This is a genomic window from Cognatishimia sp., assembly GCF_964229375.1.
Lineage (GTDB): Bacteria > Pseudomonadota > Alphaproteobacteria > Rhodobacterales > Rhodobacteraceae > Cognatishimia.
In genome coordinates this window covers 1-48,416 of sequence record NZ_CAXREH010000069.1, presented here as the reverse complement: position 1 = coordinate 48,416, position 48,416 = coordinate 1, and the positions used below count along the sequence as shown (strand labels likewise).

Genomic DNA, 48,416 nt, shown 5'->3' with positions numbered 1-48,416 from the left:
TTGTCCAAACGCAACTTTCGATGAATGGTTTTTGTTCGAACGCCGTAGCTCATAATTCGGTCAAATCAGCCAAAGTATCTGTTGTAACATAGACTACTTGGAATCGAATTTGATTGCACTGAATTCTGAAAGGTCACTGTGTACGAATTGTGTACAGAAAAATATGGCAAAGTGCACCACATGATCTTGTGGCGGTAGGGTAAAGTGCTGCGATATATTTTGGTTTTCGTGGAGGCGAGTACCGGAATCGAACCGGTGTACACGGATTTGCAATCCGCTGCGTCACCACTCCGCCAACTCGCCATCCGTGGTGTGACGTGGGCAATATCTGAACTCTGAGGCGCCTGCAAGAGCGAAGACGCGCCTTTTGTTGCGCAAGTCGTTGCGACCTCAGATTTATTGTGGCAAGAGAGGATAACGGAAAATGAACCGAAGAGTTTAGAATGTCAGACTACGCCACGCGTCGCACAGCTATGGTCGATACACAGATCCGGCCTTCCGATGTCACAAAGTTCCCGATCATCGAGGCGATGTTGACTGTCCCGCGCGAAGCTTTTGTGCCTATGGATATGCGTGAAGCCGCCTATATGGGCAAAAACCTTGATATGGGTGATGGTCGCGTGCTGCTTGAGCCGCGCACGTTGGCTAAGATGTTGGATGCGCTGGATATTCAACGCGACGAGCTGGTGCTGGATGTCGCACCGGGCCTTGGGTATTCCTCGGCTGTTGTGGCGCGGATGGCGGAAGCTGTTATCGCCGTTGAGGACTCAGAGGCGCGTGTCGAAGAAGCGCAGACGATCCTTGCGGAACACAACGTCGACAATGTGGTCGTTCAGGCTGGTCCACTGGCCGAGGGCGCTGCGGAACACGGCCCCTATGATGTGATTTTGGTGCAAGGTGGCATCGAAGAATTACCGAAATCTTTACCAGAACAGTTGAAAGATGGCGGTCGGATCGCATGTGTAGTGATGACCGGTGCATTGGGTGACGTTCAGATTGGGCAAAAACTGGACGGAGAGATCACCTGGCGTTCGATTTTCAACGCAGGGGCACCCGTATTGGAAGGCTTTGTGCGCGCACGGGCTTTCGCACTTTAAAGAAGAGCGGTTGCCTCTGGTGGCGGTCGTCTGGGATACGAGCAAAAGGGGCGCGCTCATGCGTGTAAAAGGGTTTTTTGGTAAAGCTGCGACTGGCGTTTTGGTTGCAGGTCTTTCTGTGTCGGTGGTCAAGGCAGATACTTTGGCGGATGCCATGGTGGGCGCATACAGCCATTCAGGTCTTTTGGAGCAGAACCGGGCGCTGCTGCGTGCCGCTGACGAAGGTGTCGCTCAGGCCAATGCAGCCCTGCGTCCTATTCTGAACTACGCGGCGACGGCTTCGACGGGCTATAATTCCGCCACAGGGTCTTCAAGCACCGCAACCGTGACTCTCAGCCTGTCTCAGCTGCTGCACGACTGGGGCAGCTCTCAGGCCGGGATCGAGGCGCAAAAGCAAACTGTTCTGGCCACCCGCCAGCAACTGATCGCGATTGAGCAAAGCGTGCTTTTGTCGGCGGTCGACGCCTATATGAACCTGCGTCGCGATACCGAAATCGTTGCCTTGCGCGAAAACAACCTTCGGGTCATCACACGCGAGCTGCGTGCCGCCAATGATCGCTTTGAAGTCGGGGAAATCACCCGTACCGATGTGGCCACCGCCGAAGCGCGGCTGGCAGGTGCCCGCGCCGAGCTGGCTGCCGCCCGAGGCACGTTGATGATGTCTGAGGAAATCTATGCGGCGGTTGTCGGCAAGCGTCCGGGCACTTTGTCGGCGCCCGGTGCGTTCCCTGCCACGGCGTCTTCTGCGTCTGCGGCAACCTCACTTGCTGTACGCAGCCACCCCGAGATGCGCGCTGCGCAGCATCAGGTGGCCGCGGCCGAAGCTGGTATCGCACAGGCCAAAGCCGCGATGCGTCCTTCGACATCGCTGAGTGCCAACCTTGGTTTCACGGACAACCTGAGCAGCCCAAGTGTTACGAATTCGCGGTCTCTGTCGATCACCACGTCTGGCCCAATTTATCAGGGCGGCTTGATCAGCTCTCGTCTGCGGCAGGCAATGGCGCAGCGCGATGCTGCGCGCGGTGGTCTGCATGCGACACGTCACAGCATTCGTCAGGGTGTCGGGATCGCCTGGGCACAGGTTCTGTCGGCACGTGCGCAGACGGCTGCCAGCCAGGAGCAGATCAGAGCTGCAGAAGTCGCCTTTGAAGGCGTTCGCGAAGAGGCCTCTTTGGGGTCGCGCACAACGCTTGACGTGCTGAACGCCGAGCAAGAGCTGCTGAACGCAAAGGCCAACGCTGTATCCGCGCAAAGTGCTGAATATACAGCGACTTACAGCTTGCTTGCCTCTATGGGCCTTTTGACGGTCGACCATCTGAACCTGCGGGTCAAACGCTATGATCCCGAAGCCTATTACAACCTTGTGAAATCTGCGCCAGTGTCGCGCAGCAAGCAAGGGGCTCAGCTGGACAAAGTGCTGAAGGCGCTTGGTAAGGAATAAACCAAAACGCACTTGTTGTTTCATCTTGCGTCTGCCGCTACACTGGCGGCAAGGCAAGAGTGGTACAATATGTCAGACCCTTTGAAAAAAGACGAAATAGAGGACGTCCTGTCCTCGATTCGCAGGCTTGTTTCCGAAGATGTGCGCAGTTTGGCGGAACCCGAAGCGGTGACGCCATCTGAAAAACCTGCGCAGGTTGCGGCGGATAAGTTGGTGTTGACGCCCTCGTTGCGCGTTGGTGAAGAGGCCGCAACAGAGGCCCCACGTCCTGAAACGACCGAAGATCTGGTGGCGCAGGAGGTTGCCAAAAGTCTGGCACAACCTCAGCCAGAAGCGGGCCCCCGCGTTCTGACCCTGTCCAAAACCGGCGCGGATGTGATCCAGCCAGAAGAACCTGTCGAGGCCAAAGAGCCGGAAACCAAAGAAGCAGAGCTTGCCGAGCCCGAGCTTGCCAAGCCTGCTGAAAAGGCACCTGAGGCGCAGGAAGAGGTCGCGGTCAGGCCAGAGATCGAAGACGCGCAGGAGCTTCCTGCCGTGGAATGGCAGTCGGTCCGCAGCTATTCCGAGATGGAATTTGACCCAGAGGCCGCCGGCGATGGCGATTACGCCGGGACCGAAGTAGATGCGATCGTGTGGGGCCAGTCCGCCGACAAGCCCGCAGCCGAGACAAAAGCCGCGGACGCGGTGATCGACGCCGAAGTGATTGCCGAACCCAAGGCAGAAGAGCCGCCATATGAGGCCGTCTTGGACGAAGAGATGCTGCGCGATCTGGTTGGTGAAATTGTGCGGCAAGAGTTGCAAGGCCCGCTGGGTGAGCGGATCACACGCAACGTCAGAAAGCTGGTTCGCCGCGAAATCAATCGCGCGCTGGCCTCGCGCCAGATTGACTGATCCCTTGGCGGCTGAACTGAAAGAGAGCCGCCTATGAACACGCCTGCACATATCCTGATTGGCTGGGCCGCGTTTGCTCGCAAGGGCGACAAGCGCGTGGTGGCGGCTGCGATCCTTGGCGGGCTTGCGCCGGACCTGTCGCTTTACCTGCTGGCGGGTGTTTCGCTTTTCATTGTGAATATTCCGGCCAATGTCGTGTTTGGTGAGCTCTATTTCAGCCCGGCATGGCAGACGATTTTCTCGATCGACAACTCGTTTATCGTCTGGGGTATTTTGCTGGGCCTCGCGCTGTATCGCAAAAGTGCGGGTGGTATTGCGCTATGTGCGGCCGCGATTTTGCATTTGGTTCTGGATTTCCCGCTGCATCACGACGATGGGCGTGCGCATTTCTGGCCGCTCAGCTCTTGGATTTACGAAAGCCCGGTCAGCTATTGGGACAGAGACCACCATGCGGGCTTTGTAGCGCCTGTGGCGGCTGTTCTGGCCACGGTCAGCGGCATCGCCATCATTCGCGAAGACTGGCGGCGCTGGCGGACGGTTTTCGTGGTCGCGATGGTGGGGCTAGAGCTGTTTGGCGCTGCGGTGCTTTTTGGCGCGGCCCTGCAGCTCGGATAAAAAAAGCGCTGCACAATGGCAGCGCTGAAACAAGAATTTTGTCTTGGGTAACTTAAGCCGCCTCGGCTTCCATCGCGGCGTTGCGACGCTCGCTTTCTTCGCGGGACAGGGCGACAGAGGTCCGGACACCTTTGCCAACAAATTCCATCAGGCCAGTGACAACCCGTTCGTTCGGGTCAATACCAGCGCAAGACAGGACTTCGCGTCCGTCGCGAGAGCGCGCCCAACGCGCGATCTGGTCGGGACCGTTCCCGTATTTTTTGTCATCCGCAATTGCGTCATCCAAGGCAGCAAGTACGACAGCGGCAAACAGCTTGCGAGAGCGGTTGCCCTGTTCGTTATTAAAAGCAGTGCCATCAACGAAATCGATCATCTCGTCGTCCTTTGTTTTATTGGTCTTGTGTTTTTGGCGTGAGGTGCCTTATGACGCATCGGACTCGATTCGGGTACCCCAATCCTGCATAGCTTCTATGCGTGAGCTGCATAGCTCAGGTCCAAATACGTGTGCTTGTCACGTCTTTCAGGGCGAGATATAGGTGCTGCGAACATCCGATCAACCCTTTCGTCATGGTTTTGTCACATGCCTAAAATTAACGGAAATGAAATCCGCCCGGGCAACGTCCTGGAACACAACGATGGCCTTTGGGCCGCTGTAAAAGTCGATCACGTAAAGCCCGGGAAGGGCGGCGCATTTGCGCAGGTCGAACTGAAAAATCTTCGCAACGGCTCCAAGCTGAACGAACGCTTCCGCTCTGCGGACAAAGTCGAGCGCGTGCGTCTTGAGCAAAAGGATCAGCAGTTCCTTTATGAAGACGACGGTATGTTGATCTTTATGGATACCGAGACCTACGAACAGATCCAGCTGCCTGCCGATCTTCTGGGTGAACGTCGCCCGTTTCTGCAGGACGGTATGACCATCGTGGTCGAATTCTATGAGGCCGAAGCGCTGAACGCGACTGTCCCGCAGAAAGTGACCTGTCAGATCGTCGAGACCGAGCCGGTCGTCAAAGGCCAGACCGCTGCGAACTCGTTCAAGCCTGCGATCCTGGATAATGGTGTGAAAGTCATGGTGCCGCCTTTCGTAGGGCAGGACGAGATGATCGTCGTGGACCCCATCGCAATGGAATATTCCGAGCGCGCCTAACCCCGCCTTGGCCCGAAACAAAAACCTCCGGCTCTGATGCCGGAGGTTTTTTCGTTTAGGCCCGCGTGAGTGTTGCCTCGCCGGCCTGCATCTCGCCGGTTGCGCGGTCAAAGCGCAGATAGGCGAGCGCTGTGTCGCCTGCACGACTGTGAAGGGTTCCGACGGGTTTGCCGTTAGCGGTGATCTCGTCCCCCGCCTGCGCCGCACCTGTGACTGTGACCTGCGCCAACCCTTTGCGCAGTTCGGTTTTGTGCTTCATGCGCGCGGTGACTTCCTGACCGACATAACAGCCTTTGCGGAAATCAACGCCGTTCAGCCGCTCAAAGCCCATTTCCAGGATATAGCTGTCCGCAGACAGCTCGATCCCCGTGCGTGGCACCTCAGAGGCCACATAGAGCGCCGTCCAGTCCGTGGTGTCGCCGTCTTGCGCGGTGTCGCGATAGGCGCGCCAGCCCAAAGCCGTGGCGCGGGGATCCATATACCCGTCCGCAGGGCACTCAGACGTCCCCTGATGGACATGAATGTCTGCATCAGCAATGACCACATCCGCCCGCAGTTTGTACATCGTCAGCCGCATTTTAAGCGCTTCTGCTAAGGACGCGTCCACGTCCAGCAGAATGTCGTCGCCATCAGCCAGCAAAAAGAAATCAGCCAGATATTTGCCTTGTGGCGTCAGCAGTGCCGCATAGACAAGGCCGTCGCGGGTTTTGTCGACATCATTGGTCACCAACCCCTGCAGAAAGCTTTTCGCATCGCTGCCTGAGATCCGAAGGATGTGTCGTGCGTCTGACATGTGTTGATCCTGTTCTTTTTGGTAAGGATAATATAGAGAGTGCCTGCCCGTGCAAAAGGGGGAAACGTGCGCGCTCCACTCACAATTGTAATCCCGACGCTGAATGCCGAAGCAGGTCTGGCTGCGACGCTTGAAGCGCTGATGGAAGGCCTGTCCGCTGGGCTGATCCGCGAGGTGATCGTCAGTGACGCAGGCTCGCAAGACCGCACCGCTGATATCGCGGATGAGGCCGGGTGCGATTTGGTGACTGGCCCGCCGTCGCGCGGTGGCCAGCTGAGGCGTGGGGCCGCAGCAGCCAAGGGCGACTGGCTGCTGTTTTTGCACGCGGATACAGTGCTTGAGGCGGGGTGGTCAGACCATGTCGCCGCGCATATGAAATCTGAAAACGCCGGGTATTTCCGTCTGCGGTTCAATGCGAGAGGTGTGGGGCCTAAGTGGGTTGCAGCGTGGGCAAATCTGCGGTCCGTGCTGTTTGGGTTGCCTTATGGGGATCAGGGTTTGCTGATCTCGCGCGTGGCGTATTTAGAGGTTGGCGGATACCCTGAGATTCCGCTGATGGAGGATGTCGCCATTGCGCGCGCGCTGCGCGGCAAGCTCACGCCGATGTCCTGCGTAGCCCTGACCAGTTGGGAGCGCTATGAGCGCGCAGGCTGGCTTAAGCGGGGCAGCCGAAACCTTGTGACGTTGCTGCGCTATTTGCTGGGGGCGTCGCCCGAGCAGTTGGCTGAAAGTTATCGTAAATAATCAGAGCTTTGGCAGACGAGACAACAGGCGCGCGATAAAACCGGGTTTGGCTTCGGTGAGCGCGACCTCGCTGCGGGATGCATTCTGACGCGCGCGTTCTTCGGCCGTTGGGCCGTCGCTTGCGAATTGCAACGCATGCAGGTCGGCGTAAAGCCCGTTTCTGTCCAAAAGATCTTCGTGGCTGCCTTCTTCAACAACGCGGCCTTTGTCCATCACGACGATTTTGTCAGCTTCGCGCACTGTGGACAGGCGGTGTGCAATCACCAGCGTTGTGCGCCCTTTAGAAAGCTTGTCCAAGGCTTCCTGCACCAGCACCTCAGATTGTGCATCCAGCGCCGATGTCGCCTCGTCCAGCAACAGGATCGGCGTGTTGCGCAGCAGGGCGCGCGCGATGACCACACGCTGACGTTGCCCGCCAGACAGCCCCGACCCACGGGGGCCAACACGCGTGTCCAATCCATCCGGCAGCTTTTTGACAAAGTCGCTGACATGCGCCGCATCAAGCACCTGCGCCAGTTGGCGTTCGGTGACATTGTTGCGGCCCAGAAGGATGTTTTCGCGCAGGGTTTCGTCAAACAGCATCGCATCCTGGCTGACAACCGAGAACAGATCGCGCAGCCCTGACAGGCTCATGTCATTGGTCGCAACCGAGCCGACCGTTGCCGCGCCCTTGTCGGGATCAACAAGTCGCGTCAGAACGTTAAACAGCGTGGATTTCCCAGCCCCTGATGCGCCAACAATTGCGGTGGTTTTGCCGGCCTCTGCGGTGAAACTGGTGCCGGTGAGGACCTTGGCGTCGCCGTAGGACAGGTGAACATCGTCAAAGCGGATGGCCAGATCTTTGCTGGGAGATTTCACCGGCTTGGGTGGGGATTTTAGCGCGGGCTCCGCCTCGAGCAATTCGCGCAGGCGTTCAATCGAGGCTGCCGCAATCTGCCACTGGCCGCTGATGGCCCCCAGACGGCGCAACGGTTCAAAGGCAAACCCAAGCGCCGTGAAGAAGGTCATGAATTCGCCAATGGTCTTTTCGCCCGCGATGATTTCAGAGCCGCCATAGAACAGAACTCCCAGAAATCCGAGACCCGCCATGATATCGATCAATCCGGGAATGGTCGCGGCACCGGTTGCCGAGCGCACTTCGGTGGTCACAAGCGAGCCTGTCAGGTCGCGGAACTGGCGGGACTGATAATCCTCTAGCCGATTGAGTTTGACTGGAATGATGCCGTGAAAGATCTCGTCCAGCCGTGTGGCCAGTCGCGCGCCCAGATCACGCGCTTCGCGGGCGCGGCGGCGTACGAATTTTTGCACAAGCACAGACGGCAGCACCAAGACGGGCGTGCCAATGCAGGCCACCAACGTCCAGCGCCAATCGACGCTGACGGCGACGCCCAGAAGAACCAACAGGCCGATGAAGTCACGTCCTGCACCGGTCAGAACCGTGTTCCAGACATTGTTGATCTGCATGACATCCGTCTGCAAACGCTGGATCAGATACCCCGGAGGGTGCTGTTGGTGAAAGGACATATCCTGACGCATCAGCTTGTCCAGAAGACGCGTCCGCAACTCTGCGGCGGTGCGCTGTGAGATCAGAGTCAACAAGACCTTTTGGCCTATCGAAGACAAGGCCCGGGCAACAAAGACGCCCATGATAACCAGCCCGACCCACGACAACGTGTCCGTGTTGCCCTGCAAGAAGACATCATCAAACATCGGCTGCATCATGCGGGCAAGTGCCCCGAGCATAGAGCCTTCGATGGTCATGAACACCAAGGCCATCAGCAGATAGCCAATGTGCTTTCGAAGGAAATTGCGCCACAGCCAGCCTAAAAGCTGACGGCTGTTCTGGCCGGCGTCGGGCGCAGATCCTGCGGTCTTCTCAGGTGTGTCTGTCACGCGGTGATCGAGGCCCCGTTGTTGAACGCTGTCTGGAGCGCCTGATGATCGTATTCGCTTGCGGCCCATTCTTCAAATGAGATTTCAGAACGCCGGTTGCGCGCGATGTAGCTGTTTAGGATGTAATCCAGAATGCCCGTCTTGGTCCATTTCAGGTGAACATATTTGACCGCAAGCATCCGCATCGCGGACTGCATCGGTTCCTGCATCACAATATTGAGATAAAGAGCCGAGGCAAACCCGGTGCGGTCGGCGCCAGATTTGCAATGCATCACAAAGGGGCGCGGCGTGGATTTCAGCGCGTCGATAATGGCCAGCAATGTGGCACGGTCAGGCGCAGATCGTGCCGAGAACCCCATCGAGACCACGTCAAGTTCAAGCGCATCGCAACTGGCCTTTGCTGTGCGATGTGGGATCGTGGGGCCGGACCCTCTAAGGTTCAAGACGGTGGTGATCCCGCGCTTTTTCAAAGCGGCAAACCGACGATGGCTGGGTTGGTTCGAGCGGAAAACACCCGGTGCGATTTCTTCGAAATTGAACCAGACCCGTCGCAGGATCCCGTGATCTTTCCAATCCAAGATAAGCGTGGCGCGCAAGCCGTATTCCGCAAACAGCAACCAAGGGTTTGGTGGCATACGCACATGCGGAGCTTGTGGCGGGTGCTGGGGCGTGTCGGACATGGGCGCTCTTACGTGGGGCGGCCCATGGAGAGCCTGAATGAGAGGTGGTGTAGAGAGTCTTGCGCATACTGGCAAGGGACTGGCCAGACAGCTCACACAATCAAAGTGGCAGCGCGTCGTCAGAACAACGGGAGGAAATGGGCGAAACGCCGGGTCTTTGCGCGGCTTTTTTGACACCGGAATAAACCTGCTCGACAAGGATTTCGCGACAGGCTTAAGTGGCCCGACAAGGTTGCGAGGTCTAGTAATGAGTCTGTCAGAAGGTCGGCCATATTTGGCAATTCCAGGTCCGTCGGTGATGCCTGATCGTGTGCTGCAAGCCATGCACTGCGGCGCGCCCAATATTTATGCCGGCGAAATCGTGACGATGACGGAAAGCATCGCCAAAGACCTCAAGCGCGTGGCGGGCACCGAGCATCATGTCGCGATGTATATCGCCAATGGCCACGGCGTCTGGGAGGCGGCTTTGCGCAACATCCTGTCGCCGGGTGATACCGTGTTGGTGCCGTCGGTTGGTCAGTTTGGTAAAGGCTGGGCCAATATGGCGCGTAGCATTGGTGTTACTGTCGACTATATGGATTTTCCGCATCTGCAGCCCATGGATATGGATCAGATCAAGGCAAAGTTGCAGGCGGACACCGACCATAAAATCAAGGCGGTTCTGGTGACCCATGTGGACACCTCCAGTTCCATAAAAACCGATCCACGTGTGCTGCGCGGGATATTGGACGACTGCGGGCACCCGGCTTTGTTGGGGGTGGATTGCATCGCCTCTATGGGGTGTGACCGGTTTGAAATGGACGCCATGGGTGTCGATATGGCGATCTCTGCCAGCCAAAAGGGGCTGATGGTGCCGCCGGGTGTTGGCTTTGTGTTTTTCAACGATCGGGCTGCGGCGGTGCGTGCCACTGTCGAGGCCGTCAGCGAATATTGGGATTGGACACCGCGCGCGACGCCTGATGCCTATTACAAATATTTCAATGGCACCGCGCCGACGCATCATCTGTTTGGCTTGCGCGAAGCACTGGACATGATCTTTGAAGAAGGTCTCGAGGCGAACTGGCGGCGGCACGAAATCCTGGCGCGGGCAATCTGGGCCGCGGTCGAGGTTTGGGGCTCTGAAGGTCCGATGCAACTGAACGTCAGGGATCAGACCAACCGATCCCATGCGGTGACATCAGCACATCTGGGTGCGCCAGCTGCGGTTGATCTGCGCAATTGGCTTGAACAGAAAGCCGGCGTGACTCTTGGTATCGGCCTTGGCATGTCGACGCAGGAAGACCCGAAGGGCGAGGGCTTTTTCCGCTTTGGGCATATGGGCCATATGAATGCGCATATGGTGTTGGGCATGCTCGGGACGGTCGAGGCGGCGATGATCGCTCTGAACATTCCGCACGGAAAAGGCGCGTTGTCTGCTGCGGCGCAGGTTGTTGCCGAAGGCGCCTAGTGGTCCCTGAATTTCGCCTCGCGGTTTGCTTTTCGCAGCGCGAGGCGATTGATGCCAAGGTGCATCGCATAGGCCAGCATGCCGACAGCCACCAATCCCCATACTGCCCAGATGGTCACAAACACCATCAACAGATTCACAAAGCCCATCCAAAGACAGGCGACGCGATAATCTGGTGCAGATGTCATAGGGCCTTTCATAGCAGCGCTTTCGATGTCCAAACCTCTGCCTAGAACTCTAGCCGAGATCGCGCGCAAATCGAGGGCACCTTTTCGTGAGATCTAGGAGAGTGACTTTATCGCCGCGGGCAGCGCCTTGGCGACATGCGCAAGATCCTCGGGGCGACCGCAGCTTAGGCGAATAGAGCGGTCTTGGGGCGTGACGAAAGGCATGCGCACGAAAATCCCGCGCTCAACAAGGGCAGCAAGCAGGGCTTTGGCATAGGCGCCGTCCTGATGGCAGTCGATGGCGACGAAATTTGTCGCCGAGGGCAGGGCGGTCAGCCCGTTGTCGCTTGCGATCTGGGCAATCGTTTTTCGTGCGTCTGCAACTTGTGTGCGTGTCTGCGCAAGCCAGTCTTGATCGTGAAGGGCCGCCAATGCGGCTGCCTGACTGGCGCGGTTCATGCCAAAGTGGTTGCGGATCTTGTCAAAGCTTTTGATCAAGGCTTTCGTCCCCATCGCATAGCCAACCCGTGCACCCGCCATACCGTAACCTTTAGAAAACGTGCGCATACGGATCACACGCGGATGCTCGACGTCATAGACGGCGGCGGTGCCTTCGGGCGCCAGCTCGACATAGGCTTCGTCCAGAATAAGCAGACACCCCTCGGGGATCGCATCAAACTGAGCGACGATATCCTGCCCGCTGTGCCAGCTTCCCATTGGATTGTCGGGATTGGCGAAATAGATCAGCTTTGCGCCCGTGTTCTGCGCGCGCTTGATCAGCGCGGCCAGATCTTCGTGATCGTCCTGATAGGGAACGGTTTCCAAAACCCCGCCAAAGCCTGCAACATGGTAGTTGAACGTTGGATAGGCCCCAAGCGAGGTCACAACGACATCGCCGGGGGCGATCAGCATACGGGTCAGATAGCCCAGCAGCCCGTCGATCCCCTCGCCAACAACGATATTTTCGGGATCCACCGCATGAAAATCCGCCAGCGCATGCCGCAGGTCGTGGTTTTCCGGATCCCCGTACATCCAGATGTCCTGAGCCGCCTGCACCATGGCTGCGATTGCTTTGGGACTTGGGCCAAAGATGTTTTCGTTCGCCCCAAGTCGCGCCGCAAAGGGGCGTTTCATTGCGCGTTCTTGGGTTTCGGGGCCGACGAAGGGCACGGTGGCCGGCAGGCTGGCAACAAGGTCAGTGTAGCGAGGTGTTTTCATGGGCGGAGAAAAGCGGATTGCGGCGGAATGAACAAGGGGCTTGCCGCAACGTAGGACTCGTCATGTGGTGATTTTCCCCGGATAGTCGGAGCGTAACCAGGAGGATGCTATGCCGCGCGTATCTGTCGAATTTGCCAATCATATTGCTCATGTCACGCTGACACGGGGCGACAAGATGAATGCGCTGGATCAGGCGATGCTGGACGGGATCATCGAGGCCGGAGAAAACCTGAGGGGTAAAGAGGGGCTGCGTGCGGTTGTTGTTTCTGGCGAAGGCGATGCCTTTTGCGCGGGGCTGGATGTCATGAGTTTTGCGGGCTTTGCGGGCCAAGACCCCGAGGCTTTGTTGATGCCGCGTACCCATGGAATGTCCAATACCTTTCAGCGGGTTTGTACGGTCTGGCGAGAGCTTGAGGTGCCGGTCATCGCCGCGCTGCATGGGGTCTGTTACGGCGGCGGGATGCAGATTGCTTTGGGCGCAGACATACGGATTGCCGCCCCCCAGACGAAACTGTCGATCATGGAAATGAAGTGGGGACTGATCCCTGATATGGGCGGCATGGTGGTTTTGCCCAACCTGATGCGCTCAGATGACATGCGCAAACTGATCTATACCGCCGAGCCCATACTGGCAGACGACGCGCAGCGTATGGGGCTGGTCACCGAGCTGGCCGAAGACCCGCTTGCGCGCGCCCAAGAGCTGGCCACGGAGATTGCAGGAAAAAGCCCATCCGCCATGCGCGCGGCCAAAGCGTTGATTGATTTTGCTGAAAGCGGCGCGTCTGTGGCCGATGTGCTTTTGGAAGAAAGCCGCGTGCAGGCCAGTCTGATCGGCAAACCCGAGCAGATGGAGGTCGTTATGGCAAATATGCAGAAACGCCCCCCTAAGTTTTGACCGCAGCCTTTGTTATGGGTTTTTGGGCGCGGGTTTGAAAAAGCTCGTTACAACGGTCATCGCGCCGAATATGGCCATCAGAAGTGGGACGCTGTGATGGCTTTGCGTAAAGGCCAGTGCAGCTAGGGCCGAGCCGAGCGCTCCAAGCGACACCTGCACCGACCCAATGAGGGACGCCGCAAATCCGGGCATGTCGCCGGCCGGGTCCATGGCCATTGTGTTGGACGTCGGAAGGATCATGCCAAAGGAGAATACATAGATGCAGATCACGGCCCAAAAGACCGGCAGGCTTGGCGTAAAGAACAAGAGGGCACAGCTTGCGGTGGCGGCGACACCGGTGGCAATGACAGCCAACCTGTTCACTTGCGGCAACGTATAGCCTCCCAGCAGGCGACGGGTCAGCAATGCACCTGCGGTGTTGCTGAGGGCGGCAAATGCAAACAGGGCGCCAAAGGCTTCGGGATCCACTCCATAGACAGATTCAGTCAGGATCGCGCCGGTCGACAACATCCCCGCATAGCCTGCAAAAACAAACCCGCCCTGCAGCATCGGGACGAAAAAGGCCGACATGCCAAATAGTCGGCGGGCATTGGGCAGGACGAACTCAAAAGAAAAGCGTTCCGGGCGGCGCGGTGCCTCTGTGTCTGGGATATAGCGCGCGGTATAAAGGATATAGCCCATCGAAAAGAGCGCCAGAGCATAGAAGATCGCGGGCCACGCAAACAGGATCAACAGGCCAGAGCCAAGGATTGGGGCGATCATGGTCGAGACCGTTAGCACCGCAGCTAAGACCGCCAGAATGCGGGCCGCGCGGGTGCCTGTCGCCACGTCCCGCACCATGGCGCGGCAAATCACGGGCGCGCCTGCGGACATGCCTTGCAAGGCGCGCAAGACCACCAGCCACGTAAAGCTTGGCGCTAGGGCGCAGGCGAAACTGGTGATGGCAAAGGCCACAAGCGACAGTTGCAGCGCGAATTTCCGCCCATAGGCATCGGAAAACAGGCCCCAGAACAGTTGCCCCACGCCATAGGCAATCAGATAAGCGCCGATCAGCAGCGCGCCTTGGGATTCCGCGACCGCATAGTCCCGCGCGATGACGCCGGTTGCAGGCAGAGAGATGTCTGTGGCACTCGCAGAGATTGCGGTGACGCCACCAAGGTAAATCGTGGCACGGGTGCTCAGAAACGGGGACTTCGCCATATTGGGGCCTTTCCGTTGGCCGTGGGCTTGTGGTTTTACAAACTGATGACCGTGCCCGGCGGAAGGCCATCTGGAAAAGCAAACGCCCGCGTCAGACGCGGGCGTTGCTTGATTTAGTCCAGCTCGGCGAGGCGGCTGAGCGCGTCATTGAGCTTGGCTTCCTCTTCCTCGCGGGCGGCCAGATTGGCTTTCGCTTCGGCCACAACTTCTTCGGGTGCGGAGGCCGCGAACTTTGGATTGTTCAGACGACCGCGCAGCCCGCCAAGTTCTTTGGCCAGTTTGCCCAGCGATTTTTCCAGACGGGCTTTTTCCGCGGCCACATCAATGACGCCTTCCAGCGGCAAACCAAATGTCGCGCCATCCACGGCGATGGTTGCCGTGCCTTTTGGGAAGGTGGCAACAGAGGTCAGGCTTTCGACGCGGGCCAGCTTAAAGATCAAGGCTTCGTTGGCCTTAAAGGCCGCATCATTCACATCTGTGATGTCCGTGACAACCATCGGGATCTTGGAGCCTGCAGGCACGTTCATCTGCGCGCGGGTTGAACGGGTGGCTTCGATGGTTTGAATGACCCAGTTCATCTCGCGGTCCGCGTCAGAGTTCACGAGGTCCGCGCCATATGTTGGCCAGTCTTCGTGCACCAACAGAGTGTCGCGCTGGGCGGTTTGCCCCCACAGTTCTTCGGTGATGAACGGCATGATAGGATGCAGCAGGATCATACATTGATCCAGAACCCAACCCATCGTCGCGCGGGTTTCTGCCTTGATTGCATCGTCATCCGAGTTCAGCAACGGTTTGGCAAATTCTACGTACCAGTCACAGACCTTGCCCCATGTGAAGGCATAGAGCGCGTTGGCTGCGTCGTTGAACCGGAACCCCTCGAGGGCCGCGTCCACGGTTTCGCGGGTTTTGGCGACCTCGCCGATGATCCATTGGTTCACCGTGGCCGAAGCCTGCGGAACAGCGCGGCTGGGTGCGCCCGCTGCATAAACGTCGTTCATCTCGGCAAAACGCACGGCATTCCAAAGCTTGGTGCCGAAGTTGCGATAGCCCTCGATGCGTTTCATGTCGAGTTTCAACACGCCACCAAGCGCCGCCATTGCCGCAGAGCTAAAGCGCAGGGCGTCGGCACCGTATTCGTCAATGATATCCAGCGGGTCCATGACGTTGCCAGTGGACTTGGACATCTTCTTGCCTTTGGCATCCCTGACGAGGCCATGCAGGTAAACCGTATCAAACGGAATATCGTCCACGACGGCCAGCTGCATCATCATCATGCGCGCCACCCAGAAGAACAGGATGTCTTGGCCGGTGACCAGTGTCGAGGTTGGGAAATACTTCGCCATGTCCTGCGTGTTGCTTGGCCACCCAAGGGTGCCAATCGGCCAAAGGCCGGACGAGAACCATGTGTCCAGAACGTCAGGATCGCGGAACAGGGACACGCCTTTGTTGCCATCGCCTTCGTCCCATGTGGACGTGTGCAGCTCGTCTTCGCCGCGATTGAAATCAATCCCGATGTCCGCGCCGTAGTATTCCTTGGCCTTTGCCGCGACCTCTTCTTCGGTTGCCGCGCAGAAAGCCACATAGGGCGCATAGTCTGCTTCCGGATCCTCAAGCGTCGCCTTTTGCGGGCCATACCAGACCGGTATCTGGTGCCCCCACCAAAGCTGGCGCGAGATACACCATGGCTCGATGTTTTCCAGCCAGTTGTAGTAAACCTTTTCACCGCTTTCTGGCAGGATCTTAACCTTGCCGCTGCGCACCGCGTCCAGCGCGGGGCCAACGATCTTGTCTGTTTCCACAAACCACTGGTCGGTCAGCATCGGCTCGATCACCACTTTAGAGCGGTCGCCAAACGGCTGCATGATCGGTTTGTTTTCCACCATTGGCACGGTCTCGGTGACCTCAGACTCGTTGCCGTCGTCGTCTTTGACGGTTTTGGTCTGGGTCGTCATGACCGCAAGGCCTTCGTCGGTGATTTGCTGCACGACGCGCTTGCGGGCCTCAAATCGGTCGAGGCCTCGGATGTCGTCAGGCACAAGGTTGATCGCGTCGACTTCGGTTTCGGTGAACTCGGCCCCCTGCGCATGCGCCTGAGCCTTAGCCGCCTCGTCGCCATAGGGGGCACCGTCTGCGCGCATACCGCCTTTGGTGTCCATCAAACGGTACATCGGAATGCTGCCACGCTTTGCGACCTGATAGTCGTTGAAGTCGTGCGCACCGGTGATTTTCACTGCGCCCGAGCCGAAGTCGGGATCTGGGTATTCGTCGGTGATGATCGGGATCAGACGGCGATGCTCTTTCGGGCCTACCGGAATTTCGCAGAGCTTGCCGACGATGGGCGCATAGCGTTCATCGCTTGGGTGCACAGCCACCGCGCCATCGCCCAGCATGGTTTCGGGGCGGGTGGTGGCAATCGAGATATAGTCGCGGGTCTCGGACAGGATGACATTGCCGTCCTCGTCCTTTTCCACATACTCATAGGTCACCCCATCCGCGAGGGGGTATTTGAAGTGCCACATGTGGCCTGCGACTTCGATGTTCTCGACCTCAAGATCGGAAATCGCGGTTTCGAAATGGGGATCCCAGTTCACCAGCCGTTTGCCGCGATAGATCAGGCCTTTGTTGTACATGTCTACAAAGACCTTGATGACCGCGTCATGGAAATTGCCGCCTGCTTCATCCGCAGGCGCACCCGGCGCGCCGGACATGGTAAAGGCGGTGCGGTCGAAATCACAGCTCGCACCAAGGCGCTTCAGCTGATTGATGATGGTGCCGCCGGATTGCGCCTTCCAATCCCAGACTTTTTCGAGGAACTTCTCACGCCCAAGATCGCGGCGTCCGGGCTCGCCTGCTTCGGCCAAGCGGCGTTCGACAACCATCTGCGTGGCAATGCCCGCGTGGTCGGTGCCAGGTTGCCACAAAGTGTCAAAGCCCTGCATGCGTTTCCAGCGGATCAGAATGTCTTGAAGCGTGTTGTTGAACGCGTGCCCCATGTGCAGAACGCCTGTGACGTTCGGGGGTGGGATCATGATGCAATAAGAAGAGGCTTCGGGCTTGGCATTCGCGCCCGCTTTGAAGCATCCGGCCTCTTCCCAGGCAGAGAACAGGCGGCTTTCAGCCTCGGCAGCGTTAAAGGTTTTTTCCATCGCCATGATGATGATCCTACATGCGGTCTATTCGTATATCGTGGCGTGTTTAGCGGATGCTTTGAGCAAGGGAAAGAAGCGAGTGCCCCAGAGCGCCCCGAACACAAAAAATGCGCGGCTTTTGAGAGGTCTTGGCGGCAGGTTTCGGGTGCTTTGGGCGCAGGTTACGAATCTGGTCGCGTTGGGATCACCCAATCTCGGCCACGCTCTGTTGTGATGTACTCAGGCCAACGGAAATGCAGGGGCGGCGCATAGTCCGCAAGTGGCGCAATCCAGCGCGTCCCGCCAATGCCGCCGCCTGTGCGTTCGTTAAACTCCGCCGTTGCGCGCGCCAAAAGATCCGGATCGGTCAGGCAATCCAGCGCTGTCATGGCAAGGATCTGCGCGGCGACTTCGATCATCGGGTCGATACAGGCCGGATCACCGCCCAACGCGTTCATGGCCCAGGCAGGATAGGCCTTGCCTTCGGGCGCTTTCAGGGCCGGACGCCCCACGTAAAGGCGCACGGTGGGGGCGTGCCAGCAGTATTCCGTGTAATCATCAGACGTGAAGTTTTTCTGGCTGGGGGGGAGGGTGGCGCGCAGCTTTGCCTCGGCCTCTTCGGGGGACGTCAAGGTTTCCGTCATCGGAAGAAACGGCGCGTCCATTGCAGGAATACCAAGGTTTTTCTGGATTGCGCGCGCAAAACCCTTTGCGTCCTCGCCCCATCGAGGGGCCCCAACCGCTGACAGGTTTTCGTAAGTTGCGCGTGCTAGCGCATGGTTGGCCAGGCCGGGCCTTGATTTGGCCACCCAATGCCTGCGCCAATTGCAATGGCAAAGCTTGGCCGCTTGGTCTGCAATATGGTCCAGTCCGGCTATGATGTGGTCCGCGTCGCTGATTTCCGAGATGCGAATGAAATACTGGATCTGCGCGACTTGCGCCGGGATGTTGTCAGCCGTCGCCTGTCCGTGGCTGAGGATCGTTTCGTTCATAGACCAACTTTGGCCCGGTGCCATGATATGATCGCGCAACGCCTTGGCGTTCATATACATTTGCACCAGTGCGTCCGTCGCGCCGGGCGCGCGTGCGTCGGCATGGCTGGCAGGGATGGGCGATCCATCGGCACTGGCCATCCAGGTTTCGGGGGCCTCGCATGTAAACTCATAGATCACCCCATAGGCCGCGCCACAATGTGTGTCCCACCGCACGGTGTTGCACAGCGGAGCCATATAGAAGGGGTGAAATGACAAGGCGGCATCGAGGTCGTCGTAATATCCGGCCGCTGCGTGCAATGGTTTTGAGCCGCGCAGCTTTTCCGCAGGCTCGCCAAAAAACTTCAGGCGCCCGCCGATCCCGTGTTTTTCCATGGCGGCTTTTGTCGCCAGAAATCCTGCAAGAGACGATATGCCAAGTGCCGAATGTGGGTCAGTGTGACCGCCTGCGTGTTCAGACAACCCCGCGCGCGGCGCTTTGCGCGGCTCGGCGGCCTGACAGTTGCCGGGAATGCCGTCATATTCCGCATAGCCGCCAATTGTCGGACCGTCCCCATTGGACCAAGTCGCGCAGAACGCGGTGGGCATACCGGCGCTGCCAACCTCTACGTCAAACCCTTCGCGCTTGAGCAGATCGGTGTAAAACGCAGCACTCTGATATTCCCGCCACGCGGTTTCGCCAAAATCCCAGATCTGCCGGCACCAATCCGAATACTCGGACATGCGCGCAAGCACATCTGCACGGGCAAACTCTTTGATATCGGACATGCGCACCTCCTGCTCTCTGTCAGAGCTTAAGAGCCGGTGCGCGCCGCAGGCAAGCGCCTTTGTCTTTGCCTAGATGCCGGGAATAAGAGGCACGCCGCAGCCTGCAAGGGTCAAAAGCGAAGCGGCTGCGAAAAGCTTGAAGAAGGATGTCATATCTGTGCCTGTGTGTTGTTTTGCGCAGATGACCATGACGGCGATGTCAATTCAAGTGTGGCGGGCCCGCAATCGCAACCGTGGGGTTATCTCATTCCCGAGGACCTGTATATACAGGTGGGCGCCAGGTAACTGGACCAGGATCCAGACAGAGCCAGCTCCCTCGGAATTGCTTAAGGCCACCGGAATGCAACCGTATCACGAGAAGGGCAGAACCCGCCAAGGGCTTACCTAGGGCGTTGGGCAGGGCAGTGCAAGGAGGGTTGATTTTTGTTCACGAATTGTTCACTTTTGTCGCATGGGTATTTTAACGGATTCTGAAATGCAGCCCGGCCAACTTCTGGCACGTGGCGTCTCGCGGCACCTGCGGGCGCTGGGCTTTGTCGGTCTGGAGGAGTTTGTGCCAGAACGCGGCAAGCGTGTCGACGTGCTTGCGCTGGGCCCGAAAGGCGAGATCTGGGTGATTGAGTGCAAATCCAGTCGTGCCGATTTTCAGAGCGACACCAAATGGGAAGGGTATCTGGAATGGTGCGACCGTTACTTTTGGGCGGTGGACACAGAGTTTCCAACCGAGCTGTTGCCCGAAGAAACCGGTTTGTTGATCGCAGATGCCTATGACGCGGAAATCGTACGCATGGCGCCCGAGGTGAAACTGGCCCCCGCGCGCCGAAAGAAAATCATTCAGAAATTTGCAATGGATTCAGCCCGCCGTTTGCAAAGGTACCGCGACCCAAAACTTTCGGCGTTTCCGGAATAGAGGGACTATTTGTCCATTTTACGCGCGGTTTCCGCAGCGGCCCTGATTTCCTCGGCGATTTCGTCGGCCTCGTCTGGGTCAAAATCCATAGGGATCTCAACGCCACCCGCCTCAATAAAGATACGAACGAAACCCTGATCCGTCGGACCAATCTGAAGGTTCGCCTCTACGTCGCGTTCTGTGTTGATGCCCATGTTCTGACCTTTATTCCGGTTCGATTACCAGCCATTCGCCGATGACTTTACGTCCTTCCGACAAAACAAGCGAACGGTCAAGGTCGTGCATGCGTTCAAGATGTTCAATGCCGGCGAATGAAACGGCATCTGCAGTGATGAGGCGGTGTGTGCATCCGGTTGGAATGCGGTCAATCAACGCTTGGCGAAGTTCCTCCGCGCCGTCCATCAACCGGTCGTGCAGCTCGACAATGATTTTGGCGCCTTTCACGGCGTTCAAAACGTCAGAGGTCAGGACATCGAATTCCGCCCCCTCGATATCGCAGAGAATGACAGCATTCGAGAAATCCACGTTTTCTTTGTGCAGTTGATCCAAGAGCGTTTCGTCAGCAATTCCCCTGATGATCGTGGTGTCCGCAACCTCATTGCGCTCTGCGTTAAGCCGCACGGCCTCGCGCCCTTGTTTGGTCATTTCAAAGCAAATGGAGCGCTGGCATAGGTTGCCATATCTGGGACCGAGCGACATGTATCCGTCTGCGGCCCCAAGGTTCACGAGGTCCCCGAATGGAGCAGCGGCCGAAAGCTCTTCGACCACTTGATGTTCATACAATCCGAAAATCTTGAGAGCCAGCGGGCCACGAGAGACGTTGGAATCGCCCTGAAGTTGCAAGCCCCGAAACGGTCCGCGTTGCACAACACCGCTGTAATGGTCGAAAATTTTATTGGCCAACTTTTTGCGTCGGGTCTTTGTAAGCGCCTTAGACAGCGCATTTGTTAGTGTCATTCGAAAGCCCTTTAGTGACCTGAGCCTGAGCCTAGCCTGCCCAGCCAGATAATATCTAGCTTGGATTTCCATTTTCTGAATGTATTCACGCGAAATTCTTGAATGCCGACTTTTTGGCCTCAGGAAGAGGCGTTGGGCTTTGGGGGGCAGTCGCAAACAGCGGTTCAGACGATTCGAATCTGCACCCTAGTCCTTTAGATTTCGCGAATGCAGCGTAATTATCTTACGAATATTTGCATATTTATGGGCTGTAAATTTCAAAATGCACAAAATATAGGCGATACCCTCAATATTTTGTTGACCCAGCGGAAATCCGCCTACGACAATTTGACGCGGTCACACGGAACCTCCGCTGCAAAGCGTGACCATACTTGCTGCCGCGGAATAAAAAGAGGGACTAAAGATGTTTGACAATATGAAGAAGGCGATCGCTTCGATTACCGAAATCTTCATCGCCCTATTGGCGTTGGCGATTGTGGCATCGTTGTTGGTCGGGCCGTCCAACATGGCATTCCTGGGGGATGTCGTTGGAAATATCACGGCACTGGTCTCACAGCTTGGCAACGCAGGACTCGCGGGTCTGATCTCGCTTGGCGTTGTTCTCTGGTTGTTTAAAGCCTGACCTCTCGCTCTCCCAGCAGTTCCGACAAAAGGGCCATTCCCATGAACAGATTTTCAGACCTCATGTCTTCGGTTCAACGCGTGTTTCGCCAGGTAACAGAGACAGGATTCGTCTTTCTGGGCTTTGTGGTGCTGGTCTATTTGTTGTTGGGAGAGCATTCCGGCGATTTCGTGATCTCGGTGATCGCCAATATATCGGTTCTGGTGAATGTCATCACCCCACAGGTCCTGGGGGCGGTGGGACTGGGGCTGGCCCTGATCGTTCTTACAAAAAACCGTTCAGAATGATCTAAATGCCGCTTGACGGTCTTTGCCGAACAGCCTAAGTCAGCCTCCACCAACGTGCCGCCTTAGCTCAGTAGGTTAGAGCGCTTGATTGTGGATCAAGAGGTCCCCCGTTCGAGCCGGGGAGGCGGTACCATTTCTCTCAAAACTATCGGTGTGGTCGGTTGCGGGCTTGGATGCCTCCGGCGGGGATATTTCCTGCAAGAGAAAGTCTGCTGTTTGCTTGTCTGATGAACCTGGGCGAATTAGCGAAGGCCAAGCGGGTTGAAGCCTACTATTCCACGGCGATGGTTTGTTTGAGCTGGCCGGTCACGGCATCAAAGATCAGGATCTGATTGTCTGCGGTGACCACCGCATACCATGTGTCGCCGCGGGTGAATGCGGTTGCTTCGGTGCCGTCGGGCAGGGTGATGCTGTCAGGCATCTCGGGGCCCGAGCTATAGAAACGGGTGACAAGCAGGCCGACCACGACTACAAGCCCGCCAATCATCACCACAGTCAGCACCGTAATCAGCTGGCGCAGAAACCGCAGGTTGGCCGGTTCAACCGGTTCAGGAGTGTCATCCATGTCGTCTGCTCGCGTTGCATTTCAGATCGGGGAAAATCCGCCCGCGCGTCTTGATAAGGCTTTGGCCCGCGATGTGCCAGCAGAAGCTGCGCTGAGCCGCACGCGTCTGGCCAAGTTGCTGGAGCAGGGCGCTGTTCTGGTGAATGGTGTGGTGGTCACGGATCCCAAGGTCAAGATTGCAGAGGGCGCCGAGGTTTCGATCACCGTGCCTGTCGCTGATGAGAGCCACATTGGCCCCGAAGACATCGCGCTGGACGTGATTTTTGAGGATGAGGACCTGATCGTGATCAACAAGCCTGCGGGCATGGTGGTACATCCGGCCCCAGGTACGCCGAGTGGCACGCTGGTGAACGCCTTGCTGCATCACTGCGGTGAGAGTCTTTCTGGTGTGGGTGGCGCGAAACGTCCAGGGATCGTGCATCGCATTGATAAAGAGACGTCTGGCCTTTTGGTGGTCGCGAAATCTGATCGTGCGCACCATGGTCTGGCCAAGCAATTCGAGAAACACACGGTCGAGCGTTACTATCGCGCGGTTGTTTACGGTGTGCCGGATGCCAATGATCCGCGTCTGCGGGGCGTGCGCGGAGTGAATTTTGAATCCGGCAATATCATGAAGATCACGACTCAGCTTGCCCGCCACAAAACCGATCGCCAGAAACAGGCGGTTTTGTTTGAGGGCGGACGTCACGCGGTCACGCGCACACGGATCGTGGAAACCTATGGCGCACCGCATGTGGCGTCGTTGGTGGAATGTTGGCTGGAAACCGGCCGAACCCATCAAATTCGCGTTCACTTGACCCATGCGGGCCACAGTTTGATCGGGGATCCGACCTATGGTGGCAAACGAAAGCTCTCTGAGAAAGCGCTGAGCACGCAAGGCATACAGGCCGCCCGCGCCTTTGAGCGGCAGGCGTTGCATGCTGCGGTTTTGGGGTTTGACCATCCGGTGACAGGCGAGGCGATCCGGTTTGAGGCGCCAATGCCAGAGGATATGGGGCGCCTGATTGCTGCGCTGGGGCGCCCGAAAGCTTAGATCAGCTCCAAGACGCTGGGCCAGTTTTCGACCACGTGGTCGGGCTGTTTTGCCAAGCTCGCCGCATGATCGTGAAACAGCCGATTTGGCTCCGGTGCAAAAAGACAGGTCCGACAGCCCATTGCGCGGCCTGCGTCGATGTCGACATGAGAGTCTCCGATCACCAGCGTTTCTTTGGGTGTTGCCCCAACACGCCGGAGGGTTTCACGAAAGGGGCGCGTGTCGGGTTTGTGCCCAAAGCCGTCATCGCCCGCAATCGTGGAGCCAAAGCGCGTGCCCAGACTATGCGCATCCAAGCCTGTTTCCAAGAGACCCCGCGCGCTGGAACTTACCAGACTGATCGTCAGACCCCGCGCACGACAGGCGTCCAAAACGGTTACCGCATCCTCATACAGCGCCACATTCGGCAGGTTCCGCATTACGAAGCTGCGCACTTCGGCCGCAATACTCGGGAAATCCATATGTGGATAGCGATCTGGCACGGTATCATGGTTGTGAAAAAACTCGCGCACGATGGTTTCGGGGTCAAAATCATAGCCCCGTGTTTCAAAGGCCCGCTGATTGCCCAACAGCCACAGGTCCAGTGTTCTGGCCAGAGTTCCATCCCAATCAAAGAGGACATGCGTAAGTGCCATAGGCCTGTGATTCCCTTGATATTCCCTTAATGTTCACGTATAGTTCTTTTTAAGTTCACGCAACCCACGGGTTTTCGGACCTGCCAACCCATGTAAAAATGCGCAAGCTATATGCGGGAATGCATGGAAGTTTCGCTTTTCATATGCCTGGGTAAATGACACAAATTGCACGTCTGTGTGAGCACACCGGCCCGTGACTTTCAGTTTAGCCAGCGGTGCGTTCATACTCTCTAAAGAATTTCAATCTAACCCGCTTGAAACGCGATACAGCCGTTCCTATCTGGATGTTAAGCGTTTAAACATTATGGGGGACAGGACATGAGCAACTACGCAAACTTGCCAGCGCCGACACCGGAAGGTGGTCTCAATCGGTATATGCAAGAGATCCGGAAATTCCCGCTCTTGGAGCCGGAAGAAGAATACATGCTGGCCAAAGCCTGGGTCGAAAAAGAAGACACCAAGGCGGCCCATAAGATGGTGACAAGCCATCTGCGTCTGGCTGCTAAAATTGCCATGGGCTATCGCGGCTATGGGTTGCCTCAGGCCGAAGTAATTTCCGAAGCCAACGTGGGCCTGATGCAGGCTGTGAAACGGTTTGACCCGGAAAAAGGGTTCCGTTTGGCGACCTATGCCATGTGGTGGATTCGCGCCAGCATTCAGGAATATATCCTGCGGTCCTGGTCTTTGGTGAAACTGGGCACGACGAGCGCTCAGAAGAAGCTGTTCTTCAACCTGCGCAAGGCGAAAGCCCGTATCGGTGCCTTGGAAGAGGGCGACCTGCTTCCGGAAAACGTCGCTCAGATCGCGCATGATCTGGGGGTCACCGAAGACGAAGTCATCTCGATGAACCGGCGCCTGTCCGGTGGCGATGCCTCGCTGAACGCGACCGTTGGGTCCGAGGGCGAAGGCACCATGCAGTGGCAGGACTGGCTGGAAGACGAGGACGCCGATCAGGCTGCTGACTATGAGGCCAAAGACGAGCTTGAAGCCCGTCGCGAGCTTTTGGCTGAAGCCATGGATGTGCTGAACGATCGCGAGAAGGACATTCTAATCCAGCGTCGCCTTCAGGATCAGGCCGTCACGCTTGAAGACCTGAGCGGGCAATACGACGTAAGCCGCGAACGCATTCGTCAGATCGAAGTTCGCGCCTTTGAAAAGCTTCAGCTGCGTATGCGCGAATTGGCGCAAAGCAAAGGCATGCTGACCGTCGCGTAAGCGCATTTTCATTGAAGCTGAATACCCCGAGCCAGAGACCATCTGGCTCGGTACGAGATCTGTTTTTTTGACATCGGGGGATGCCATGACTGACACAAGCCACCATACTTATTCTGACACGCAGAAACCTAAAAGCGGCGCCTGGAAACGCGGGTTGCACATGCTGGTGTTTCTGATCCTATTTGGGGTCGCGGAGACACTGCTGGCGCTTGCGACGGTGCTTCAGTTTGGCTGGTATCTGTTTGCCGGGCGTCGCAATGAATTGATTGCCGACGTCGGGCGGGATCTAAGCGAATGGACGAAAGATGTGGTCGCGTTTCAAACCGGCAATACCGACGTGAAACCCTTTCCTTGGGATAAGGCAAGTCAACGCGACTAAGCCTTTACCTCTGCCCCTGTCCATGTAGTGTGTTTGCGCCAACATAGACCTAAGGGGCAGAGATGACACCTGTAAGATGGGGCGTGCTGGGCGCGTCGAAATTCGCGCTGAACTATATGGCGCCAGCGATCCACGCGGCCGACAACGCGGTATTCGCGGCGTTGGCCACCTCGTCAATGGAAAAGGCGGCCCCGTTTCAGACCTGGTGCCCTGATCTGAAGGTGCATCTGTCCTACGATGACCTTCTGAATGATCCCGACATCGATGCGGTCTATATTCCGCTGCCCAACCACATGCATGTGGAATGGACTCTGAAGGCCCTGAAAGCGGGCAAACATGTGCTGTGTGAAAAGCCGATTGCACTGAAAGAGGCCGAGTTCGATCACCTGATCGCGGCGCGTGATGCCACTGGGCTGTTGGCGGCCGAGGCCTATATGATCGTGCACCACCCGCAATGGCTTTTGGCACGTGATCTGGTTCAGGACGGCGCCATTGGCAAGTTGACCCATGTCAGCGGTAAGTTCTCTTTTGACAATCGGGCCGACACCGGCAACATCCGCAACCGCCCTGAAACAGGCGGTGGCGGGCTGCGCGACATCGGGGTGTATGTCTTTGGCGCGACACGATTTGTAACCGGACTTGAGGCCACTGATATCTCGGCGCGGCTGCGGTTTGAAAACGGTGTGGATGTGATCGCCGATGTGCAGGGCCGCTTTGGTGATGCGCTGTACTCGGCATATGTCAGCACGCGGATGCATCCCTATCAGGACATGTCGTTTCACGGCGAAAAAGGCTTTATCCGCCTGACCGCCCCTTTCAATGCCCGGGTGTTTGGCGAGGCGCGTGTCGAAGTCCATGCCGTGGGCCATACCGGAGGCGGCATGGTGACAACCCATCGCTTCCCTGCGGATGATCACTATAAACTCCAGGTTCAGGCCTTCGGTCACGCGCTGCGCACAGGCGAAGCTTATCCCGTCCCGCTGGAATTCTCGCGCGGCACGCAGGCGATGATTGATCAGGTTTTTGCTGTGGGAACAGAGATTTAAGCAATCTTGCGCAAACGCGCCTGCCTGCAATAGGATCTGATGTGAAAGCGGAGGTGTCGATGGCTGGCGGATGGGCGCGCGATGGCGCAGTGAGCGAACAGATCGAGGCGTCAATATCTGACGAACTGGCGCGCATGAAAGCGCGCCAAGCGCCGGTGGGGGACAGCCTGACCCATTGTGCTGAATGTGAAGAAGAGATCCCTGAAAAACGGCGGGTCGCTTTGCCTGGCGTAAAACTGTGCATTGAGTGCCAGCAAGACCGGGATCAGTCGTTTCAAGCGCGGGGTGGCATCAATCGACGCGGCTCTAAAGACAGTCAGTTGAAATAGGGGCGTCGCCCCTCAGCCCGTGCGGGCTTCACCCCAGGATATTTGGGGCAAGAGAAAGGCTTTTCATCTTGTCCCAAATACTCTCGCCAAAGGCATCGCGCGCAGGCGCGATTAGTCTTCCATGGCCTCAAGCTCGTCGATCATGTCGGAAATCATGCTTAGGCCCTTGTCCCAGAATTTCGGATCTGATGCGTCCAGACCGAAGGGGGCAAGCAGCTCTTTATGGTGTTTTGAGCCACCGGCTTTGAGCATGTCGAAGTACTTCTCTTCAAAGCCTTCGTCGCCTTCTGCATAGACCGCATAGAGCGCATTCACGAGGCCGTCGCCAAAGGCATAAGCATAGACATAGAAAGGCGAATGCACGAAATGCGGGATATAGGCCCAGAAGGTTTCATAACCCTCCATGAACTCGAAGGCTGGCCCAAGCGACTCGGCCTGCACGGACATCCAGAGCGCATTGATGTCTTCTGGCGTCAATTCGCTGTCGCGGCGCGCGGCGTGGAGTTTGCATTCAAAGTCATAAAACGCGATCTGGCGGACAACCGTGTTGATCATGTCTTCGACTTTGCCTGCCAGAAGCACTTTGCGCTGTTCTTGCGTTTCCGCAGCATCCAGCATTTTACGGAAAGTTAGCATTTCGCCAAAGACCGAGGCAGTTTCAGCCAGCGTCAATGGCGTTGAAGAGAGCATTTCGCCCTGATCGGCTGCCAGAACCTGATGCACGCCATGGCCAAGTTCATGCGCCAAGGTCATGACGTCACGCGGTTTGCCCAGATAGTTCAGCATCACATAGGGGTGCACGTTCGTGACCGTTGGATGCGCAAACGCACCCGGAGCTTTGCCGGGCTTGACACCTGCGTCGATCCAGCCGTCTGTGAAGAATGGTTCTGCCAGCTCTGCCATGCGGGGATCAAAGGCTGCATAGGCGTCAGAGACGGTCTTGCGCGCTTCGTCCCAGTCAACGATGCGCGGATCATCCATGGGCAGGGGCGCGTTGCGGTCCCAGACCTGCATTGTGTCGAGCCCCAGCCATTTGCGCTTCAATTCATAGTAACGGTGGCTGAGTTTTGGATAGGCCGCGACCACTGCGTTGCGCAGGGCCTCGACGACTTCGGGTTCCACGTGGTTTGACAGATGCCGACCGGTTTGCGCGGTTGGCATGCTGCGCCAGCGGTCCATGACCTCTTTTTCTTTGGCCTGTGTGTTGTGAACGCGGGCAAAGGTTTTGATGTTCGCGCCCAGCACCCGTGCAACTTCGCGCGCCGCGGCCTCGCGTTTGGAGCGTTCTGGGTCCGTCAGGAAGTTCAGAGTGGCTTCGATGTTGAGGGTCTCGCCCTCCATGTTGAATTCCAGTCCCGCAATGGTTTCGTCAAACAAGCGTTCCCATGCGTCGCCAACGACCCCCATGTCGTGCAGGAATTTCTCCATCTCATCAGACAGTTGGTGCGATTTCAGCGCGCGGATGCGATCCAGGACAGGCTTATAGCGTGCCAGATCTGCGTTTTGGGCCATGAGGCCGTCCAGATGGTCGTCCTCAAGCCGGTTCAGTTCCAGTGTGAAGAACACCAGCGGCGTCGAGAAATGCGTCAGCTGTTCCTGACAGTTGGCCATGAACTGAGCGCGTTCGGCGTCGATGGTCATCTGATAATACCGCAGCCCTGCATAGGACATGATGCGGCCAGACACCTGGCTGATCTTTTCGTTGCGATGAATGCAGGTCAGCATGTCTTCGGCACTCAGCGTGTTCAGCTTGCCTTCGTAGTCCGCGGCAAAGGCGCTGCATTCCTGCTCAAGGAACGCCAGATCTGCCTCAAGTTCGGGCGCGTCGGGTGCTGTGTACAGATCGCTAAGATCCCATTCCGGCAAATCGCCGAGGTTCTCGCTGCCAGAGCTGGCATTTGCGTCGCGCAACGGGAAGGGCAGTGTGAACATGAGGGCCTCGTCTGTGAACTGTGTTACGTGACAGATAGGCAGAGCGGGCAGGTGGGTGCAAGGGGCGCAAGCGGGAATTGCGCCTCGCTGACTTAGACGTGTTGACCAAAGAGGGCTGCCATGCCGGCAATTGCCGGTCCACGCATGGCGGCGCTGTCCATCAGGACTTCGTGCTGTCCCTTGTCGATCATCATGAGGGTGCCATTGGGCCAGCGGTCCATGCGGTCTGTGACGCCAAGCGGGTTCACGATGTCTTCGTCCGTGCCCAGAATGGTGAAACAGGGAATGTCGGGCGAGGGGGCTTTCTTGAGGCGCGCGCATTCTTTCAGAGCCTCGTATGCCCAGCGGTATGTGAAGCCTGCAATCATCAACTCTGGGTTGGCGCGGGCCTGTTCTTGCATGCGGACATACATGGCGCGGTCCGTGGTTAGCAGGTTTTCTTCAAAGGGGTCTTCCAGCACATAGATCTTGTCGCTGGCGCCCGGTGCAAAAAGATGCCCCTGGCCCACGGCTGACACGGCGCAACCCAGCCATTTGCCGAAGGTGCGCACCAAAGGCGTCGATCCAAGCCCCCACATGGGCCCGGAAAACGCGGCGGCCTTGACGGGCAGCCCCATGAGCAGGGCGCGCAGCCCGATACAGCCGCCCATGGAATGACCCAACAGATACCACGGCTTGGGCAGATCCAGTTCGACCGCAATCTCACGCGCTGCAGCCAGATCTTTCTGATAGTCAGCAAAGTCGGCGATATAGCCCGCAAGCGGGTTGTTGACCAACCGGTCGGCAAGGCCCTGACCGCGCCAGTCAATTGCGAACATGCCATAGCCATGTTCGGCAAAGTCGCCGGCGGTCACGGCGTATTTTTCGATATATTCCGACCGGCCGGGGAACATCAAAATCGTTCCCTTGCTGTCTGGGACCGCCCAGTGGGCGACCCGAATGTTGATGCCGTCCGCAGCTTTGCCCCAATAGGCCTGTGCGACAGGCTCGTTGGGGATCGATGCGTGGTAAGGTGCGGACGCCAAAGCCATCAGCTCAGGACCGACCCGAGTTTCATGGCCATACCCATGTCGCCGTCAACGGACAGGCGGCCTCCCATGAAGGCTGCGGTTGGGTTGAGTTCGCCTTCGAGAATTTCCTGAAATGTCTCTGCATCGGCGGTCAGGGTCACGTCTGTTTCGCTGTCGTCAGCGCGCACGCCGTCGCCGTCGATGACGATAGAGCCTTCGCCCTCGATCTCGAATTTTGCAGAGCCGTCGAACGCGTCGCCGCCCAGTTTTTCAGTCAGGGCCTCGACGGCCTTGGATACGATGTCGCTCATTGTCCGACCTTTCTTAGAAGTGATATACTGAAGGCTGGTAAATCCTTCGGTTCAGGTTACATTTATGACCGTTATGGTTCGCTTACCACATATTGTTAAACTTGCCGTCGCGGCAGGTGTTTTGCTGCCACTTTCTGGTGTGGCCTTTGCTCAGGATCGCCTGGACGATCTGATGCAGGACCTGCGTGGTGCGGACGCCGTTCAAGCGCAACGTATTTCGGGCGAGATCGAATTGCTATGGCGGCAATCTGGGTCCGCGTCTGCTGATTTATTGCTCAAACGGGGGCTGGATGCGTTGGAACGCGGAGAGTTGGACGCCGCCGTGGATCACCTGTCGGCTCTGACAGATCATGCGCCCGAGTTTGCCGAGGGCTGGGTCAGTCGCGCTGGCGCCTTTGTGCGCATGGGCTATTATGGCATGGCGATCTCTGACCTAGAGCACGCTTTGGCCCTAAACCCGCAGCACTATGAGGCGATCTATGGCCTTGGCGTGGTGCTGGAAACGATCGGGCGTCCAGCTGATGCCTTTGAGGCGATGCAATTATTGCAGACTATACATCCGCACTATCCCGACCTATCTGAGACTCTCGCGCGACTCGAGCCGCTGGCTCTGGGTCAGACCCTCTAATTCAAAGGCAATACAATGGCGCAGCAGGGGCGGGTGACCGCGGTCTTGGGACCGACCAACACGGGCAAAACCCATTTGGCCATCGAGCGCATGCTGGGCCACCGCACTGGAGTCATCGGTTTACCTCTGCGGCTGTTGGCCCGCGAAGTCTACGACAAGATTGTAGCGGCGCGTGGTCCGTCCGTTGTGGCCTTGGTGACCGGCGAAGAACGTATTCTGCCACCGCGTGCGCAGTATTGGGTCTGTACCGTCGAAGCGATGCCTGAGGGCATGGGATGTGATTTTCTGGCGGTCGATGAAATCCAGCTTTGCACAGATCCCGAGCGCGGCCATGTGTTCACAGACCGTTTGCTGCGGGCGCGGGGCCTGCATGAAACCATGTTTCTCGGCTCGGATTCGATGCGCGGTGTCATTGCCGATCTGATCCCCGAGGCGCAGTTCATCCGACGCGAGCGGATGTCGACCCTGAGTTACTCTGGCAGCCGCAAGATCTCGCGTATGCAGCCGCGCTCGGCGATCGTCAGCTTTTCCGTCGATAATCTCTATGCCATCGCAGAGCTGATGAAGCGGCAAAAAGGCGGGGCGGCGGTGGTGATGGGCGCGCTCAGCCCGCGCACGCGCAATGCGCAGGTTGCGCTTTATCAGAATGGCGATGTGGATTTTCTGGTGGCGACCGATGCGATCGGCATGGGTCTGAACCTTGATATCGATCACGTCGCCTTTGCCGGAACGAACAAGTTTGACGGCCGCCGAATGCGGGATCTGATGCCCAACGAGCTGGCACAGATCGCGGGCCGGGCCGGACGCGGCATGAGCCACGGCACCTTTGGTGTGACCGGCGAAGCGCGACCCTTGGACCAGCCAGTGGCCGAAGCCATCATGGAGCATCGGTTCGCACCAGTTCGCAAACTGGTGTGGCGTAATTCGGATCTGCGGTTTGGCCATGTGGATGCGCTGATCGACAGTCTTGAGCAACCAACCAGCGACGAAAGACTGGTCAAGGCGCGCGAGGCCGATGACCTGTTGGCGCTGAAGTCCTTGACCCGCGAGGCCGAGGTGCGCGCGCGCGCAAGCGACGCGAAATCCGTGCGGCTTTTGTGGGATGTTTGCCGCGTGCCGGATTTCCGCGGCATCAGCCACAATGAACACGCCAGCCTGCTTGAAGCCATCTTCACCCATCTGCACGAGCGTGGATCGATCCCGAACGACTGGTTCTTACGTCAGGTCAAGCGAATCGACCGGACCGATGGAAACATCGACACCTTGTCCAAAAGAGTTGCATTTATACGTACATGGACCTACGTCGCGCAGCGAAATGGTTGGATTGACGATGAAAATTATTGGCGGGACGAGACTCGCGCTGTAGAAGATCGCCTGTCAGACGCATTACACGCAAGATTGACTGAAAAATTTGTGGACCGCCGAACCTCGGTTCTGCTCCGGCGGCTCAAACAGAAGGAGGCCCTTTTGGCCGAAGTAAATGAAAATGGAGATGTGACCGTCGAGGGGGAATTCGTCGGTCGTCTCGAAGGATTTAGATTTCAAGCTGACAAGTCAGCTGAGGGCGCCGAAGCCAAGACACTGCGTCAGGCGAGTCTCGCTGCACTTGCGCCGCAATTTCATCTGCGGGCGGATCGGTTTTATAATGCACCGGACACAGAAATAGATTTCACCGAACAGGGTGGTCTGATGTGGGGCGAATACGCGGTCGGCAAACTGGTTGCCGGACCCGAACCCCTGAAACCCTCTGTTGACGTTTTTGTCGATGACGAAGCCGGGCCGGATGTTGCGCAGAAAGTGCAACGGCGGCTGCAGCACTTCATCGACCGCAAAATCGCTGCTTTGTTTGAGCCGCTGCTCAATCTGTCGCGTGACGAAGAGCTGTCGGGGCTGGCACGCGGATTTGCTTTCCAGATGGCCGAAGCGCTGGGTGTGATCCCACGCGGGGACGTGGCCGAAGACGTGAAAGCCCTGGATCAAGATGCCCGTGGCGCGCTGCGCAAGCACGGCATCCGGTTTGGCCAGTTTACAATCTTTATGCCGCTGATGCTCAAGCCTGCGCCAACCCGGTTGCGCTTGGTGCTGTGGTCCTTGTCAAAAGGTCTGAGCGAATTCCCGGAAGCGCCGCCTCCGGGTCTGGTGACTGTGCCAGCAGGCGAAGGCGCACCGCAGGGCTATCACGCGATGGCCGGTTATCGTGCCGCTGGCGAACGCGCCATTCGGATCGATATGCTGGAACGCCTGGCAGATATGCTGCGTACCGAAGACAGCCGTGGTGGGTTTGAAGCCAACCCTGACATGTTGTCGATCACAGGTATGACGCTGGATCAGTTTGCGGATCTGATGAAAGGTCTGGGCTATAACGCCGAGCGTGGCGAGCGGCCAAAGGTGAAGCCTGAGGCGACTGACGAAACACCAGCAGAGGGCGCACCGGCGGCTGAGGCTGCTGAACCCGCGGCCGAGGCTGATACTGCGTCTGAGGTCGAAGCGACGGAAGAGGCGCCTGCAGCCGAAGTCGAAGTCTTTTATTCTTTCACTTGGGGTGGCCGTGGCGCGCGTCAGACCAACCGTGGCGGACAAAACCAGAAACCACGGCGCGATGGTGGTGCCCCAAAAGGCCGTCGTCAGGGCAAACCTGGTGGCAAACCGGGCGGCAAACCGCGTCAAGACAAAGCCAAAAGCTTTCAGTCGCGTCCGCCTAAGAAAGAAAAAGCCATCGACCCGGATAACCCATTCGCGGCCCTCATGGCGCTTAAAGAGAAAAGCTAACCTGACCGGCGCGCTTTCGGGCGCGCCTTTTCCCGGACAGCCGAATGACCGACGCCCCAGCCAAACTGCGCATCGACAAATGGCTTTGGCACGCCCGGTTCTTCAAAACCCGCACCTTGGCGGCGAAAGTGGTGTCTGGCGGTCACGTTCGCGTCAACGGGGCGAAAATCAGCAAGCCCAGTCACTCTGTTGCGGTCGGCGATGTCTTGACCTTTCCACAGGCCAAGCGTATCCGCGTTGCGCGTATCGAGGCACTCGGAGACAGGCGTGGACCGGCCCCCGAAGCACAGGCGCTGTATTTTGATATGACCGAACCCGAGAAGAAAACTCCGAGAGGGGTGACATTCGAAGGAAAAGGTCGCCCGACCAAACGCGATCGACGCAATCTCGATCTTATGAAATCCCGACCGCTTGAAGATTAGGTCGCACTGAATTAGCTATACGCCAAAGCTCAGGAATAAACGCCCATGACTTATGTCGTCACCGAAAACTGTATCGCATGTAAGTACACTGACTGTGTTGAAGTCTGTCCGGTAGATTGTTTTTACGAAGGTGAGAACACATTGGTGATCCACCCTGACGAATGTATCGACTGTGGCGTCTGTGAACCCGAGTGCCCAGCCGAAGCGATTTCGCCGGATACTGAGCCTGACATGGAAAAATGGGTCGAGTTCAACCGCAAGTATGCGGAAATCTGGCCTGTGATTATCTCGAAAAAAGACCCGATGCCTGGGTACGAAGATCGCGATGGCGAAGAAGGCAAAATGGAGAAGTATTTCTCTGAAGCGCCCGGCGAAGGCGGCTAAGAGCTGATTCTCTAGATTGATTCGCTGCACGGCGGCATGATTCTGGCAATAATGGCCCGGCTAACCCACTGATTGTATTTCCAGAAATATGCAATCATGCTGCGGGTGCTTTGAATTGGTCAGTTTTTATGCTATGATTTCTGGATAAATGAATAGGACCACCTGATACCATCCCTTCGGCCCCGAGCCATCGGATGGTTTTTTGCGCCAAAATCAACCTCTGGGCGGAATGCCGATTTCCGCGCAAGTGTCTTTGTCGCTCTGGTCTGGCTCTTATAGGAAGAACTAAATGAGCAAGAAAAAGAACGAATTCCGCCCGAACGACTTTGTCGTCTATCCTGCACATGGCGTTGGGCAGATTGTCTCGATCGAGGAACAGGAAATTGCAGGCATCGACCTGGAACTTTTTGTGATTTCGTTTGAGAAAGACAAAATGACTCTGCGGGTTCCTACCCATAAGGCAACGGCCATCGGGATGCGTGGCCTCAGCTCGCCTGATGTGATCAGCCAGGCGATGAAAACCCTGAAGGGCAAAGCCAAAGTTAAGCGGGCGATGTGGTCGCGCCGCGCTCAGGAATATGAGCAAAAGATCAATTCTGGCGACCTGATTGCCATCGCCGAAGTGGTGCGTGACCTGCACCGCACCGACGACCAGCGTGAACAGAGCTATTCCGAGCGTCAGCTTTACGAAGCCGCGCTAGAGCGCCTGACCCGCGAAGTCGCGGCTGTTTCCGGTGGCGACGAAGTGCTGGCCGCAAAGCAGGTTGACGAAGTGCTGACCGCACGCGCAGCCTGATCTTACCGTCTGAATTTGAAGAACCGCGTCCCTTGGGGCGCGGTTTTCTTTTGGGAATTGGCGATGCTTAGGCCAGCGCTATCAGCAAAACGAGCGCTGTGATCTGCTGCGTTGCGCCCAGTACATCCCCCGTCTGACCGCCAATCTTTGCGCGTGCCAGCATGGCCATCGCCGCAACAACCGCCGTGCCCAAAATAAGCAGCGGGACAGTTGTCAGCCCAATCAGCAAAAGCGACAGCACAGACGCTCCTGCCACCGCCAGCGCCGCGGTTGCGCGATCGGGGCGTCCTTGGGACTGGCTGAGGCCTGTATCGCGGGCGTTTGGTAAGGCGTGCATCACCGCGGGCATCGCGCTGCGGGACAGGGTTTCGATGACGATCAGCGGGAAAAACCACCAGCCGCCCTCGATTAACAGCCAGATGGCGGCCCACCGCGTAATCAGGCTGAGGACCAAGGCGATCACGCCATAGGCGCCGATGGCGCTGTCTTTCATGATCTCAAGGCGGCGGGTCTGGTCCCATCCTCCCCAGAACCCATCGGCACAATCCGCCAGCCCGTCTTCATGCATCGCACCGGACAGGACAATCGTCGCCGCCACATAGATGCCAGCCGCAAGCGCAGGCGCAACGCCCAGCCACAGACAGACGGCGATCAGAACCGCAGCACATGTGCCAAGCACCGTGCCCGCGATTGGATAGGCCCAACTGGCTTCTGCGGTGCGATCAAATTCGGCTTTCACCGGAAACCGGGTCAAAAGCGCTAGTGCCGTTGCGACATCTTTGAACTGAGGGGCTGACATGTCGTGACTTTCCACCTGAATGTCCCTTATGGACTTGTGATCACCTGACACTGCGCTAAAGAACTTGTCAACTTAAGGGGGGAACAGGGATACCATGACACAGGCCTTTTCAACACTCGCCGAATTTCGCAGCCTTCTTGCCGCAGCGCCGGCCTCGGACTCGGCCGCATATGGCGCCGCCGAAGAGCGCAACGGCCAATTGACGAAGCCTCCGGGCTCGTTGGGTCGCCTTGAAGAACTAGCCGTTTGGTACGCAGGATGGCGCGGTACTGAAAAGCCTGCAATCACGTCCCCTCAGGTCATTGTTTTTGCTGGCAACCATGGTGTGACGGCACAGGGTGTGTCTGCGTTTCCGGCGGAAGTGACCGTGCAAATGGTGATGAACTTTCAGCACGGCGGGGCGGCGATCAATCAATTGTCCAAGGCGGCTGGGGCCAAGCTGGATGTGCACGCGCTGGATCTGGACACACCGACCGCTGATTTCACGCAAGGCCCAGCGATGTCAGAAGACGAAGCTGTCGCAGCGCTTCTGGCCGGCTGGACTGCGGTTGATGATGCAACCGATCTGTTGGTTGTGGGCGAAATGGGCATCGGCAACACCACATCTGCCGCGGCGATTGCGCATGCACTTTATGGTGGCGAGGCCGAAGACTGGGTTGGTCGCGGCACGGGCGTTGATGACGCAGGGCTGGCAACCAAAGCCCGCGTTGTTCGCGAGGGCGCGGCTGTGAATACAGATCGCTCGGGTCTGGAAGTCCTACGTTGCCTTGGCGGGCGCGAGCTGGCTGCGATGGCCGGGGCTATTGCCAAGGCACGCGTTGCGCGCATCCCTGTGGTGCTGGACGGCTTCATCTGCACCGCCGCCGCCGCGACATTGGCCGCCGAAGACGACAGCGCGCTCGATCACTGTGTTGCAGGCCACGTGAGCGCCGAAGCAGCCCATTTCAATGTTCTGAAAAACCTTGGCAAAGAGCCGTTGCTTGCGATGAACATGCGTTTGGGCGAAGCCTCGGGCGGCGCGCTGGCGATCAATATCGTCAAATCCGCCGTGGCTTGTCATTCCGGCATGGCGACCTTTGCCGAGGCAGGCGTTTCGGCAGGCTAGCTGTCTTTCCCGATCTGAGCTGTGAGGACGGTCTGAAGCTCGGCTTCCAGCTCGCGGGCTTTTTCAACATAGGGCGCGTTCTGTGATGCGGGGACATCCTCGCGCCACAAAAGCGCCAGTTCGCGCACGGCGTCTCGGTCGTGATGATAGAAGGCTTCTTCTGCCATCGCGGCCTCGTAATCCGTCAGCCCCATGTTCTCTAAAACATAGCGACCGGCCCGCAGCGAGCTGTCAAACATCTCGCGGACAATGTCGTTGGCCCCGGCCTGAAACAGTTTGAAAACCGTCGAGCGGTCCGTGGCCCGCGCGATGATGTGCAAGTCAGGCCGCTCTTTGCGGGCATGTTTCACCAGCCGCAGCGTGGCCGCCGTGTCATCCAGTGCGACCACCAGAACCTTGGCATCTTTCAGGCCCGCAGCGCGCAACAGGTCGGGGCGCGTCGGATCACCAACATAGGCGCGCACCCCAAAACGGCGCATGGTTTCGATGGTTTCAAGATTGCGGTCCAAAACAACGGTTTTGAATCCGGACGCCCGCACCAAGCGATTGACGATCTGACCAAACCGTCCGATGCCTGCAATGATTACCGGCCCGCTTTCGTCAATCTCATCCGGTTCTGCGTCCTCGTCCACATCCTGCATGCGAGCCGACAGCATTTCATACAGGATAAACAACAGAGGGGTGATCAGCATCGACAAAGCGACCACCAACAGCAGGGTTTCTGACAGCGCGGTGGGCAGAACGTTGGTCTGAAGGGCGAATGAAATCAGCACAAAGCCGAATTCGCCAGCCTGCGCCAAGGCCAGGGCAAACAGCCACTGATCGCGCCCGCGCAGGCCAAATGCGCGTCCCAGAACAAACAGGATCGCCATTTTGATTGCGATGACGGCAAGGGTCAGCGATAGAATGTTCAGTGGATCGTCAAACAAGGTTGGGAAGTCGATCTGAGCGCCTACGGTGATAAAGAAGATGCCCAGCAGCAGGCCTTTGAACGGCTCAAGATCGCTTTCGAGTTCGTGACGAAACTCAGAGTTCGCCAGAACGACACCCGCAAGGAACGTGCCAAGTGCGGCCGACAGGCCAACCAGCATCATCAGAAAACCGATGCCAACTACGATCAGCAGGGCAAGGGCCGTGTACATTTCGCGCAGTCCGGCTTTGTCGATAAATCGAAACATCGGCCGCACCAGATAGATGCCTGCAAGGATCACACCTCCGACAACGCCCAATGTGACCAGTGTAACGCCCCAGCTTGGCAGGCCTTCGACCAGCGACAGGCTGGCGTGATGGTCATCTCCGTGATCGCCCAGAGAGATCGATCCATCTGCTGCAATTTCGGGGATTACGGGCAAGGCCAAAAGCGGCAACAGCGCCAGCATTGGAATGACGGCGATGTCCTGCATCAGAAGCACAGAAAAAGTGGCCCGCCCGCCGGATGTTTGCATAAGCCCCTTTTCATTCAGGGTTTGCAGCACGATCGCCGTCGAGGACAGCGCAAAGATCAACCCAACCGCCAAGGCGATTGTCCAGGCATAGCCCCACTGACTGAACAGCACCCAGACCGCCGCGGTCGTCAATGTGATCTGCAAACCGCCAAGACCCAGCAGTTTGTGCCGCATATCCCAAAGGGCGCGAGGGTCCAGCTCTAGCCCGATAATGAACAACATCATAACCACGCCAAATTCCGCCACATGCTGCAGGCTTTGCGTCTCGTGGCTGCCCATCAAGCCAAGCACAGGGCCGATCATCACCCCCGCCATCAGATACCCCAAGACAGAGCCAAGCCCCATGCGCGAGGCGAGGGGTACAGCAATGACCATGGCGACTAGGAAAATCGTGGCTTGGTAAAGGAAAACATCCATGGTTGGCTTTCTTTATGGGCGCAGAGTTATGTGGGCAGAGGCGCGTCGCGTTTGAGTTGGTCCATGACGATCTGGCTTTGCACGCGGCTGACCGCTTCGTGGGGCAGCAGCACTTCGTGGATCAGTCGGTTCAGCGCCGCAAGATCCTCGCAATAGACCCGAAGCAGATAGTCAGCGTCCCCCGTCAGCGTCCAAACGCTGGTGATCTCTGGGCGAAGGGAAAACAGGCGGTTGATAGACGCGCTTTGGGCGGGGCCGTGGGTGTCTAACTGTACCTGCACAAAGGCCTGAACCGTAAGGCCGACCCGAACCGGATCGATCTTGGCGGCATAATTCTGAATATAGCCTTCAGCCTCAAGCCGCTGCTTGCGTCGCCCTGCCTGGCTGGTGGACAGATTCAACCGTTCCCCCAACTGCTGGGCGGTCAGTTGCGCGTCGTTTTGCAGGGCCGATAGTAGGTTTTTGTCGGTTTGATCAAGCATCGTGCGGTTTTTGCGCGTGATTTGTGAATATTTTTTGAATGTTACGCGAAATATTTGGAAATTGCACGCAATAATGCGGAGTTTGCGCTTCGCCGTGCGCCTAAATTGGACTCAACACATAGCAACGCATACTTTGGAGCTGCCCAATGGGTCCATTCCCGCATGACGCACCGCGCGCCGAAATCTCTGACTATAACCCTGCCGGAACCGACGGCTTTGAGTTTGTGGAGTTCGCGCATCCGGAACCGCAAGAGCTGCGCGAGTTGTTCGCGCGGATGGGCTATGCGCATGTGGCCAACCACAAGACCAAAGCCATCGAGCTGTGGCAGCAGGGTGATGTTACGTATGTTCTGAACAACGAGCCAAACAGCTTCGCCGCTCGGTTCGCCGAAGAACACGGCCCCTGCGCGTCAGCGATGGCATGGCGGGTTGTGGATGCACAAAAGGCCTATGACCATGCGGTTGCCAAAGGCGCCAAACCCTATGATGCCGATGACAAAACTTTGGACTGGCCTGCGATCGAAGGCATCGGCGGGTCTCTGATCTATTTCACAGACCAGTATTACGACACATCGCCTTACAATCAGGAATTTGACTGGACCACTCAGTCCAAACCGGAGGGCGACGGGTTCTTTTATCTGGATCATCTGACCCACAATGTCTTCAAAGGAAATATGGACGTCTGGTTCCGGTTCTATGGCGATCTGTTTAACTTCCGCGAGATCCGTTTCTTGGACATCGAAGGGAAATTCACCGGCCTGTTTTCCCGCGCGCTGACCAGCCCTTGCGGTAAGATCCGTATCCCGATCAACGAGGACCGCGGTGAAACCGGCCAGATCGTGAGCTATCTGAAAAAGTACAAGGGCGAAGGCATTCAGCACATCGCGGTTGGATCAGATGACATCTACAGCTCGGTTGATGCGATTGCCGAGAAAGGCCTGAAATTCATGCCTGGCCCGAATGAGGCCTATTACGATCTGTCCTATGAGCGGGTCAAAGACCACACCGAGCCCAAAGACCGCTTGATGCAGCACGGCATTCTGATTGACGGCGAAGGCGTTCTGAACGGTGGCGAAACCAAGATCCTGCTGCAGATTTTCTCTAAGACCGTGATCGGTCCGATCTTCTTTGAGTTCATCCAGCGTAAAGGCGACGATGGCTTTGGCGAAGGGAACTTCAAGGCGCTGTTTGAAAGCATCGAGCAAGAGCAGATCAACAACGGCGAGATCGCCGCGGAATAATGCAGTCTGGCGCGGCGCACTCTGACATCCGCGCCATCTGCAATCGAGCGAGGGGTAGGGCCGGACACGGCTCTCTTCCTGTCATACGGGGGGCGTGTTGCTGCTGACCTGGGCTGCAAAGCTATAGGACAACGGCCATGCGTCTCCCGTATGCTTTTGAGTCTACTTTTGTGCGGCTGTTACCCTTTGGGCAGAGCTAAAACGATGCTGCGGCTGCCTTTTACATAGCGCAATTCGCTTTCCCCAATGGCCGAGACGCGGCCGCCGTCCAAACGATCCCCGACTTTGACCTTTTTGTAGCGCCCTGTGGACAGGCGCACCAAGGCGCGGCGGTCGCTTGTCGTGCCGTAAACGCCGATCAGGTTGATTTTACGCAGGTTAATCGCGTTGGTTTGCGTGGCAGAACGTGCCACCGAGGCAGAGCTTGGGATCGACGGAGTTGTAACCTGCGCGGGTGGCACCGCCACCGCTGCGAGTTGTTGCTGAACCTGCGCGGCTTTCTCTTCGAAGCCTTTGGGCCGCAGGGAAGGGCGCAGGCTGGATAGAACGGCCTGTTCTGTTGCGCCCTCAAGGTCAGTGGGATCAATCGACGCAACCACTGCAGCGGCGGCTTGCAGCGCTGGATCGTTGGGGCGCAGGCGTGGTCTGAGCGAGGCCAGTTCCGATAGGGTGCTGCCACCCAGTGTTGCGCGCTCGTTCTGTTCTACCAGATCGCCGGGCCGCGCTTGTGGGCGCAGACTGGCGAGTTGCAGTTGGGCAGGGCTTTCCACCGCGTCTGGAACTGGTGTTGCCACCTCGGACCGGGTTGGGAAAGACGCGGGTACGACAGCCGGTTTGCCCGCAAATACGGTGAACCACTGCGGTGTCAGCGCGCCTTCGCGGGTGGCAACCACAAGGCCGCGCTCATCATAGTCCACCACAGTGCCCGCAGGCAGCGGGTCAAATTGCGCGGGCAAGGACACATCGCTTGCAAAGCTTTCGATTTGCGGCAGGGCGATCGCGTCATGGGTCTGTTGCGAGACCTCAAATGAGCCGAAATAGATGCCGTCGGTGTTTTCCGTGACAGGCACATCGGGCTGACGGGGGGCGAAATCCCAGATCCCAGTCGCAGCATAGCGTGCCTCGGCCTCAAGCGAGGGCTCAACGGCGGCTTCTACCGGATCATAGATGCCGTCGTCCTCAAGCGCTTCGATCTCGGCGCTGTCGGTGATGGTGTCTGGTGAAACAGGGGCCAGTGGGCGCGTGTCAACGTCAGGCTCTGGCAAGGCAGCAACCTGTGTGGTCTCGTCTTGGCCCTGCCAAAGGGTCGCCACGCCGTCTTCTGTGAAGAGCGCAGCCCAGGTGACCGCCGCTGCCAGCAAGACAACAAAGAACGCGATCAGGTAAAGCGAAATGGCTTTGTGGCGCGGCAGCTCGGACATCGGTTGTGGCGACACGCCGACAAATGTTTCGGTACGCGCTTGCGGGGCCGGATTAACCACGTCAAGCGCTGGAACCATCGCGCCTTTTGGATGTGCTTTCAGACCGGCTGCCAAGGTGGCAGGATCAAACCGTGGGGCTTGGTCACTGACGCTGGGTGTCGTGGTTGGCGCGGGAACCGGCGCCACAATGGTGTCTTGTGTTACCACGGGGCTGCGCGGCGCCGGTGCAGGTTCGGCGATTGGCGTTACCGGTTCAAGCGGTGTCTCGGGGCTTGGTCGACGGCGGGAGGCAAAAGACGGCGCATCATCGAACGCGGCGGGTTTGCTGTAGAGAGGTTTAAAGTCAAATGGCGCGCCCGCGCCGCTGATGTCGACGGCCAACAGATCCGGTTCGGGGTATTCGTCCGCATTCAGGAACGGCGTGGCTGCACCCGTTGCACCAAAGAACGGCTCGCCGTCAAATTCGTCGCCCGTCGGGATCGCAACAAAACCGACAGCGGCAAAGCCATGTTCAATTGCAAAGGCCTCGGCTTCGCGCAGGGTGTCCAACGCCACCGCCGCTACAAGGAAGACGTCGTCAACCTCGGTGAAGTCATATGACAGCTCGCTGACCGCATAGGGCGTTGCGCCCTCCAAAGCTGCCGCGACCTGTGCTTCGGCATCGTCATCGGTTGCTGCGATCTGCAAATATTTGATTTGATCATTGGGCAGCACAAGCTTGCAGGCTGCTGCTCCGTCAACGAGCGCTTCGCCTTCTTCACGCAGCTCGGCCAAGGCCGCGCCCAGATCGCGGTGATCCAGCGGAACCTCCCCTAACAGATGCCACCCCGTTTCTGCGCGACACAGGAACGTGATGCCTTCCATAGAGAGGGATAGGGCGAAATCGGGCTTCATAGATGAGCTCTAAGCTTCAAACCAATTGGGTACTGCTGTTGTTACGGCAAAGTTTACAGCAGGAAGCCGCCGAGGCAAAGCAAAAGCAGTTGATCTTAGGTGCAATGCGCGCTGCAATGCCGATCGGGGATGCTTCGAACGTTTGGAGGCAATCATATGAAGACTTTTCATTCTCTTGTTCTGGCCGCGGCACTCGCGATTCCGACCTTTGGATTTGGCGGCGAGATCGTCGTGAACGGGCAAGGCTCGGTCGAGCAGGTACCGGACATGGCGACCATTACGCTTGGGTCGCAATTCGCGGCAAAACAGGCAGGCGATGCTTTGGATCAGGTCAGCGAAGCCACGGCTGCGGTCTTGGAAACGCTGACGGAAATGGGCTTGGAGCCACGAGATATTCAAACCAGCGGCCTTTATCTGAACCCGGTCTATGACGACAGCTATACCCGCCACGGCGCGCGCAACATTCGCGGGTATTCGGCGGGCAATACCGTCCATATTCTGGTGCGCGATCTGGATAAACTGGGCGTGTTGCTGAATGAGGTCGTCGAAAACGGGGCCAATACATTCAATGGCCTGAGTTTTGGGCTGCAAGACGCGACAGATGCCAAGAACGAAGCCCGTCGCCGTGCGGTTGCCGATGCCCGTGCCAAGGCAGAACTTTATGCCGAAGCAGCTGGTGTCTCGCTTGGCAAGATTGTGGAGTTAAAAGACGGGTCGACGTCAGCGCCTCAGCCGGTCTTTATGAAAGCCGCCGCAATGGAAATGGCAGATTCCGTTCCAATCGCAGAAGGTGAGGTTTCGACCTCGGCGCGGGTGACGATTACGTTTGAAATTGCCGAGTGATGCCCCTTAGGGCTTCGTGCCATGACGGTTTCAAAAAACAGCGCCGACCCTAGGGCCGGCGCTGTTGTCGTTAATTTTTAGCAGATTATTTTCCAGCGGCGTTTAGCGCGCGGTCCAGATCGCCTTTCAGGTCTTGAATGTCCTCGATCCCGATTGATAGTCGCACGATGCTTGGGCCTGCGCCCGCTGCGGTCTGTTGCTCGACTGTCAACTGACGGTGCGTAGTGGACGCCGGGTGAATGATCAAAGACCGCGCATCGCCAAGGTTGGCGACGTGGCTGAAGATCTCGAGGCTGTCCACGAGTTTGACGCAGGCATCATAGCCGCCTTTCAAGGAAATCGTGAAAAGAGCAGAAGCCCCCCTGGGACAGATGCTTGCCATGCGCTCATAATAGGGCGAGGATTTCAAGCCCGCATAAGTCACATAGTCCACCGCGTCGTGCCCCTCGAGCCATTCAGCCAGTTCGGTCGCGTTCTCGACATGACGCTGCATCCGCAGTGACAGCGTTTCGATCCCCATCAGAGTATAATGCGCCGCCTGAGGGTTCATGGTCATCCCCAAGTCCCGCAGACCGATCGCAATAGAGTGGAAGGTGAAGGCCAGCGGACCAAAGGTCTCGTGGAATTTCAGCCCGTGATAGGCCGGTTCCGGGGCAGACATGGACGGGAATTTGTCATTTGCAGACCAGTCGAATTTCCCGCTGTCCACAACACAGCCGCCGGTGACCGTGCCATTGCCTGTCAGGTATTTTGTTGTCGAATGCACAACCAGCGTTGCGCCCAGGCTGATCGGGTTACACAGATAGGGCGTGGCCGTGGTGTTATCCACGATCAAAGGGATGCCTGCCGTGTCAGCCACAGCCGCGATGGCAGGCAGGTCCGCAATATGTCCGCCGGGGTTTGCAATGGATTCACAGAACACCGCGCGGGTGTTTTCATCAATTGCGTCTGCCAAAGCTTCGGTATCGTCGATGTCGACGAATTTCGCGCTCCAGCCAAAGCGTTTGATGGTCTGGCTGAACTGGGTGATTGTGCCGCCATATAGCCGGTTAGACGCAACCACATTGCAGCCCGGCTGCATTAGCGGGAACAGGGCCATGATTTGGGCCGCGTGACCTGACGAGCAACACACCGCACCAACGCCGTTTTCCAAGGTGGCAATCCGCTCTTGCAGCACCGCAATCGTCGGGTTTGTCAGGCGGGAATAGATAAAGCCCACTTCTTGCAGGTTAAACAAGGCCGCCGCGTGATCAGAGTCGCGAAAGACAAACGCGGTGGACTGATGGATCGGCGTCTGGCGCGCACCTGTCGCCGGATCAGGCCGGGCGCCCGCGTGAATCTGCAAAGTGTCAAAACCGTAGGTTGGTCCGTCCGTCATCGTTAATCTCCATGAACTGTTAGCAAATGTGTAGGCGGCGGCGCGCGCGCTTTCAATGGTCTCTTTGTCAGCCAAGCACCTTGGAACGCAGCGGCGCTAGCGCGGCCGGGTCTTGAGGCGCTCTTTCATCATTGCGTCGCCTGCTTCAGTTCCGTCGTGGAAGGTGCCAAAGAGCTTGTCCATCGGCACCTCAAGCGTGCCGTAGTTCACTTCAAAGAAGCGATGGTGCATTTGGTGATGAAAGTTCCCCAGATGCAGCCGCTTCTTGCCTTTGGCCCAGAGTCCTTCAAAGCCTGAATGGGTGACAATCGCATAGAGCCCGAAAAACATCAGATGACAGATCACATGCACCGGATGGGTGGGCAGAACGAGATGCACAAGCGCCGTGCCAAAGTAGAGTAGATGCTCCACCGGATGCATCGACAGCCCAGACCACGGCCCCACATCCGTATTGCGATGATGCAATGCATGGAACCGATAGAGCAGGTTGCTATGTAAAAGCCGATGGATGGCGTAGAAATAAAGGCTCTCCCAAGGCGGGATCAGCAGGAAGACCAGCACGAACCAAAGCGCGCCGTCTTCCCAATTCCAGACCGGCGCATAACCATTGGCCATGGCCCAAAGGATTAGCGCCTCAAACAGCGACCAGATGGTCACGCCAGAGGCCAGCGCCCAAAAGACATTGTCGTAGTATTGATCGCCAAAAGTAAAGACGCGCCCCTTGCGCGGGTAGGGGCGAGGGTCATATTTGTGTGCGCCCCCTTGCAGAGCAAAGCGATAGAGCACCAGATGCAGGCCTTGTGCCACAATCGTAACGATCACCAGATTGCGCGCCCAGGTCCCAAGGATCCACCAGCCGGGGGTCTTAGCCGTTACAAGGCTTGGCGAAAGCCACGTCCAGACCGCCAAAGCCAAAAGCACAATCGCCATGCTGATGGTAAATGGAAACCACCCGCGCCACCACCAAAGTGCTGCGGCTTTGATATCTATGGGCCAAAGCCACAGGGGATTGACCCTCAGCGGCAATTCATCCGGTTTGTGGTTCCACTTTGCTTGCGCCATGAGCCTCTCCCTCAAAAGGAAGGCTAGAGCGCGAAATGACATGCGTCAAACGCCGCTACCGCATCCAGTGACCGGCCTTGCGGATTTTGTTGCGCAGGGCCTTTTCCTTGCGCGGCAGATTCTCGCGATCAAACATCGCCCGCACTTTATGGCCACGCCCGTGATAGACCATGAATTTGATCGGATCATATTGCTTCAGGATCGGTTTGATCGCCTGATCCTTGGACAGAGTCTCCAGCACCTCGACGACCTGATCGCTCTCGCGCGCATATAACAGAGGGAACATGCGGTAGTGACAGGTGATCCTGCCGTCCATCAACCCAAAGGGCAGGGCATCACGGCGTCCCCCAAGGGAGTGAATGACAAGGGGCAGGGCAATCTGGTCCAACCAGGGATCCAAACTCTGACAGACAAGCTCTTTGGGCGGATCGTCCCGGATCGACAGCGCATAGTTCAGAAACCGTTCGCCAAACTCATGCGGGCATCGATAATAAAAGAAGCCTGCGTTGAAATAGAGATAGCGCCGCCAGTATTCATCGGGCTGGCTCAGATCCAGCGAACTGGCGAAGTCCAACCCAAAGCGCGCATATAGCGACGCCCAGATCTCGGTATATCCGGGACCATACAGATCGGGCGTCGGCCAGGTGCCTTCGACCCGCAGCGACGCGCTGGGCACGTCAAAGTCAAAAGGCACGCTCATCAAGTCACCAAGAACAAGCGTGTCCGTGTCCAGAAACAGAAAGGGCTCGCCCTTGGGCAACACGCTCAGCGCTTCAATCTTGTTGCCATAGGGGTAGGTCGCGCCAAAATGCCGACTTTCAAACCCTACGATCTCGGCGCCCAGCTTTTTCAGCAACGTCCGGTGGGCTTCGTTTTTGATCGTCCGCGCGCGTGGCCACAGCGGACCTGCCTGTGGTTCCGCCACAAACAGACGCCCGGAAAACCCCGGCGTGTTCAGGCGCAGCGAGGCCAACAGTAAAATGGCCTCAAAGGTCAGGCGTCCGGATTGTCCGACGATAAGGATGTTGAAACCTGTCGAGGTCATCTTTGTTACATGCACCGCGTTTTTGCGCTCAGGCTACTGTTTTTGTCCTGTGTTGAGGAGGGGGAATTTCACCACCTGCGCGTCGCCCCTGATGGCCGAGTCTGTGGATAACGCTGCAGTGCCGCATTTAAGGTAAGGCGCGCGCTCTGAAATCCGCGCGGGTCTTCAGGTAAAGAGTCACCGAATGGCCGTATCTCTATGAAAAACAACGAATTTTGAAAAAAATGAAAAAAACTGACGAAAAGATTAAAAAAGCCCTTGCGGGTTCCGAGCACTAAGCATAGAACGCCCCTCACCGGAGCGGCGGCGACGCGGTTTTGGTAGAAATCTTGAGGTTAGTGAGGCGGGGCGCGCCGTTAGTTAGGGCGCATCTGGTCTTGTTTGTCTCTTCGGCAGTTACGGTTGCCACGTTTTTTGACATTGTGATGATATCGAAGAGATATGCGGGCGGTTTGGTTTGTTATCGACAGACGAGCTTCTGTATATCTGGTTCCTAGGGGTGTTTTTGCATCTCGATGATGGAATTAACAGCTTCACTGTTTGTCGGACTTCGGTTTCTTTGGAAACCAAGTACACAAACAGTTTATTCTCATTCTTCCTGCCGGGAGGATGGGATTGCCATCCCTTCGGGGATGTCAGTGATGTGCAGAGGTTCGAACGTTAAGGATACGATGGTAACATCGTTTCAACTTGAGAGTTTGATCCTGGCTCAGAACGAACGCTGGCGGCAGGCCTAACACATGCAAGTCGAGCGCCCTCTTCGGAGGGAGCGGCGGACGGGTTAGTAACGCGTGGGAACGTGCCCAGATCTAAGGAATAGCCACTGGAAACGGTGAGTAATACCTTATACGCCCTTCGGGGGAAAGATTTATCGGATTTGGATCGGCCCGCGTTAGATTAGGTAGTTGGTGGGGTAATGGCCTACCAAGCCTACGATCTAT

General features: G+C 57.4%; 47 protein-coding genes, 2 tRNA genes and 1 rRNA gene. 26 read left to right on the top strand and 24 right to left on the bottom strand.

Annotated elements, in window-relative coordinates:
* Nucleotides 1–229: 229 nt before the first annotated feature.
* Nucleotides 230–303: transfer RNA gene (locus tag ACEQWH_RS05580), tRNA-Cys, on the bottom strand.
* A gap of 140 nt (nucleotides 304–443) precedes the next feature.
* On the opposite strand from ACEQWH_RS05580, the gene ACEQWH_RS05575 reads away from it, so the two are divergent.
* The 4 genes from ACEQWH_RS05575 (at nucleotide 444) to ACEQWH_RS05560 (ending at nucleotide 4,044) form a co-directional block, all read left to right on the top strand.
* Nucleotides 444–1,097 carry a protein-L-isoaspartate O-methyltransferase gene (locus ACEQWH_RS05575; RefSeq protein ID WP_370228747.1) on the top strand — a complete coding sequence of 218 codons (654 nt, stop codon included), beginning with the start codon at nucleotides 444–446 and terminating at the stop codon, nucleotides 1,095–1,097.
* 58 nt (nucleotides 1,098–1,155) lie between these two features.
* Entirely contained in the window at nucleotides 1,156–2,538 is a 1,383-nt protein-coding gene (locus tag ACEQWH_RS05570; protein ID WP_370228745.1) for a TolC family outer membrane protein, read from the top strand.
* Between the two features lie 69 nt (nucleotides 2,539–2,607).
* Nucleotides 2,608–3,429 (top strand): hypothetical protein, encoded by an 822-nt coding sequence (locus ACEQWH_RS05565; RefSeq protein ID WP_370228743.1) that lies wholly within the window; start codon nucleotides 2,608–2,610, stop codon nucleotides 3,427–3,429.
* Between the two features lie 33 nt (nucleotides 3,430–3,462).
* Entirely contained in the window at nucleotides 3,463–4,044 is a 582-nt protein-coding gene (locus tag ACEQWH_RS05560) for a cobalamin biosynthesis protein CobQ (RefSeq protein WP_370228742.1), read from the top strand.
* 52 nt (nucleotides 4,045–4,096) lie between these two features.
* Here the strand turns inward: ACEQWH_RS05560 and ACEQWH_RS05555 are convergent, their stop codons facing one another.
* Nucleotides 4,097–4,417: a DUF6280 family protein gene (locus tag ACEQWH_RS05555; RefSeq protein WP_370228740.1), complete on the bottom strand. Its 321-nt coding sequence runs from the start codon at nucleotides 4,415–4,417 to the stop codon at nucleotides 4,097–4,099.
* A gap of 207 nt (nucleotides 4,418–4,624) precedes the next feature.
* Between ACEQWH_RS05555 and efp the strand changes: the two genes are divergently transcribed.
* Complete coding sequence (gene efp, locus ACEQWH_RS05550) at nucleotides 4,625–5,188, top strand: elongation factor P (protein WP_370228738.1); 564 nt, start codon at nucleotides 4,625–4,627, stop codon at nucleotides 5,186–5,188.
* Between the two features lie 55 nt (nucleotides 5,189–5,243).
* On the opposite strand, the gene ACEQWH_RS05545 is transcribed toward efp, so the two are convergent.
* Nucleotides 5,244–5,981: a folate-binding protein YgfZ gene (locus tag ACEQWH_RS05545; protein ID WP_370228736.1), complete on the bottom strand. Its 738-nt coding sequence runs from the start codon at nucleotides 5,979–5,981 to the stop codon at nucleotides 5,244–5,246.
* 66 nt (nucleotides 5,982–6,047) lie between these two features.
* Between ACEQWH_RS05545 and ACEQWH_RS05540 the strand changes: the two genes are divergently transcribed.
* Nucleotides 6,048–6,725, top strand: a complete 678-nt coding sequence (locus tag ACEQWH_RS05540) for a TIGR04283 family arsenosugar biosynthesis glycosyltransferase (RefSeq protein WP_370228735.1) — start codon at nucleotides 6,048–6,050, stop codon at nucleotides 6,723–6,725.
* On the opposite strand, the gene ACEQWH_RS05535 is transcribed toward ACEQWH_RS05540, so the two are convergent.
* Together ACEQWH_RS05535 and ACEQWH_RS05530 are read right to left on the bottom strand one after the other, a co-directional pair.
* Nucleotides 6,726–8,618 carry an ABC transporter ATP-binding protein gene (locus ACEQWH_RS05535; protein WP_370228734.1) on the bottom strand — a complete coding sequence of 631 codons (1,893 nt, stop codon included), beginning with the start codon at nucleotides 8,616–8,618 and terminating at the stop codon, nucleotides 6,726–6,728. It lies immediately after the preceding gene.
* Nucleotides 8,615–9,298 (bottom strand): tyrosine-protein phosphatase, encoded by a 684-nt coding sequence (locus ACEQWH_RS05530; RefSeq protein WP_370228732.1) that lies wholly within the window; start codon nucleotides 9,296–9,298, stop codon nucleotides 8,615–8,617. The genes ACEQWH_RS05535 and ACEQWH_RS05530 overlap by 4 nt, the downstream gene beginning before the upstream one ends.
* Before the next feature lie 247 nt (nucleotides 9,299–9,545).
* On the opposite strand from ACEQWH_RS05530, the gene ACEQWH_RS05525 reads away from it, so the two are divergent.
* The gene (locus tag ACEQWH_RS05525; RefSeq protein ID WP_370228730.1) at nucleotides 9,546–10,745 is read left to right on the top strand and encodes an alanine--glyoxylate aminotransferase family protein; all 1,200 of its coding nucleotides are present in this window, start codon (nucleotides 9,546–9,548) and stop codon (nucleotides 10,743–10,745) included.
* On the opposite strand, the gene ACEQWH_RS05520 is transcribed toward ACEQWH_RS05525, so the two are convergent.
* Nucleotides 10,742–10,933 carry a hypothetical protein gene (locus tag ACEQWH_RS05520; protein WP_370228728.1) on the bottom strand — a complete coding sequence of 64 codons (192 nt, stop codon included), beginning with the start codon at nucleotides 10,931–10,933 and terminating at the stop codon, nucleotides 10,742–10,744. The two genes, ACEQWH_RS05525 and ACEQWH_RS05520, sit on opposite strands and share 4 nt — an antisense overlap.
* Nucleotides 10,934–11,026: 93 nt before the next feature.
* Nucleotides 11,027–12,130 (bottom strand): pyridoxal phosphate-dependent aminotransferase, encoded by a 1,104-nt coding sequence (locus ACEQWH_RS05515; RefSeq protein WP_370228727.1) that lies wholly within the window; start codon nucleotides 12,128–12,130, stop codon nucleotides 11,027–11,029.
* Nucleotides 12,131–12,239: 109 nt separating this feature from the next.
* On the opposite strand from ACEQWH_RS05515, the gene ACEQWH_RS05510 reads away from it, so the two are divergent.
* Nucleotides 12,240–13,025 (top strand): crotonase/enoyl-CoA hydratase family protein, encoded by a 786-nt coding sequence (locus ACEQWH_RS05510; RefSeq protein ID WP_370228725.1) that lies wholly within the window; start codon nucleotides 12,240–12,242, stop codon nucleotides 13,023–13,025.
* 12 nt (nucleotides 13,026–13,037) lie between these two features.
* Here ACEQWH_RS05510 and ACEQWH_RS05505 read toward each other — a convergent pair whose 3' ends face one another.
* The 3 genes from ACEQWH_RS05505 to ACEQWH_RS05495 form a co-directional block, all read right to left on the bottom strand.
* On the bottom strand, nucleotides 13,038–14,225 hold the full coding sequence (locus tag ACEQWH_RS05505; RefSeq protein WP_370228724.1) for an MFS transporter: 1,188 nt from the start codon (nucleotides 14,223–14,225) through the stop codon (nucleotides 13,038–13,040).
* 113 nt (nucleotides 14,226–14,338) lie between these two features.
* Nucleotides 14,339–17,377: a valine--tRNA ligase gene (locus tag ACEQWH_RS05500; RefSeq protein ID WP_370228721.1), complete on the bottom strand. Its 3,039-nt coding sequence runs from the start codon at nucleotides 17,375–17,377 to the stop codon at nucleotides 14,339–14,341.
* 158 nt (nucleotides 17,378–17,535) lie between these two features.
* Entirely contained in the window at nucleotides 17,536–19,113 is a 1,578-nt protein-coding gene (locus ACEQWH_RS05495; RefSeq protein WP_370228720.1) for an amidohydrolase, read from the bottom strand.
* A gap of 475 nt (nucleotides 19,114–19,588) precedes the next feature.
* Here ACEQWH_RS05495 and ACEQWH_RS05490 point away from each other — a divergent pair, with 475 nt between their 5' ends.
* Nucleotides 19,589–20,023 carry an MmcB family DNA repair protein gene (locus ACEQWH_RS05490; protein ID WP_370228718.1) on the top strand — a complete coding sequence of 145 codons (435 nt, stop codon included), beginning with the start codon at nucleotides 19,589–19,591 and terminating at the stop codon, nucleotides 20,021–20,023.
* Nucleotides 20,024–20,028: 5 nt separating this feature from the next.
* Here the strand turns inward: ACEQWH_RS05490 and ACEQWH_RS05485 are convergent, their stop codons facing one another.
* Together ACEQWH_RS05485 and ACEQWH_RS05480 are read right to left on the bottom strand one after the other, a co-directional pair.
* Nucleotides 20,029–20,217, bottom strand: a complete 189-nt coding sequence (locus tag ACEQWH_RS05485) for a DUF6324 family protein (protein WP_370228717.1) — start codon at nucleotides 20,215–20,217, stop codon at nucleotides 20,029–20,031.
* Between the two features lie 10 nt (nucleotides 20,218–20,227).
* A complete protein-coding gene (locus tag ACEQWH_RS05480) occupies nucleotides 20,228–20,980 on the bottom strand; it encodes a hypothetical protein (protein WP_370228716.1) in 753 nt (250 codons plus the stop codon).
* 403 nt (nucleotides 20,981–21,383) lie between these two features.
* Between ACEQWH_RS05480 and ACEQWH_RS05475 the strand changes: the two genes are divergently transcribed.
* The 3 genes from ACEQWH_RS05475 (at nucleotide 21,384) to ACEQWH_RS05465 (ending at nucleotide 22,022) form a co-directional block, all read left to right on the top strand.
* Nucleotides 21,384–21,602, top strand: a complete 219-nt coding sequence (locus tag ACEQWH_RS05475; protein ID WP_370228715.1) for a hypothetical protein — start codon at nucleotides 21,384–21,386, stop codon at nucleotides 21,600–21,602.
* Nucleotides 21,603–21,643: 41 nt separating this feature from the next.
* Nucleotides 21,644–21,889 (top strand): hypothetical protein, encoded by a 246-nt coding sequence (locus tag ACEQWH_RS05470; protein WP_370228713.1) that lies wholly within the window; start codon nucleotides 21,644–21,646, stop codon nucleotides 21,887–21,889.
* 56 nt (nucleotides 21,890–21,945) lie between these two features.
* Nucleotides 21,946–22,022, top strand: a tRNA-His gene (locus ACEQWH_RS05465).
* Between the two features lie 138 nt (nucleotides 22,023–22,160).
* On the opposite strand, the gene ACEQWH_RS05460 is transcribed toward ACEQWH_RS05465, so the two are convergent.
* Nucleotides 22,161–22,454 (bottom strand): DUF6476 family protein, encoded by a 294-nt coding sequence (locus ACEQWH_RS05460; protein ID WP_370228712.1) that lies wholly within the window; start codon nucleotides 22,452–22,454, stop codon nucleotides 22,161–22,163.
* Here ACEQWH_RS05460 and ACEQWH_RS05455 point away from each other — a divergent pair.
* Nucleotides 22,453–23,487 (top strand): RluA family pseudouridine synthase, encoded by a 1,035-nt coding sequence (locus ACEQWH_RS05455; protein WP_370228710.1) that lies wholly within the window; start codon nucleotides 22,453–22,455, stop codon nucleotides 23,485–23,487. The two genes, ACEQWH_RS05460 and ACEQWH_RS05455, sit on opposite strands and share 2 nt — an antisense overlap.
* Here the strand turns inward: ACEQWH_RS05455 and ACEQWH_RS05450 are convergent.
* Nucleotides 23,484–24,122 carry an HAD family hydrolase gene (locus tag ACEQWH_RS05450; protein WP_370228709.1) on the bottom strand — a complete coding sequence of 213 codons (639 nt, stop codon included), beginning with the start codon at nucleotides 24,120–24,122 and terminating at the stop codon, nucleotides 23,484–23,486. The genes ACEQWH_RS05455 and ACEQWH_RS05450 overlap by 4 nt on opposite strands.
* Before the next feature lie 318 nt (nucleotides 24,123–24,440).
* On the opposite strand from ACEQWH_RS05450, the gene rpoH reads away from it, so the two are divergent.
* The 4 genes from rpoH to ACEQWH_RS05430 all read left to right on the top strand — a co-directional run bounded on the left by rpoH (nucleotide 24,441) and on the right by ACEQWH_RS05430 (nucleotide 27,091).
* A complete protein-coding gene (gene rpoH, locus ACEQWH_RS05445) occupies nucleotides 24,441–25,337 on the top strand; it encodes an RNA polymerase sigma factor RpoH (protein ID WP_370228707.1) in 897 nt (298 codons plus the stop codon).
* Nucleotides 25,338–25,422: 85 nt separating this feature from the next.
* Nucleotides 25,423–25,716, top strand: coding sequence for a DUF4389 domain-containing protein (locus tag ACEQWH_RS05440; RefSeq protein ID WP_370228705.1), 294 nt, complete (start codon nucleotides 25,423–25,425; stop codon nucleotides 25,714–25,716).
* A 62-nt stretch (nucleotides 25,717–25,778) separates the two neighbouring features.
* Nucleotides 25,779–26,762 (top strand): Gfo/Idh/MocA family protein, encoded by a 984-nt coding sequence (locus ACEQWH_RS05435; RefSeq protein ID WP_370228704.1) that lies wholly within the window; start codon nucleotides 25,779–25,781, stop codon nucleotides 26,760–26,762.
* A gap of 59 nt (nucleotides 26,763–26,821) precedes the next feature.
* The gene (locus tag ACEQWH_RS05430) at nucleotides 26,822–27,091 is read left to right on the top strand and encodes a DksA/TraR family C4-type zinc finger protein (protein WP_370228702.1); all 270 of its coding nucleotides are present in this window, start codon (nucleotides 26,822–26,824) and stop codon (nucleotides 27,089–27,091) included.
* A gap of 111 nt (nucleotides 27,092–27,202) precedes the next feature.
* On the opposite strand, the gene ACEQWH_RS05425 is transcribed toward ACEQWH_RS05430, so the two are convergent.
* The 3 genes from ACEQWH_RS05425 to ACEQWH_RS05415 all read right to left on the bottom strand — a co-directional run bounded on the left by ACEQWH_RS05425 (nucleotide 27,203) and on the right by ACEQWH_RS05415 (nucleotide 30,344).
* A complete protein-coding gene (locus ACEQWH_RS05425) occupies nucleotides 27,203–29,023 on the bottom strand; it encodes a M3 family oligoendopeptidase (protein WP_370228700.1) in 1,821 nt (606 codons plus the stop codon).
* A gap of 92 nt (nucleotides 29,024–29,115) precedes the next feature.
* On the bottom strand, nucleotides 29,116–30,054 hold the full coding sequence (locus ACEQWH_RS05420; protein WP_370228698.1) for an alpha/beta fold hydrolase: 939 nt from the start codon (nucleotides 30,052–30,054) through the stop codon (nucleotides 29,116–29,118).
* Nucleotides 30,054–30,344, bottom strand: coding sequence for an SCP2 sterol-binding domain-containing protein (locus ACEQWH_RS05415; protein WP_370228696.1), 291 nt, complete (start codon nucleotides 30,342–30,344; stop codon nucleotides 30,054–30,056). The genes ACEQWH_RS05420 and ACEQWH_RS05415 overlap by 1 nt, the downstream gene beginning before the upstream one ends.
* A gap of 64 nt (nucleotides 30,345–30,408) precedes the next feature.
* On the opposite strand from ACEQWH_RS05415, the gene ACEQWH_RS05410 reads away from it, so the two are divergent.
* The 5 genes from ACEQWH_RS05410 (at nucleotide 30,409) to ACEQWH_RS05390 (ending at nucleotide 35,343) form a co-directional block, all read left to right on the top strand.
* A complete protein-coding gene (locus ACEQWH_RS05410; protein ID WP_370228694.1) occupies nucleotides 30,409–30,972 on the top strand; it encodes a tetratricopeptide repeat protein in 564 nt (187 codons plus the stop codon).
* A gap of 15 nt (nucleotides 30,973–30,987) precedes the next feature.
* Nucleotides 30,988–33,741, top strand: a complete 2,754-nt coding sequence (locus tag ACEQWH_RS05405; protein ID WP_370228693.1) for a helicase-related protein — start codon at nucleotides 30,988–30,990, stop codon at nucleotides 33,739–33,741.
* A 44-nt stretch (nucleotides 33,742–33,785) separates the two neighbouring features.
* On the top strand, nucleotides 33,786–34,163 hold the full coding sequence (locus ACEQWH_RS05400) for an RNA-binding S4 domain-containing protein (RefSeq protein ID WP_370228692.1): 378 nt from the start codon (nucleotides 33,786–33,788) through the stop codon (nucleotides 34,161–34,163).
* A 45-nt stretch (nucleotides 34,164–34,208) separates the two neighbouring features.
* Nucleotides 34,209–34,547: a ferredoxin FdxA gene (fdxA, locus tag ACEQWH_RS05395; protein WP_370228690.1), complete on the top strand. Its 339-nt coding sequence runs from the start codon at nucleotides 34,209–34,211 to the stop codon at nucleotides 34,545–34,547.
* A 289-nt stretch (nucleotides 34,548–34,836) separates the two neighbouring features.
* The gene (locus ACEQWH_RS05390; protein ID WP_209356909.1) at nucleotides 34,837–35,343 is read left to right on the top strand and encodes a CarD family transcriptional regulator; all 507 of its coding nucleotides are present in this window, start codon (nucleotides 34,837–34,839) and stop codon (nucleotides 35,341–35,343) included.
* Between the two features lie 67 nt (nucleotides 35,344–35,410).
* Here the strand turns inward: ACEQWH_RS05390 and ACEQWH_RS05385 are convergent, their stop codons facing one another.
* On the bottom strand, nucleotides 35,411–36,142 hold the full coding sequence (locus ACEQWH_RS05385) for an adenosylcobinamide-GDP ribazoletransferase (protein WP_372521387.1): 732 nt from the start codon (nucleotides 36,140–36,142) through the stop codon (nucleotides 35,411–35,413).
* A gap of 94 nt (nucleotides 36,143–36,236) precedes the next feature.
* Between ACEQWH_RS05385 and cobT the strand changes: the two genes are divergently transcribed.
* Nucleotides 36,237–37,247 (top strand): nicotinate-nucleotide--dimethylbenzimidazole phosphoribosyltransferase, encoded by a 1,011-nt coding sequence (gene cobT / locus ACEQWH_RS05380; RefSeq protein WP_370228686.1) that lies wholly within the window; start codon nucleotides 36,237–36,239, stop codon nucleotides 37,245–37,247.
* On the opposite strand, the gene ACEQWH_RS05375 is transcribed toward cobT, so the two are convergent.
* Nucleotides 37,244–39,109, bottom strand: coding sequence for a cation:proton antiporter (locus tag ACEQWH_RS05375; protein ID WP_370228684.1), 1,866 nt, complete (start codon nucleotides 39,107–39,109; stop codon nucleotides 37,244–37,246). The genes cobT and ACEQWH_RS05375 overlap by 4 nt on opposite strands.
* A gap of 26 nt (nucleotides 39,110–39,135) precedes the next feature.
* Nucleotides 39,136–39,591 (bottom strand): Lrp/AsnC family transcriptional regulator, encoded by a 456-nt coding sequence (locus tag ACEQWH_RS05370; protein ID WP_370228683.1) that lies wholly within the window; start codon nucleotides 39,589–39,591, stop codon nucleotides 39,136–39,138.
* Nucleotides 39,592–39,737: 146 nt separating this feature from the next.
* Between ACEQWH_RS05370 and hppD the strand changes: the two genes are divergently transcribed.
* Nucleotides 39,738–40,832, top strand: a complete 1,095-nt coding sequence (gene hppD, locus ACEQWH_RS05365; RefSeq protein WP_370228682.1) for a 4-hydroxyphenylpyruvate dioxygenase — start codon at nucleotides 39,738–39,740, stop codon at nucleotides 40,830–40,832.
* Between the two features lie 179 nt (nucleotides 40,833–41,011).
* Here hppD and ACEQWH_RS05360 read toward each other — a convergent pair whose 3' ends face one another.
* Nucleotides 41,012–43,147, bottom strand: a complete 2,136-nt coding sequence (locus ACEQWH_RS05360) for a hypothetical protein (protein ID WP_370228681.1) — start codon at nucleotides 43,145–43,147, stop codon at nucleotides 41,012–41,014.
* A gap of 156 nt (nucleotides 43,148–43,303) precedes the next feature.
* Between ACEQWH_RS05360 and ACEQWH_RS05355 the strand changes: the two genes are divergently transcribed.
* On the top strand, nucleotides 43,304–43,990 hold the full coding sequence (locus ACEQWH_RS05355; protein WP_370228680.1) for an SIMPL domain-containing protein: 687 nt from the start codon (nucleotides 43,304–43,306) through the stop codon (nucleotides 43,988–43,990).
* An 85-nt stretch (nucleotides 43,991–44,075) separates the two neighbouring features.
* Here ACEQWH_RS05355 and ACEQWH_RS05350 read toward each other — a convergent pair whose 3' ends face one another.
* The 3 genes from ACEQWH_RS05350 to ACEQWH_RS05340 form a co-directional block, all read right to left on the bottom strand.
* The gene (locus tag ACEQWH_RS05350) at nucleotides 44,076–45,368 is read right to left on the bottom strand and encodes an O-acetylhomoserine aminocarboxypropyltransferase/cysteine synthase family protein (RefSeq protein ID WP_370228679.1); all 1,293 of its coding nucleotides are present in this window, start codon (nucleotides 45,366–45,368) and stop codon (nucleotides 44,076–44,078) included.
* Nucleotides 45,369–45,464: 96 nt separating this feature from the next.
* A complete protein-coding gene (locus ACEQWH_RS05345; protein WP_370228678.1) occupies nucleotides 45,465–46,430 on the bottom strand; it encodes a sterol desaturase family protein in 966 nt (321 codons plus the stop codon).
* Nucleotides 46,431–46,485: 55 nt separating this feature from the next.
* Nucleotides 46,486–47,475, bottom strand: a complete 990-nt coding sequence (locus ACEQWH_RS05340) for a hypothetical protein (RefSeq protein ID WP_370228677.1) — start codon at nucleotides 47,473–47,475, stop codon at nucleotides 46,486–46,488.
* A gap of 686 nt (nucleotides 47,476–48,161) precedes the next feature.
* Here ACEQWH_RS05340 and ACEQWH_RS05335 point away from each other — a divergent pair.
* A 16S ribosomal RNA gene (locus ACEQWH_RS05335) occupies nucleotides 48,162–48,416 on the top strand; the annotation flags it as partial.

Bases quoted from the DNA above. Each gene is read 5' to 3' on its own strand.
- ACEQWH_RS05575 (WP_370228747.1), top strand. From the start codon at position 444: ATGTCAGACTACGCCACGCGTCGCACAGCTATGGTCGATACACAGATC.
- ACEQWH_RS05570 (WP_370228745.1), top strand. From the start codon at position 1,156: ATGCGTGTAAAAGGGTTTTTTGGTAAAGCTGCGACTGGCGTTTTGGTT.
- ACEQWH_RS05565 (WP_370228743.1), top strand. From the start codon at position 2,608: ATGTCAGACCCTTTGAAAAAAGACGAAATAGAGGACGTCCTGTCCTCG.
- ACEQWH_RS05560 (WP_370228742.1), top strand. From the start codon at position 3,463: ATGAACACGCCTGCACATATCCTGATTGGCTGGGCCGCGTTTGCTCGC.
- ACEQWH_RS05555 (WP_370228740.1), bottom strand. From the start codon at position 4,417: ATGATCGATTTCGTTGATGGCACTGCTTTTAATAACGAACAGGGCAAC.
- efp (WP_370228738.1), top strand. From the start codon at position 4,625: ATGCCTAAAATTAACGGAAATGAAATCCGCCCGGGCAACGTCCTGGAA.
- ACEQWH_RS05545 (WP_370228736.1), bottom strand. From the start codon at position 5,981: ATGTCAGACGCACGACACATCCTTCGGATCTCAGGCAGCGATGCGAAA.
- ACEQWH_RS05530 (WP_370228732.1), bottom strand. From the start codon at position 9,298: ATGTCCGACACGCCCCAGCACCCGCCACAAGCTCCGCATGTGCGTATG.
- ACEQWH_RS05525 (WP_370228730.1), top strand. From the start codon at position 9,546: ATGAGTCTGTCAGAAGGTCGGCCATATTTGGCAATTCCAGGTCCGTCG.
- ACEQWH_RS05520 (WP_370228728.1), bottom strand. From the start codon at position 10,933: ATGACATCTGCACCAGATTATCGCGTCGCCTGTCTTTGGATGGGCTTT.
- ACEQWH_RS05515 (WP_370228727.1), bottom strand. From the start codon at position 12,130: ATGAAAACACCTCGCTACACTGACCTTGTTGCCAGCCTGCCGGCCACC.
- ACEQWH_RS05510 (WP_370228725.1), top strand. From the start codon at position 12,240: ATGCCGCGCGTATCTGTCGAATTTGCCAATCATATTGCTCATGTCACG.
- ACEQWH_RS05505 (WP_370228724.1), bottom strand. From the start codon at position 14,225: ATGGCGAAGTCCCCGTTTCTGAGCACCCGTGCCACGATTTACCTTGGT.
- ACEQWH_RS05500 (WP_370228721.1), bottom strand. From the start codon at position 17,377: ATGGCGATGGAAAAAACCTTTAACGCTGCCGAGGCTGAAAGCCGCCTG.
- ACEQWH_RS05495 (WP_370228720.1), bottom strand. From the start codon at position 19,113: ATGTCCGATATCAAAGAGTTTGCCCGTGCAGATGTGCTTGCGCGCATG.
- ACEQWH_RS05490 (WP_370228718.1), top strand. From the start codon at position 19,589: ATGCAGCCCGGCCAACTTCTGGCACGTGGCGTCTCGCGGCACCTGCGG.
- ACEQWH_RS05485 (WP_370228717.1), bottom strand. From the start codon at position 20,217: ATGGGCATCAACACAGAACGCGACGTAGAGGCGAACCTTCAGATTGGT.
- ACEQWH_RS05480 (WP_370228716.1), bottom strand. From the start codon at position 20,980: ATGACACTAACAAATGCGCTGTCTAAGGCGCTTACAAAGACCCGACGC.
- ACEQWH_RS05475 (WP_370228715.1), top strand. From the start codon at position 21,384: ATGTTTGACAATATGAAGAAGGCGATCGCTTCGATTACCGAAATCTTC.
- ACEQWH_RS05470 (WP_370228713.1), top strand. From the start codon at position 21,644: ATGAACAGATTTTCAGACCTCATGTCTTCGGTTCAACGCGTGTTTCGC.
- ACEQWH_RS05455 (WP_370228710.1), top strand. From the start codon at position 22,453: ATGTCGTCTGCTCGCGTTGCATTTCAGATCGGGGAAAATCCGCCCGCG.
- ACEQWH_RS05460 (WP_370228712.1), bottom strand. From the start codon at position 22,454: ATGGATGACACTCCTGAACCGGTTGAACCGGCCAACCTGCGGTTTCTG.
- ACEQWH_RS05450 (WP_370228709.1), bottom strand. From the start codon at position 24,122: ATGGCACTTACGCATGTCCTCTTTGATTGGGATGGAACTCTGGCCAGA.
- rpoH (WP_370228707.1), top strand. From the start codon at position 24,441: ATGAGCAACTACGCAAACTTGCCAGCGCCGACACCGGAAGGTGGTCTC.
- ACEQWH_RS05440 (WP_370228705.1), top strand. From the start codon at position 25,423: ATGACTGACACAAGCCACCATACTTATTCTGACACGCAGAAACCTAAA.
- ACEQWH_RS05435 (WP_370228704.1), top strand. From the start codon at position 25,779: ATGACACCTGTAAGATGGGGCGTGCTGGGCGCGTCGAAATTCGCGCTG.
- ACEQWH_RS05430 (WP_370228702.1), top strand. From the start codon at position 26,822: ATGGCTGGCGGATGGGCGCGCGATGGCGCAGTGAGCGAACAGATCGAG.
- ACEQWH_RS05425 (WP_370228700.1), bottom strand. From the start codon at position 29,023: ATGTTCACACTGCCCTTCCCGTTGCGCGACGCAAATGCCAGCTCTGGC.
- ACEQWH_RS05420 (WP_370228698.1), bottom strand. From the start codon at position 30,054: ATGGCTTTGGCGTCCGCACCTTACCACGCATCGATCCCCAACGAGCCT.
- ACEQWH_RS05415 (WP_370228696.1), bottom strand. From the start codon at position 30,344: ATGAGCGACATCGTATCCAAGGCCGTCGAGGCCCTGACTGAAAAACTG.
- ACEQWH_RS05410 (WP_370228694.1), top strand. From the start codon at position 30,409: ATGACCGTTATGGTTCGCTTACCACATATTGTTAAACTTGCCGTCGCG.
- ACEQWH_RS05405 (WP_370228693.1), top strand. From the start codon at position 30,988: ATGGCGCAGCAGGGGCGGGTGACCGCGGTCTTGGGACCGACCAACACG.
- ACEQWH_RS05400 (WP_370228692.1), top strand. From the start codon at position 33,786: ATGACCGACGCCCCAGCCAAACTGCGCATCGACAAATGGCTTTGGCAC.
- fdxA (WP_370228690.1), top strand. From the start codon at position 34,209: ATGACTTATGTCGTCACCGAAAACTGTATCGCATGTAAGTACACTGAC.
- ACEQWH_RS05390 (WP_209356909.1), top strand. From the start codon at position 34,837: ATGAGCAAGAAAAAGAACGAATTCCGCCCGAACGACTTTGTCGTCTAT.
- ACEQWH_RS05385 (WP_372521387.1), bottom strand. From the start codon at position 36,142: ATGTCAGCCCCTCAGTTCAAAGATGTCGCAACGGCACTAGCGCTTTTG.
- cobT (WP_370228686.1), top strand. From the start codon at position 36,237: ATGACACAGGCCTTTTCAACACTCGCCGAATTTCGCAGCCTTCTTGCC.
- ACEQWH_RS05375 (WP_370228684.1), bottom strand. From the start codon at position 39,109: ATGGATGTTTTCCTTTACCAAGCCACGATTTTCCTAGTCGCCATGGTC.
- ACEQWH_RS05370 (WP_370228683.1), bottom strand. From the start codon at position 39,591: ATGCTTGATCAAACCGACAAAAACCTACTATCGGCCCTGCAAAACGAC.
- hppD (WP_370228682.1), top strand. From the start codon at position 39,738: ATGGGTCCATTCCCGCATGACGCACCGCGCGCCGAAATCTCTGACTAT.
- ACEQWH_RS05360 (WP_370228681.1), bottom strand. From the start codon at position 43,147: ATGAAGCCCGATTTCGCCCTATCCCTCTCTATGGAAGGCATCACGTTC.
- ACEQWH_RS05355 (WP_370228680.1), top strand. From the start codon at position 43,304: ATGAAGACTTTTCATTCTCTTGTTCTGGCCGCGGCACTCGCGATTCCG.
- ACEQWH_RS05350 (WP_370228679.1), bottom strand. From the start codon at position 45,368: ATGACGGACGGACCAACCTACGGTTTTGACACTTTGCAGATTCACGCG.
- ACEQWH_RS05345 (WP_370228678.1), bottom strand. From the start codon at position 46,430: ATGGCGCAAGCAAAGTGGAACCACAAACCGGATGAATTGCCGCTGAGG.
- ACEQWH_RS05340 (WP_370228677.1), bottom strand. From the start codon at position 47,475: ATGACCTCGACAGGTTTCAACATCCTTATCGTCGGACAATCCGGACGC.